At 45.2% G+C, this 57,671-nt stretch carries 46 protein-coding genes, 1 tRNA gene and 1 rRNA gene (1 of these 48 running past the window's edge); 40 read left to right on the forward strand and 8 right to left on the reverse strand.

Going from position 1 to position 57,671, the window contains the following annotated elements; genetic code table 11:
* The 16 genes from rrf to JOD02_RS02585 all read left to right on the forward strand — a co-directional run.
* A 5S ribosomal RNA gene (gene rrf, locus JOD02_RS02510) occupies nt 1–97 on the forward strand; the annotation flags it as partial.
* Nucleotides 98–111: 14 nt separating this feature from the next.
* Nucleotides 112–186, forward strand: a tRNA-Asn gene (locus JOD02_RS02515).
* A gap of 337 nt (nt 187–523) precedes the next feature.
* A complete protein-coding gene (locus JOD02_RS02520; RefSeq protein ID WP_204486646.1) occupies nt 524–1,726 on the forward strand; it encodes an aminotransferase class I/II-fold pyridoxal phosphate-dependent enzyme in 1,203 nt (400 codons plus the stop codon).
* A gap of 67 nt (nt 1,727–1,793) precedes the next feature.
* Nucleotides 1,794–3,005: a zinc-dependent alcohol dehydrogenase gene (locus tag JOD02_RS02525; RefSeq protein WP_204486648.1), complete on the forward strand. Its 1,212-nt coding sequence runs from the start codon at nt 1,794–1,796 to the stop codon at nt 3,003–3,005.
* Between the two features lie 209 nt (nt 3,006–3,214).
* Entirely contained in the window at nt 3,215–4,633 is a 1,419-nt protein-coding gene (gene gndA, locus JOD02_RS02530) for an NADP-dependent phosphogluconate dehydrogenase (RefSeq protein ID WP_204486649.1), read from the forward strand.
* 54 nt (nt 4,634–4,687) lie between these two features.
* Nucleotides 4,688–6,133, forward strand: coding sequence for a gluconokinase (locus tag JOD02_RS02535; protein WP_204486651.1), 1,446 nt, complete (start codon nt 4,688–4,690; stop codon nt 6,131–6,133).
* 3 nt (nt 6,134–6,136) lie between these two features.
* Nucleotides 6,137–7,423, forward strand: coding sequence for a lactate racemase domain-containing protein (locus JOD02_RS02540; RefSeq protein ID WP_204486653.1), 1,287 nt, complete (start codon nt 6,137–6,139; stop codon nt 7,421–7,423).
* Between the two features lie 144 nt (nt 7,424–7,567).
* A complete protein-coding gene (locus JOD02_RS02545) occupies nt 7,568–8,500 on the forward strand; it encodes an aldose epimerase family protein (protein ID WP_204486655.1) in 933 nt (310 codons plus the stop codon).
* A 126-nt stretch (nt 8,501–8,626) separates the two neighbouring features.
* Nucleotides 8,627–9,643 carry a carbohydrate kinase family protein gene (locus JOD02_RS02550; RefSeq protein ID WP_204486657.1) on the forward strand — a complete coding sequence of 339 codons (1,017 nt, stop codon included), beginning with the start codon at nt 8,627–8,629 and terminating at the stop codon, nt 9,641–9,643.
* A gap of 17 nt (nt 9,644–9,660) precedes the next feature.
* Nucleotides 9,661–10,209: a D-lyxose/D-mannose family sugar isomerase gene (locus JOD02_RS02555; RefSeq protein ID WP_204486659.1), complete on the forward strand. Its 549-nt coding sequence runs from the start codon at nt 9,661–9,663 to the stop codon at nt 10,207–10,209.
* A 62-nt stretch (nt 10,210–10,271) separates the two neighbouring features.
* On the forward strand, nt 10,272–11,261 hold the full coding sequence (locus JOD02_RS02560; RefSeq protein ID WP_204486660.1) for a LacI family DNA-binding transcriptional regulator: 990 nt from the start codon (nt 10,272–10,274) through the stop codon (nt 11,259–11,261).
* Between the two features lie 164 nt (nt 11,262–11,425).
* Complete coding sequence (locus JOD02_RS02565; RefSeq protein WP_204486662.1) at nt 11,426–12,676, forward strand: glucuronate isomerase; 1,251 nt, start codon at nt 11,426–11,428, stop codon at nt 12,674–12,676.
* A 73-nt stretch (nt 12,677–12,749) separates the two neighbouring features.
* The gene (locus tag JOD02_RS02570) at nt 12,750–13,397 is read left to right on the forward strand and encodes a bifunctional 2-keto-4-hydroxyglutarate aldolase/2-keto-3-deoxy-6-phosphogluconate aldolase (protein ID WP_204486664.1); all 648 of its coding nucleotides are present in this window, start codon (nt 12,750–12,752) and stop codon (nt 13,395–13,397) included.
* A 300-nt stretch (nt 13,398–13,697) separates the two neighbouring features.
* A complete protein-coding gene (locus JOD02_RS02575; RefSeq protein ID WP_204486666.1) occupies nt 13,698–14,723 on the forward strand; it encodes a sugar kinase in 1,026 nt (341 codons plus the stop codon).
* 685 nt (nt 14,724–15,408) lie between these two features.
* Entirely contained in the window at nt 15,409–17,892 is a 2,484-nt protein-coding gene (locus JOD02_RS02580) for a vitamin B12-dependent ribonucleotide reductase (protein ID WP_204486668.1), read from the forward strand.
* A 196-nt stretch (nt 17,893–18,088) separates the two neighbouring features.
* Entirely contained in the window at nt 18,089–19,177 is a 1,089-nt protein-coding gene (locus tag JOD02_RS02585; protein ID WP_204486670.1) for a DUF362 domain-containing protein, read from the forward strand.
* Nucleotides 19,178–19,331: 154 nt separating this feature from the next.
* On the opposite strand, the gene JOD02_RS02590 is transcribed toward JOD02_RS02585, so the two are convergent.
* Nucleotides 19,332–19,769, reverse strand: a complete 438-nt coding sequence (locus tag JOD02_RS02590) for an HNH endonuclease (protein WP_204486672.1) — start codon at nt 19,767–19,769, stop codon at nt 19,332–19,334.
* A gap of 199 nt (nt 19,770–19,968) precedes the next feature.
* Between JOD02_RS02590 and JOD02_RS02595 the strand changes: the two genes are divergently transcribed.
* Complete coding sequence (locus JOD02_RS02595) at nt 19,969–20,577, forward strand: protein-L-isoaspartate(D-aspartate) O-methyltransferase (RefSeq protein ID WP_243426303.1); 609 nt, start codon at nt 19,969–19,971, stop codon at nt 20,575–20,577.
* A 9-nt stretch (nt 20,578–20,586) separates the two neighbouring features.
* Here the strand turns inward: JOD02_RS02595 and JOD02_RS02600 are convergent, their stop codons facing one another.
* Nucleotides 20,587–20,757, reverse strand: coding sequence for an aspartyl-phosphate phosphatase Spo0E family protein (locus JOD02_RS02600; protein WP_204486673.1), 171 nt, complete (start codon nt 20,755–20,757; stop codon nt 20,587–20,589).
* A 304-nt stretch (nt 20,758–21,061) separates the two neighbouring features.
* On the opposite strand from JOD02_RS02600, the gene JOD02_RS02605 reads away from it, so the two are divergent.
* The 4 genes from JOD02_RS02605 (at nt 21,062) to JOD02_RS02620 (ending at nt 24,469) form a co-directional block, all read left to right on the forward strand.
* Nucleotides 21,062–21,208, forward strand: coding sequence for a hypothetical protein (locus JOD02_RS02605; protein ID WP_204486674.1), 147 nt, complete (start codon nt 21,062–21,064; stop codon nt 21,206–21,208).
* A 228-nt stretch (nt 21,209–21,436) separates the two neighbouring features.
* Nucleotides 21,437–22,105, forward strand: coding sequence for a hydrolase (locus tag JOD02_RS02610; protein ID WP_204486675.1), 669 nt, complete (start codon nt 21,437–21,439; stop codon nt 22,103–22,105).
* Between the two features lie 38 nt (nt 22,106–22,143).
* Nucleotides 22,144–23,412: a mannitol dehydrogenase family protein gene (locus JOD02_RS02615; protein WP_204486676.1), complete on the forward strand. Its 1,269-nt coding sequence runs from the start codon at nt 22,144–22,146 to the stop codon at nt 23,410–23,412.
* The gene (locus JOD02_RS02620) at nt 23,396–24,469 is read left to right on the forward strand and encodes a DUF4432 family protein (protein WP_204486677.1); all 1,074 of its coding nucleotides are present in this window, start codon (nt 23,396–23,398) and stop codon (nt 24,467–24,469) included. The genes JOD02_RS02615 and JOD02_RS02620 overlap by 17 nt, the downstream gene beginning before the upstream one ends.
* 16 nt (nt 24,470–24,485) lie before the next feature.
* On the opposite strand, the gene aroA is transcribed toward JOD02_RS02620, so the two are convergent.
* From aroA to aroB, 5 genes are all read right to left on the reverse strand, one after another.
* Nucleotides 24,486–25,769 carry a 3-phosphoshikimate 1-carboxyvinyltransferase gene (gene aroA / locus JOD02_RS02625; protein WP_204486678.1) on the reverse strand — a complete coding sequence of 428 codons (1,284 nt, stop codon included), beginning with the start codon at nt 25,767–25,769 and terminating at the stop codon, nt 24,486–24,488.
* A 346-nt stretch (nt 25,770–26,115) separates the two neighbouring features.
* Entirely contained in the window at nt 26,116–27,228 is a 1,113-nt protein-coding gene (locus JOD02_RS02630) for a prephenate dehydrogenase (protein WP_204486679.1), read from the reverse strand.
* Between the two features lie 21 nt (nt 27,229–27,249).
* Nucleotides 27,250–28,263, reverse strand: coding sequence for a 3-deoxy-7-phosphoheptulonate synthase (aroF, locus tag JOD02_RS02635; protein ID WP_204486681.1), 1,014 nt, complete (start codon nt 28,261–28,263; stop codon nt 27,250–27,252).
* 163 nt (nt 28,264–28,426) lie between these two features.
* Entirely contained in the window at nt 28,427–29,515 is a 1,089-nt protein-coding gene (gene hisC / locus JOD02_RS02640) for a histidinol-phosphate transaminase (protein ID WP_204486682.1), read from the reverse strand.
* Nucleotides 29,516–29,702: 187 nt separating this feature from the next.
* Nucleotides 29,703–30,797, reverse strand: coding sequence for a 3-dehydroquinate synthase (gene aroB / locus JOD02_RS02645; RefSeq protein ID WP_204486684.1), 1,095 nt, complete (start codon nt 30,795–30,797; stop codon nt 29,703–29,705).
* Nucleotides 30,798–31,153: 356 nt separating this feature from the next.
* Here aroB and fusA point away from each other — a divergent pair, with 356 nt between their 5' ends.
* The 17 genes from fusA (at nt 31,154) to JOD02_RS02730 (ending at nt 50,766) form a co-directional block, all read left to right on the forward strand.
* Entirely contained in the window at nt 31,154–33,238 is a 2,085-nt protein-coding gene (gene fusA, locus JOD02_RS02650; protein WP_204486686.1) for an elongation factor G, read from the forward strand.
* Between the two features lie 265 nt (nt 33,239–33,503).
* Nucleotides 33,504–34,442: a 1-phosphofructokinase gene (gene pfkB / locus JOD02_RS02655; RefSeq protein ID WP_204486688.1), complete on the forward strand. Its 939-nt coding sequence runs from the start codon at nt 33,504–33,506 to the stop codon at nt 34,440–34,442.
* A 110-nt stretch (nt 34,443–34,552) separates the two neighbouring features.
* Nucleotides 34,553–35,977 carry a DUF4349 domain-containing protein gene (locus JOD02_RS11740; RefSeq protein WP_204486690.1) on the forward strand — a complete coding sequence of 475 codons (1,425 nt, stop codon included), beginning with the start codon at nt 34,553–34,555 and terminating at the stop codon, nt 35,975–35,977.
* Complete coding sequence (locus JOD02_RS02665) at nt 35,967–36,728, forward strand: SIMPL domain-containing protein (protein WP_204486692.1); 762 nt, start codon at nt 35,967–35,969, stop codon at nt 36,726–36,728. The genes JOD02_RS11740 and JOD02_RS02665 overlap by 11 nt, the downstream gene beginning before the upstream one ends.
* 169 nt (nt 36,729–36,897) lie before the next feature.
* Nucleotides 36,898–37,581 carry a YveK family protein gene (locus JOD02_RS02670; protein WP_204486694.1) on the forward strand — a complete coding sequence of 228 codons (684 nt, stop codon included), beginning with the start codon at nt 36,898–36,900 and terminating at the stop codon, nt 37,579–37,581.
* A gap of 23 nt (nt 37,582–37,604) precedes the next feature.
* Nucleotides 37,605–38,378, forward strand: coding sequence for a CpsD/CapB family tyrosine-protein kinase (locus JOD02_RS02675; protein WP_204486696.1), 774 nt, complete (start codon nt 37,605–37,607; stop codon nt 38,376–38,378).
* The gene (locus tag JOD02_RS02680; RefSeq protein ID WP_204486698.1) at nt 38,378–39,145 is read left to right on the forward strand and encodes a tyrosine-protein phosphatase; all 768 of its coding nucleotides are present in this window, start codon (nt 38,378–38,380) and stop codon (nt 39,143–39,145) included. The genes JOD02_RS02675 and JOD02_RS02680 overlap by 1 nt, the downstream gene beginning before the upstream one ends.
* 44 nt (nt 39,146–39,189) lie before the next feature.
* Nucleotides 39,190–39,720 carry an antiterminator LoaP gene (gene loaP / locus JOD02_RS02685; RefSeq protein ID WP_204486700.1) on the forward strand — a complete coding sequence of 177 codons (531 nt, stop codon included), beginning with the start codon at nt 39,190–39,192 and terminating at the stop codon, nt 39,718–39,720.
* Nucleotides 39,721–39,932: 212 nt separating this feature from the next.
* Nucleotides 39,933–41,789, forward strand: coding sequence for a polysaccharide biosynthesis protein (locus JOD02_RS02690; RefSeq protein ID WP_204486702.1), 1,857 nt, complete (start codon nt 39,933–39,935; stop codon nt 41,787–41,789).
* Nucleotides 41,790–41,868: 79 nt separating this feature from the next.
* Complete coding sequence (locus JOD02_RS02695) at nt 41,869–43,200, forward strand: nucleotide sugar dehydrogenase (protein ID WP_204486703.1); 1,332 nt, start codon at nt 41,869–41,871, stop codon at nt 43,198–43,200.
* 227 nt (nt 43,201–43,427) lie between these two features.
* A complete protein-coding gene (locus JOD02_RS02700) occupies nt 43,428–44,534 on the forward strand; it encodes a DegT/DnrJ/EryC1/StrS family aminotransferase (protein ID WP_204487326.1) in 1,107 nt (368 codons plus the stop codon).
* 3 nt (nt 44,535–44,537) lie between these two features.
* Nucleotides 44,538–45,650 (forward strand): Gfo/Idh/MocA family protein, encoded by a 1,113-nt coding sequence (locus JOD02_RS02705; protein WP_204486704.1) that lies wholly within the window; start codon nt 44,538–44,540, stop codon nt 45,648–45,650.
* A complete protein-coding gene (locus JOD02_RS02710) occupies nt 45,650–46,405 on the forward strand; it encodes an N-acetyltransferase (RefSeq protein WP_204486705.1) in 756 nt (251 codons plus the stop codon). Before JOD02_RS02705 ends, JOD02_RS02710 begins: the two co-directional genes overlap by 1 nt.
* 34 nt (nt 46,406–46,439) lie before the next feature.
* On the forward strand, nt 46,440–47,645 hold the full coding sequence (locus JOD02_RS02715) for a glycosyltransferase family 4 protein (protein WP_204486706.1): 1,206 nt from the start codon (nt 46,440–46,442) through the stop codon (nt 47,643–47,645).
* Nucleotides 47,646–47,675: 30 nt separating this feature from the next.
* Nucleotides 47,676–48,905: a glycosyltransferase family 4 protein gene (locus tag JOD02_RS02720; protein ID WP_204486707.1), complete on the forward strand. Its 1,230-nt coding sequence runs from the start codon at nt 47,676–47,678 to the stop codon at nt 48,903–48,905.
* A gap of 38 nt (nt 48,906–48,943) precedes the next feature.
* Nucleotides 48,944–50,101, forward strand: a complete 1,158-nt coding sequence (locus JOD02_RS02725) for a DegT/DnrJ/EryC1/StrS family aminotransferase (protein WP_204486708.1) — start codon at nt 48,944–48,946, stop codon at nt 50,099–50,101.
* Nucleotides 50,098–50,766, forward strand: coding sequence for a sugar transferase (locus JOD02_RS02730; protein ID WP_204486709.1), 669 nt, complete (start codon nt 50,098–50,100; stop codon nt 50,764–50,766). Before JOD02_RS02725 ends, JOD02_RS02730 begins: the two co-directional genes overlap by 4 nt.
* A 554-nt stretch (nt 50,767–51,320) precedes the next feature.
* Here the strand turns inward: JOD02_RS02730 and JOD02_RS02735 are convergent.
* Entirely contained in the window at nt 51,321–52,415 is a 1,095-nt protein-coding gene (locus tag JOD02_RS02735) for an IS30 family transposase (protein ID WP_204486710.1), read from the reverse strand.
* A gap of 143 nt (nt 52,416–52,558) precedes the next feature.
* On the opposite strand from JOD02_RS02735, the gene JOD02_RS02740 reads away from it, so the two are divergent.
* Both JOD02_RS02740 and JOD02_RS02745 read left to right on the forward strand, forming a co-directional pair.
* Complete coding sequence (locus tag JOD02_RS02740) at nt 52,559–55,732, forward strand: cell wall-binding repeat-containing protein (RefSeq protein WP_204486711.1); 3,174 nt, start codon at nt 52,559–52,561, stop codon at nt 55,730–55,732.
* Nucleotides 55,733–56,120: 388 nt separating this feature from the next.
* Nucleotides 56,121–57,671, forward strand: partial view of a S41 family peptidase gene (locus JOD02_RS02745; RefSeq protein WP_243426330.1) — the 5' portion only. 57 nt of this gene lie beyond the right edge of the window; only the first 1,551 of its 1,608 coding nucleotides appear in the window; the start codon lies at nt 56,121–56,123; its stop codon lies off the right edge, out of view.

The following is a 57,671-nucleotide window of genomic DNA, read 5'->3' on the forward strand; positions in this document are numbered from 1 at the left end:
GGAAACACCTGTTCCCATTCCGAACACAGAAGTTAAGCCCTTCAGCGCCGATGGTACTAGAGGGGAGACCCTCTGGGAGAGTAGGTCGTCGCCGGGGTCTTTATAAAGCGTTCCTCAGTAGCTCAACGGTAGAGCACTCGGCTGTTAACCGAGGGGTTGTTGGTTCGAATCCAACCTGAGGAGCCATTTCTTTTTTTGGCTCTTGTGATTTGTATTTATATTGGCAATGTGGCTTTTCGTATAGGGGCAAATATACCGGTTTGTGTAGTGTATCTATATGGGCTATAATCAGACTGAAAGATAATGCGCTTTAATTACAAAGCAAATAAGCTCTGGAAAGCAGGGCTTTTTATTTTTTTGGGTATTTGTTAAATCTATTCCGTGTGGTAAAATAATCTCATAATAGACGCTTGAAAACATCAAGGGCTATACGAAAGACATCTCTTAAGGGATTTAGCTGGAAGAGAGTGACATTTTAAGAGTAAAACACAAATTTGATGGTATGTAAAGGGGTGAGGGGGTAATGGACATTTTTGAAAAGTGTTACAATTATACCGCTGCCAAGGAAGCCATGAAGGCAGGGATATATCCTTATTTTCATGTGTTGGAGTCGGGGCAGGATACCGAGGTTATAATCAATGGAAAAAGAACTATAATGATAGGTTCCAACAATTACTTGGGTCTTACTTCTGATCCAAGGGTTATTGAGGCTGCAAAACGGGCTCTGGATAAGTATGGAACGGGATGTTCGGGTTCGAGATTTTTAAACGGTACCCTGGACCTGCACGTTGAACTTGAAAAGCGGCTGGCTGCTTTTCTAAAAAAGGAGGCGGCGCTCACCTTTAGCACCGGTTTTCAGACAAACCTGGGGATCATTTCGGCTATTGCCGGTAGAAATGACTACATAATATGTGATAGGGCTAATCATGCCAGCATAATTGACGGATGCAGGCTTAGCTTTGCAAAAGTGCTCAAGTTTGAGCACAACGACATGGAAGATTTGGAGCGCATATTGAGCAATATTCCAGACAAACACGGTAAGCTCATCGTGGTTGACGGGGTTTTCAGCATGGAAGGCGACATATGCAATCTTCCTGAGATAGTGAGATTAGCTCGAAAATACGGGGCTCGTGTAATGGTGGACGATGCCCACGGCCTTGGAACTTTAGGCAAACACGGCAGGGGTACAGCCGAGTACTTCGGCCTAGAGGATGAAGTAGACATAATAATGGGGACTTTTAGCAAATCATTAGCCAGCTTGGGTGGCTATATAGCTGCTAGCGAGGAGGTAATACATTATGTCAAGCATGTATCCCGGCCTTTTATATTCAGCGCTTCCATTTCACCCGCCAATGCAGCGGCCGCTCTTGAAGCCCTCAATATACTTCAATCCGAACCTGAACGCGTTGCAAGGGTGCAAGAAAATGCAAGGTATATGAGAGAGGGGTTAAAAAAGCTGGGCATTCCTATACGCGAAACCGAAACGCCCATTATTCCTGTCATGACGTGGGAGGACAGAAGGACATTTGTCATTGCTAAGCAGCTTTTGGACGAGGGGGTATATGTCAATCCTGTAGTTTCACCTGCAGTTAAGCCCGGCCAATGCTTGCTGAGAACCAGTTATACCGCTACCCATACAAAGGAACAGCTGGATTACGCTTTGAGTGCTTTTGAGAGGGTATTTAGCCGAGAAACGAAAGAGCCATTTGCTGCGGCTATTGAGTAATATTTAAGTGGAGTAGTTCACAAACAAGGCATTAAAGTAAGATATAATAAAAGGGGGCGTCTTGGGAATGAAGGCGGTAACTTTTAGCGCTGACCTGTTGCCTTATATTTTAACCCTTGCAATGGGAAAGGTTAACCGTAAGCTTTACTATAGCCGTTTTTCTTGTGTAAGGTATGAAGACGTTGAAGAACCTGTTTTACCGGGCGATGACTGGGTAAAGGTTAAGACCATATACGGCGGTATATGTGGAAGCGATATAAACATGATATTCCTTCATGACAGCCCCCTGCTCTCGCCTTTTGCTTCCAAAAAATTTGTAATGGGGCATGAAAACCTTGGAGTCATCGTGGAGAAGGGGAAAAACGTCAAAGGTTTTGAGGTGGGAGATAGAATAGTGGCTGACGATGTATTGTCGTGTGAGCCACGAGGCCTTGAAAAGTGCCCTAAGTGTTTAGAGGGGGATTACAACCTGTGCTTGAATTTTACCGAGGGTAAGCTTTCCGCAGGGACCATCATGGGGACGTGTGCCGATACGGGTGGAAGCTGGGGAGAATTTTATGTTGCACACAAGTCACAGCTATTTAAGGTTCCCGATAATCTTAAGGATGAAGAGGCTATCTTGATAGATCCTCTGTGTTCTGCTTTGCATCCCGTGCTGAGGAACTTTCCTTCTGATAATGAAAAGGTTTTGGTGATAGGTTCGGGTATCATCGGCATTTTGATAGTGGCATCCTTGAGAGCTTTTGGTTCTAAAGCTGATATTACGGTGATAGCCAAGTATGGCTTTCAGGGACAGCTTGCCCATAAGTACGGGGCTGACAGGGTAATATACTCCAGGGATTGCAACGTTGAAACCATGGCTGAAATAACCGGTGGGAAAGTGGTAAAGCCACTTATTGGATATAAATACTTAATTGGCGGATTTGACAGGGTTTTTGACTGCGTTGGGACAGAATCCAGCTTGAAAGATTCTTTAAGGTATATCAACTCCGGTGGAACGCTTGTGCTGGTGGGACTGGGTGCCCAGATAAAACTCGATTGGTCGATGGTATGGTTTAAGGAAGTCACCATAAAGGGGATATACGGTTACGGCGTTGATCCTGTGGATGGAAAAAGGGAGCGAACCTTTAAAATAGGGCTAGATTTAATGGCATCGAGGAAGCTGGATTTATCGCCGTTGGTAACCCATGTATTTGATTTAAAGGACTATAGAAAGGCGATAGAGGTGGCTTCACATAAGAAAGAATACCAATCGGTTAAAGTACTTTTAAAACCGTAACGCTTTGGTATATAACCGTTAAATTTTGATTTCAATGTAAGAAAAACGCAGTTTACAGTAGCTTTACTTTTATATTGACGGGGCAAAGCCGTTGTGTTACACTAAATGTAAGCGCTTACAAGAAGCTATAATTCCTCATTATTGCAAACACTATCTTTTGAATTATAGTGAAATTCCTTTTCAGTTCAAAATGAAAGGAGCTGTTTTAGATGACTAAGGCGGACATAGGGCTTATTGGCCTTGCGGTCATGGGACAGAACTTAGTGCTTAACATGGAGAGCAAGGGCTACGCTGTGGCGGTATATAACCGTACGCCAGAAAGGACCAAGGAGTTTATGGAGGGGCCTGCAAAAGGCAAAGAAAGGATTATACCCGCTTATACCCTGGAGGAGTTTGTGGCATCGTTGAGCCGCCCGCGTAAGGTCATGATAATGGTTAAAGCAGGAAAACCCGTGGATGATGTGATCGATTCCCTTCTTCCTCTTTTGAATGAAGGAGATATAGTAATCGACGGCGGCAATTCCTATTTTAAGGATACCATAAGGCGTACAAGGCAGCTTGCCGAAAAAGGCATCCTTTTTATGGGCGTTGGGGTTTCAGGTGGAGAGGAAGGTGCTTTAAAGGGCCCCAGCATCATGCCGGGTGGACCTTATGAAGCGTGGGAGCAGGTAGGCAGGATATTGAGGGATATAGCTGCCAAGGTAGGAGATGATATTCCTTGCTGCGATTACATAGGGCCTGATGGTGCAGGTCATTACGTTAAAATGGTACATAACGGCATTGAGTACGGGGATATGCAGCTTATCAGTGAAGCATACTTTTTGATGAAAGAGCTTCTGGGATTCTCAGCTCTGGAGATGCAACCCATATTCCAGAGATGGAATGAAGGGGAACTTAATTCTTATCTTATCGAGATTACGGCTGATATCCTGGGAAGGATAGATGAAGAGACTGGACTGCCTATGGTAGATGTGATACTTGATCGGGCAGGGCAAAAGGGGACGGGCAAGTGGACGTCGCAGGAGGCTCTGGATTTAGGCGTCGCTGCTCCTACTATCGCCGAGGCGGTGTTCGCTCGCTGCATATCGGCCATAAAAGAGGAGCGCCTGGCTGCTTCCAAGGTCTTAAAAGGTCCTCAGATTAAGTTTGAGGGTGAGCGTGAGCAACTTATAGAGGATATCGGTAAGGCTTTGTACGCTTCTAAGATTTGTTCCTATGCTCAGGGTTTTGCACTTCTCAGACAGGCTTCTGAAGCCTATAACTGGAATCTCAAGCTGGGCGATATCGCTCTCCTGTGGCGAGGAGGGTGTATAATCCGTGCACAGTTCCTAGAACGTATCAAGGAGGCTTATGATAGGGATCAGCAGCTTCCTAATCTTTTGCTTGACCCATACTTTAAACAAGTGATGGAGGAATCGCAGGACAGCTGGAGAAGAGTTGTAAGCCTGGCCGTGCAAAATGGTATACCTGTACCTTGTTTTAGTTCTGCACTGGCATATTACGACTCGTATCGTAGAGATAGGCTTCCGGCAAATCTCATACAGGCACAGCGTGACTACTTTGGGGCTCATACCTATGAAAGGGTTGACAGGGAGGGCATTTTCCATACCGACTGGCTTGCAAGGTAATTGGGTTGGCTGGTTATAGGAGATAGAAAAAACAAAAAAAGAAAGGATGGGGGAATGTTGAATATCCTTGCTTTAGAAGTGAGCACCTCTTCTGCCAAAGCCATGATATATTCCCTTGATAAGGGGATCAGGGGTGTGTACAGCCTACCTTTTAAGGATACCGTAAATGATGTGGTGTCCCAGGACCCTGAGGGGATTTACCAGGCTGTGATAGAATGTGCCAAAACGCTCATTGAGCGAGAAAACTGTCAGATCGATGCCATTGGGTTAGGGAGCACATGGCACAGCATCCTCTTGCTTGACCGGGAGCGCAGACCCATAGGTAGGATCAAGACCTGGGCCAGTACTGAAGCCGCTCCTACTGCTGCCCAGTATCGAAAAGATGAGCAGCTTAAACGGTGGTTTTACCAGCGGACAGGCTGCATGGTACACAGCATATACCCGGTATGGAAGTTCCTCCATGCCAAGCAGCAAGGGCAGATAGACCCTGAAGGTTATATTTCTTCTCAGCCGGAATACGTATTTGAAAGGCTGACTGGGCAGATAGGGGTTTCACGCAGCATCGCCTCAGGTACCGGTTTTATGAATATCCATACTTTGGAATGGGACCAGGAGATATTGGACTTTGTGGGCCTTAAGGTAAGTCAGTTGGCCCCACTTTGCGAAGTAGACCATACGGTTCCTTTAAGTGAGGAAGCCGCAGCAGAGTTGGGGCTTAAAGCCGGTATTCCGGTAGCTCTGCCTGGCCCCGACGGAGCGCTCAATCAGGTAGGAGCGGGAGCCATGGGGCAGGGCATAATGACCATGTCGGTGGGGACCAGTGGCGCATTGAGAGTTACCAGTCTCATTCCAGTTTTGCCAGATAATCCTTCAACTTGGTGTTATTACGTGGCCGAGGGCAAGAGGTTGGCGGGTGCTGCTACATCTGGTGCAGGCAACTGCGTGCAATGGTTTGGAAAAAAGTTGAACCTTGGTAAGTTAAGTTACCGTGAGCTGGATGAAATGGCCAGTAAGATCGAGGTAGAGGATGCCCCCATATTTTTGCCGTTTTTGTATGGAGAACGTTGCCCAGGATGGGAGGATACCAGGACGGGCATTTTTTTAGGACTCAAACCCCACCATGAGATAGGACATCTCCACTACGCAATACTTGAGGGAGTACTTTTTAATCTATATCAATGTTATATGGTTCTGGAGCAGCTGATGGGGGCACCTAGGGAGATCAGGATATCGGGTGGTATTGAGAATTCACGCTGGTGGCTTCAAATGGCGGCCGATATATTCCAGAGAGAAATTTATACCTCCAGCATAGAACATGCTTCTACCATGGGGGCAGTAGCGGTGGCAATGAAGGCTGTTGGAGCCATAAGGTCGTTGGAGGAGTTTAACCCGAGTCAAGGCAAAAGGATAATTCCTGATGAGAAGATGGCAAAGGTGTACGCTAAAAGGTTTGAGCGTTATATGGAATGGTATGATAAAACTTCTAACAGGGGTGAGTAAATTATGGAAGGAATTGTATTGAAAGCCGCCGATAACAGGGGACTTGATAAAGAGCAGGTCCGTTCTGCCCTGGAAAGGGCTTTGGAGGGACGCAAAGAGAGCCTTAAAAAGGTATTGTTGTTACCGCCAGATTTCACCCGGGCGCATTCGGGAGCAGGAGACATCACCGCAATGCTGTATGAGATGCTTGAAGGTACATGTCAGGTGGATATCATGCCGGCATTGGGCACGCACATGCCTTTAAGCGATGAGGAACGCATAGCTTTCTTTGGTGAGAGGATTCCCAAAGAGCGGTTTATAGTGCATAACTGGCGGGAAGATGTAGTAAAGATTGGGGAAGTGCCCGGCGAGTATGTCAAGGAGATTTCTGAAGGTTTGATGGAGGACTCTATAGATGTGGAAGTTAACTGGCGGCTGGTGAAAGGTGGGTATGACCTCATCGTCTCCATCGGTCAGGTGGTGCCCCATGAAGTGGTGGGGATGGCCAACTATAGCAAGAATATATTCGTAGGTTGTGGCGGATACAGCATGATAAACAAAACGCATATGCTAGGCGCTGTGTATGGAATGGAGAGGATTATGGGTCGGGACCATTCGCCAGTGCGTAAGGTGTTTGACTATGCCGAGCAACACTTTGCCAAAGACATGCCCCTTATTTATATATTGACGGTCACCACCCATGAAGAGGGTAAGGTTTTGATTCACGGCTTGTTTATCGGAAGAGAGCGTAGGTTGTTTGAAGAAGCCGTGGCTTTGAGCCAGCAGAAGAACATGCAGTTCCTGGATGAGCCGTTGCAAAAAGTGGTGGTGTATTTGGACCCGCAGGAGTTCAAGAGCACTTGGCTGGGCAACAAGGCCATATACAGGACGCGGATGGCAATTGCCGATGGTGGTGAGCTCATAGTGCTTGCTCCAGGTGTAAGGCAGTTTGGCGAGGATAAGGGCAATGATATGCTGATTCGCAAATATGGCTATGTGGGCAGGGAGCGGGTGCTCAAGCTGTGGAAGGAGCAAAAGGACCTGCAGGAGAACCAGTCGGTGGTGGCCCACCTCATTCACGGTTCGTCAGATGGGCGATTTACCATCACATACGCACCAGGCCATCTTACTCGAGAGGAAGTGGAAGGTGTAAACTTCAAATACATGGACCTTGATGAGGCTTACAGTCTTTACAACCCCGAAAAGCTCAAAGACGGATTTAACGTGCTGGAAAACGGCGAGAGGATTTTCTACATAAGCAATCCGGCGCTAGGCCTGTGGGCATACAGGGGCAGGTTCTTCAGCGAATGAGGGAATTGGCGAGGTAAGTTGTTGCTGGACATCATGTAAAAAGAGGAGTAATAGCCATTGTTGCTAAAACTGCCGGTGAAGCTTATTGTTTTGAAGCCGGGGTTTTAAGCAGCTTAAGAATTTTGAAAACCTGGAGGGTATATGATGGGGCAGCTGTTGGAAGTATTGAAGAATGAACATATAGAGCTTAGGGTGTGCCCTCAAGTGGGGGCAGGTATCTTCTCTCTGAGGTATTGCCTGGGCAATGAATGGGTGGACGTGATGAGGCCTACACCTTATGAAGCGGTTGAGAACAAAAGCGCAGGCCGGTTCGCCTGTTTCAATATGATTCCCTATTCAAACCGCATAGAAAATGCAATCTTAAAATTCAGGGGCAAGGTCTATAATCTTCAAAAGAATACCCCTGAAGGACATGCCATACACGGTGATGTGCGCTTCAGGCCTTGGAAGGTGCTTTATAAAAATGCGGAGCGAATTGCAATGGGCTTTGATAGCAGGGATTTTAATGATATAGCGTGGCCCTTTCCCTTTTATGCTGAAGTGGAATATATTTTGGCAGGAGCTACTTTAACCATCCGTTTGATGCTAAAAAACATTGGGACTGAAGAGATGCCAGGTGGTATGGGTATTCATCCATATTTCATGAGAAGGCTCATGCCTGAAGATGATGCTGTGTTTTTGCAAATGCCCGCAAAGGGCATTTATCCTGGCGATACTCCGATACCCACTGGTCCGTGGACTGAAATACCCCCTAATCTTGATTTTTCTCACGAAAGGCAGCTGGGCCTTGAGCATATTGATAAGTGCTATAGAGCCATTCATGCTCCTATCATTATAAGATGGCCAGGCAGCGGTGTGGTGCTTACGATGGAAGCAGATGAAATATTCAAGCACGTAATTCTGTATTCGCCGAAAGATAACCATGAATTTTTTGCGGTTGAGCCGGTTACCAATTGCAATAACGGATTCAATATGGCCGAAGAAGGGATAGAGGATACAGGCACAATTTATATGCAACCGAAAGATACTATAGTTGGAAGTATAACCATACAACTTATGCGAGAGGACATCTGTTGAGTGTAGGGAGGTTAATTAAATAGTCGAGTTTTTCTGAAAATTTTTTGTGTATTGGGAGGACTTCAATAATATAAAGAAGAATTAAATTTATTGAAGATAGGGAAAGGGTATTGGAGGTGCCAGGAGATGAGTAGTGGTGGTATTGCGGTAGGGGGCAATCTGGTTGTAGACTACTTGAAGGTGGTCGACAGTTACCCGAAAGAAGGTCATTTGGCCACTATTTATTCTATAACTAAATCGGTTGGTGGAGCGGTTACTAATGTTTTGATTGACCTTGCTAAGATGGATCCATCGCTTAAACTTCAAGCCATTGGTCTTGTAGGTTGTGATGAAGATGGAGAGTTTGTATTGGATTTGCTAAATAGACACAATATTGATACACGCCTTGTTAGAAAAGAGACCTCAGTTAAGACTTCTTTTACCGATGTCATTACAGTCGAATCGACAGGGCATAGGACGTTTTTTCACTACAGAGGCGCTAATAGCTTTTTGGCTCCTGCGCATTTTGATTTTTCGCAAATTGATGCTGAATTGTTGCATGTAGGATATATACTGCTGTTGGATACCCTAGATTCTTTTGATGATGAATATGGAACACTGTTAGCTCGTGTGCTTGCTGATGCTCAACGTAAGGGGATCAAAACTTCTATTGACGTAGTAAGTGAGAACAGCGATAGATTTTCTAGAATTGTTCCCCCCAGCCTTAAGTACACAAATTATTGTATTATAAATGAAGTAGAAGCTTCATTGACTACGCATATTCCGGCCAGGGATTCAGGAGGAACCCTTATACTTGAGAATGTGGAGAAGATGTGTGCTGTGCTGTTTGAAATGGGGGTTCAGGAGTGGGTTGTGGTTCATGCCCCAGAAGGAGCGGTTGCCATGGACAAAAGCCGAAAAGTGTACAGGCAACCTTCGTTAGCTCTCCCTCCAGGGTATATCAAGGGAACAGTGGGAGCTGGTGATGCTTTTTGTGCTGGGGTGCTGTACTCAATCTACAAAGGGTGGGATATCGAAAAAGCCTTGGCAATGGGAACGGCTGCGGCTGCTTGTTGTCTTTCTGAGGTTAGTGCCACTGAAGGGATGAAAGATATTGAAAGCATTGAGAAGTTGTTTAATTCTACGCCTAAAGGTAATTTTTGATGAAGGGGTGTGAGTATATGAAACGTTCTCAAATTAATGCTATCATTAGGGAAGCTATCGCTGCATTTGAAAGGCATGGATGGTTTCTTCCCCCCAATCCCAGATGGGATGTCACTGATTTTGGACTGGGGGATTTTGAGAAGGTAGGGCTTACTTTGGTTAATTTGACCGAACAGCCAGAATATTGCGAAAAGATAATGTATGTAAAGAAAAATCAAGTTACCCCCACTCATTATCATGCATCTAAAAAAGAGGATATTATATGCCGGTGGGGAAAGCTGGCAATTAAATTAGAAGGCGATGAGGATACCATAAGATTGCAGGTTAATGGTGTAGAGACTGACATTCCTACGGATAAACCGTTGATTTTGACTTCAGGGGAAAGGATTACCATTAACAGGGGAGTGCGCCATTCATTTTGGGCTGAATCGGAATATGCTATCGTAGGGGAGGTTTCTACGGCAAACGATGACTTGCATGATAATTTCTTTGATGACCCCAATGTAGGAAGATTTAGTGACATAGAAGAGGATGAACCACCTATTGTTAAATTGGTAAGCGATTAAAAATTTTCTTTAATTAAAATCCATGTGGGTCTTTATGTATCAGAGGACGGGATGTAGCTTTTATGAATATTTACGAAATTGCCAAAAAAGCGGGGGTATCCATTGCAACAGTATCCAGGGTAATAAACAATAGCCCAAATGTTAGGCAGGAGACTAGGGAGAGAGTGGAGGCTGTACTTCGAGAGTACAGGTATACTCCTAATGCTATAGCGCGAAGCCTGGTGACCAGGGCTACCCATACCATTGGTGTTTTAACCAGCGATGTGAGGGACTCATATTATGCTAGTGCTATCTATACCATAGAACAAAGGTTTGGGGAACTAGGGTATAACGTGATTTTATGTAATACTGGGTTGGAACTTAAAAAGAAAAGGGAATATCTTCGAATAATGCTACAAAAAAAAGTGGATGGCATTATACTGGTAGGTTCGGTCTTTAAGGAGAAAAACGATAATAGCCATATATACGAGGTGGCCATGCATGTACCTGTGGTGATGCTCAACGGTGATCTGCAGGGGGATAATATTTATTCAATCGTCTGTGACGATGGTTTGGCTATCTTTAACATAGTTGAGCTACTTTATTTAAAAGGGCATAAGGATATAGTGTACCTGTACGATGTGGAAAGCTTTAGCGGTATGGCCAAAATAGAGGGTTTTAAGAAGGGTATGAAAAAAAACAACCTAAAGTTTGATGACGGCAGCATTATCAAAGTATCTTCAGGTATTCAAGGTGGATATGAGGGAGTAGAAAGGTTGGAAGGAGAAGGTAGGCGATACACGGCGATTTTGACCAGCGAGGATATCATTGCAGTAGGGGTACTCAAAAAACTTAAGGAGATGGGGAGGCGTGTACCTGAGGATGTAGTGGTGTTTGGATTTAACAATTCTCAATACTCGCTGTGTACTGTGCCCGAGCTGTCTACTGTGGATAATAAGGTGACCGACATGGCTTTGGGGGCTGTACAGATGCTGTATGATGTGTTGCAGGGAAAAAAAGTTACGCATAAGATAGTGGTTACTCCTGAACTGGTAATAAGGGGAAGTAGTTGAGGTCTCGAAGTTACAAAAGAATGCTTTCGTATTTCAGGTATCAAATAAAGATGTTTTTTGAGCAAGAGGCAGTTATAGTTTGTTAAAAAATAGAAAACTGCTTGTGCTGAAGTGCGGCAGAAATGTTGATATTCAAAATAATTAAAAGGGGAGTGATTTAAATTATGGCAATTGCTGATGTTAAAGAGCTGCGTGCTGCAGTGGATGCAGCTGTAGAACAAGTTGAAATTACCGATGTACACACACATCTATACACGCCGTGTTTTGGCGATATGCTGTTGTGGGGTGTAAACGAGCTGCTTACTTATCATTATCTGGTGGCAGAGGTTTTCAGGTGGATAGATATGCCCTACGACGATTTCTGGAGTATGTCAAAACGGGAACAGGCTGACCTCATATGGAAGATGCTGTTTCTAGAAAACAGCCCCTACAGTGAGGCATGCCGCGGTGTGCTGACGGTACTAAATAAATTAGGGCTTGATGTTGCTAGCCGTGACTTAGAATCATATCGCCGGTACTTTGCAGGGAAGACCCTGGAAGAATATGTAGATCAGGTGTTTGAGCTATCCAAGGTCAAGGAAGTGGTGATGACCAATGATCCTTTTGATGACAGCGAACGAAGGGTGTGGTTGGAATCTTACAAAGCTGACCCGCGGTTTAAGGCAGCGTTGCGCATTGACCCCCTTCTCAACACCTGGGATCAGACGTGGATGAGGCTTAAGGAATGGGGCTATGGCGTCGATAAAGAATTGAACCAGGCAACGCTTAAAGAGGTAAGGCGTTTCTTAAGCGATTGGGTAAATCGTATGCAGCCGGTGTATATGGCTGTATCGTTGCCACCAACCTTTGCCTTTCCAGAGAACTCCACCAGGGCAGTGCTCATTGAGGAATGCGTTCTGCCAGTATGTAGAGAGCACAACATACCCCTAGCGATGATGATAGGTGTAAAGAAGCTTGTCAATCCTGGGCTTAAGCTGGCGGGCGATTCTGTGGGCAAGGGCAGCATTGAGGCTGTGGAGTATCTGTGCGCCAACTATCCATACAACAAGTTTATGGTTACCATGCTATCAAGGGAGAATCAACATGAATTGAGTGTAGCGGCACGCAAGTTCAGAAATCTCATGATATTTGGATGCTGGTGGTTCCTTAACAACCCCAGTTTGGTCGACGAGATAACCCGTATGCGGTTTGAACTTCTAGGTGTTAACGTCATACCGCAGCACTCGGATGCCCGTGTGCTGGACCAGCTTATCTATAAATGGGCTCATTCCAGGAAGGTCATAGCTGATGTGCTGTTTGACAAGTATAAGGATTTGATGGAGACGGGTTGGCAGATTGAAGAAAGCGAGATACGCAGGGACGTGCAAAAGCTGTTCAGCCAGAACTTTTGGGATTTCATAAACAAGAGGATATAAAAACAGGTTTATCTGTAACTTTTTTACCGGGAAATATTTGTATTTTTGTTGTAAAGAAGGGAGATGTACTTCAATGGATAAGGAGCAGATTCTCTCAAAGATAGTTGAAGGCGGCCTTGTGGCGGTGGTAAGGGCTGAGTCTGGTGAGCAGGCATTAAAGATCGCCGATGCCTGCATGAAGGGTGGAGTAGCTGCTATAGAGATAACATTTACCGTTCCAGGAGCTGCCGATGTAATCAAGGAGTTGGCAAAGGTTTATACTAAGGGTGAAATCCTGCTGGGGGCCGGGACGGTAATGGATGCCGAAACGGCTAGAACAGCCATTCTCGCGGGGGCACAGTATGTGGTAAGCCCTTACTTAAACGTTGAAATCGTCAAGCTTTGCAACAGGTACAGGGTGCCCTGCATGCCAGGGGCCATGACCATTAAAGAGGTTGTGGAAGCAATGGAGGCGGGTGCTGACATCATCAAGATTTTTCCGGGGGAACTATTTGGGCCGCAAATCATAAAAGCCATACTTGGGCCCATACCCTACGCAAAACTCATGCCCACCGGTGGTGTCAGCCTGGGGAACGTTGAGGAGTGGATCAAAGCCGGTGCTGTGGCGGTGGGTGTGGGCAGCGCACTGACTAAAGGAGCGAAGACGGGAGACTATGAGGCCATAACCAGGACTGCGCAGGAGTTTATTGCAAGGATTAGAACAGCCAGGGGAATTTGTTGAGGTGAAGGAACTTATTGGGCATAATCTTTGAGGACAGGGTGGTTTTTTGATTTGTATAGATGTCCTGTCTTGTAGGGTACTTCCCCGAGACAGTGGCCAGATGGTATTCTTGTGGTACAGGTTGCTGATTGCTTCTTATAGGTTTTTCATAAAATCTGTACTTTGATGGACAATGTAGTATACAATAAGTTGTGGATAAGTTGGTGAATGCGCTTTCTTTAAGAAACTTTTTCTTGTCTCTAACAGCGATTCAAGTAGATATTATTGTGCCAACAATTTAAGGTAGGGAGGTTTTTGTACATGTCTAAAAAAGTAGTGACCTTTGGAGAAATTATGTTGAGGTTATCACCACCAGGATATTTAAGGTTTACCCAGGCAAGCAGTTTTGATGTGGTATACGGTGGCGGAGAGGCAAATGTGGCGGTGTCGCTGGCCAACTTTGGTATAGATGCTGTATTTGTCACAAGGCTTCCCAAAAACCCCATAGGGGATGCAGCCATCAGCGAGCTGCGCCGCTATGGTGTCGATACGCGCTACATAGCTAGGGGAGGCAGCAGAATAGGCATATATTTTATGGAAAAGGGGGCTTCGGTGAGGCCGTCCAATGTGGTATATGACAGGGCGCACTCTGCCATATCAGAGGCAAAAGTGGGCGATATTGACTGGAGAGCCGCTTTTGAAGGTGCCGAATGGTTCCATTTCACGGGTATTACTCCGGCACTGGGAGACAATGTAGCGGAGCTGGTTGAAGAGGGCTGCAAAGTTGCGAAGGAGATGGGCCTTACCGTAAGCTGTGACTTAAATTATCGCAAGAAGTTGTGGTCTACCGAAAAAGCCGGCAAAGTAATGGGAAACCTCATGCAGTACGTTGACATAGTGATTGCCAATGAGGAGGATGCTGAGAAGGTGTTTGGTATAAAGGCGCCCGAAACCGACGTGATTGCCGGTCAGCTCAATCTGGAAGGATATAAATACGTGGCACGCGAACTGTATAACCGTTTTAATCTCAAGATGGTAGCTATCACATTGAGGGAGAGCTTATCGGCGTCTGACAACAACTGGTCTGGTATGCTGTATGATGGAAAGGAGTATTACTTCTCTAGGAAATACAAGCTCCACATTGTGGATCGCGTGGGCGGTGGGGATGCATTTGGTGCCGGGCTTATATATTCCATTATCACAGGTAAGGACCTGCAGTATGCCCTGGAATTTGCTGTTGCAGCATCTGCTCTTAAACACACCATCGAGGGTGATTTCAACCAGGTGTCGGTTCAGGAGGTTGAGGCCCTGATGAAGGGGGATGCTTCAGGTAGGGTACAGCGGTGAGTTTTCCTAAGCATTTGGATATGATTTTTGGATTGCAACCTTGAGGGGATATTGCAGTAAATTGAAGAAAGGTTTGCTTTGAAAGGAGACAAAAACTTTATAATGAATAGAAAGGTGAATAAGGAAGTATGTGAACGAGCACACAATGCGAAAAGCGATAAGGCGACAAAAATGGGACCGGTTTACTATAAAAATAGGTCCCATTTGTTTTTTTAATATATTTTTGCTCGTCTTAGCTTGCAATAGTGAAAAAAGAACACTTAAAAGTATATTTTCCGTGATAAATGACCGTTTGACGTCATAGAAGAAGAAGTGATACAATATATAGTACTTAGACAGATAAAGTTATACTATATAATGGATATATAGCTTTTATATGTACATAATGGTTATGAGCCATAAATAAATGAAATATTGGGTTTCTATATGCAAGAAATCTCCATTTGTAATAAAATGAAGACGAATTATGCTTGGTTGTACGGACAGGTAGTGGGATGATATGAGCTACTTAAATTTATGCCTGCGGAGATTGGACCTTTGCTGCCGGGAGATACCTTCTCGGTGGCAAGTTTGGTCGATGGAAGAGAAAGCCTCCACATCTTTATATGGATGGTAGTTCACTCACACGGGTAGGCTGTTCTTTCCCAAAAACGGTTATACAAAAGAACAAACAGGAGGGAATTTTATGTTTTTGACTGAGAATGCTTTAAAAGTGCTGCAAAAGAGGTATCTGGCCAAGGACGAAAACGGCAATATAATTGAGACGGTTGAGGATATGTTCAGGCGCGTGGCAAGGCATGTCGCACAGGCTGATAAGATATATTCACCCGATGCTGATGTGGAAGCGGTGGAAGAGGAATTCTATAACCTCATGGTAAACCTCGAGTTCATGCCTAACTCTCCAACCCTCATGAATGCCGGAAGACCCTTAGGGCAGCTGTCTGCTTGCTTTGTGCTGCCCGTTCCCGACAGCATGGAAGGCATATTTGATGCTGTAAAGCACGCTGCACTGATACATAAAAGCGGCGGCGGCACAGGGTTCAGCTTTTCGCGCCTGCGCCCCAAGGGCTCTGCGGTGAAGTCTACCGGCGGCGTGGCTAGCGGCCCGGTCAGCTTTATGAAGGTGTTCAACGCCGCAACCGAGGCAGTAAAGCAAGGTGGAACACGGCGTGGTGCCAATATGGGAATACTCAGGGTGGACCATCCTGATATACTGGAATTCATCGACTGCAAGAAGAACAACTCGGATATAACCAATTTCAACATAAGCGTTGGTATTACCGAGGCCTTTATGCGAGCCGTGGAACGGGGGGAGGACTACGACCTCATAGACCCCCGTACTGGAAAGCCAGCCGGCAGGCTCAATGCCAGGGAGGTATTCGATAAAATTGTCGAAAATGCCTGGCACAACGGGGAGCCCGGCATAATATTCCTGGATCGTTTAAACAGGGATAATGTGCTCATTGAGCTGGGGGAGATAGAGAGCACCAACCCGTGTGGCGAACAGCCACTGCTGCCCTATGAGAGCTGTAATCTTGGCTCCATAAACCTATCCAGAATGGTTGAAGAGGTTGACGGGAAGTACGTCGTAAACTATGATAAGCTGGGCAGGGTTGTGGACTTAGCGGTGCACTTCCTGGACAACGTTATAGACGTAAATAAGTATCCGCTGCCGCAGATCGAGGAGATGACCAAGGGCAGTCGTAAGATCGGCCTTGGAGTTATGGGATTTGCCGACATGCTGTTCAAGCTGGGCATTCCTTACAACTCTGATGAAGCGGTGGAGCTTGCTCGCCAAGTCATGAAGTTCATCCAGGAGCGTTCCAAGGAGATGTCGGCGCGCCTTGCCGAGGTAAGAGGGGTATTCCCATTCTTCGAAAAGAGCACCTTAAGGCATAAGGGCCTAAGGCTGAGGAATGCCACTACTACCACCATAGCCCCAACCGGTACAATAAGCATCATATGCGGTACCACCAGTGGGATAGAGCCGCTGTTTGCCATATCCTTTGTGCGCAACGTGATGGATAACGATCAGTTGGTGGAAGTGCATCCATACTTTAAAGAAGTGGCCATAAAGCGCGGGTTTTATTCTGACCAGCTGATGAGGAAGATAGCTGCTCGAGGTAGCATCCAGGGCATGGAAGAGATACCCGAGGATGTAAGGCGGGTGTTTGTGACCGCCCACGACGTCTCGCCTGAATATCACGTGCGCATGCAGGCAGCTTTCCAGGAATATACGGATAACGCCGTGTCAAAGACGGTCAATTTCCCCAACAGCGCCACCGTGGAGGACGTAAGGAAGGTTTACTGGTTGGCTTACGAGCTGGGGTGCAAGGGCGTAACCATTTACAGGGACGGCAGCCGTGAAGGCCAGGTTTTGAGCGTTAAGCCCAAAGAAGATAAACCTCTAGAGGAGAAGCCGATAGAAGATAAGCCAAAAATTGATAAAAAAGACGAGAAAAAAGATAAAACCGGTTCTCTCACCGAGAAAATATACAGCCGCATAAAGGAGCAGGCTGAAAACAAGCAGCCAAAAATAACGCCCAGGCCAAGGCCTGACGTTACCATGGGCTTTACCGAAAAGGTGCGGATCGGCTGCGGTAACTTGTACATCACCGTCAATTATGATGACCAGGGGATATGTGAGGTGTTTACCAACCTGGGGCGGGCAGGCGGATGTCCTTCACAGTCCGAGGCCACCAGCCGCTTGATCTCCATAGCGCTGCGCTCCGGCATGGATGTTGACACCATAATAGAGCAGCTCAAGGGTATAAGATGCCATTCTACCCTGAGGCAGAAGGGGCTTAAGGTGTTATCGTGTCCTGATGCTATAGGCAGGGTGCTAGAGAAGGTGGTAAAGCTAAGGCTCAACAATAACCTGGAAGCCGAGGAACTTGACATCGGTAGCCCCGATATGGTAGACAAGCACAGCTGCCTTGCCAACTGTTCGCTTTGTTCTCTAAAGGATGTGTGTAACAACCCCTACAAAGAAAATGGCGGGATTCCGCTGAGTGATAGTGATTCTTCGGTAGATTTACCGGCCGGTTCTTTAGAGAATAGTGGCAAGCTTCAGAAAAAAGGGCAGAAATGTCCTGAGTGCGGAGCGACTATGGAACACGATGGTGGATGCGTCGTGTGCCGCTCCTGTGGGTATTCAAAATGTGGATAATGGTTGGATATTTTGAAAGTAACATCGAGATTTTCTGTTACCCTAATTTTTTATTAGGGTTATCGATATTGTTATCTTTGCAGCAAAATGCTGACCGCGATATAGAAGCCCTTGGGTTGTATTGATGATAATGTGCATTTGTGATAGAATAAAAACGACCAAGAAAGAACGCAGTTAATATGAAGGAGGAAGAAATATGGGGGAAAAAGCAAAAGTATTGTTTGCATCTGTAAAATACGACAAGTTTGATGCAGATGTAACGCTTCCGGCCAAGTTTGGTAGGCTCATAGACAGAATGGGTATGCAAGATGTTGTAAAGGGAAAATGGACGGCTATAAAGATGCACCTAGGAAGGAATATCGGCTATTCCACCATACATCCCCTGTTTGTCAAAATCCTGGTGGATAAATTGCTTGAGTATGGGGCAAAGGTGTATATAACCGACCAAGTGGTTTCGGGAGCAAGAAGTAGGGGTTATACAGAGGAATATCTGGGAGTGCCCATTGTTCCAGTATGTGGATTGTTAGGAAAGTATTATTATGAAAAATATGTAGACTTTAAGACGTTTAAAAATGTGGATATTGGCGGTTACATACATGACGCTGAAGTTATGATCAACCTTTCCCATGTTAAAGGTCATGGTGCGTGCGGATATGGGGGAGCTTGTAAAAACATTGCCATGGGTTGTGTGACTGATCGTACTAGGCAGCAAATCCACGGCCTTGAGGGTGGGATTACATGGGAAGAAGAGCTGTGTATCCACTGCGAAGCCTGTATTAGAAACTGCAACCATGATGCCAATAGCTTTGATGAAAACGGAAAATATAGGGTATTTTTCCACAACTGTACATTTTGCCAGCACTGTGTGAAGGTATGTCCCACTGGCGCTATCAAAATGGATGCTAACAGGTATGAGGATTTCCAGAAGGGAATGGCATTGTGTACCGATGAGGTGCTTAAGACGTTTGAACCAGGGCATGTGTTTTATATCAATTTTCTCACCAATATAACCATACTGTGCGATTGTTGGGGGCTTACCACTCCATCCCTGGTGCCTGATATAGGCGTGTTTGCTTCCCAGGATATAGTTGCCATTGAAAGGGCTTCACTGGATGCCATCAAGGTGGAGGACCTCATTCCGTCAGGCCTTCCGCAGGGCATGGAGCTGGGAGACCATGGCCATCTGTTTGAGCGCATACACAGAAAAGATCCATTTATTCAGCTGAGAGAATTGGAGAAAAGGGGATTGGGCACTCAGGAATATTATATTGAAGAGGTCTTTTAAGGCGTTCACTCCCATTTGGTAGTGGAGATGGATGGGTAAAAACTGGGGGTAAGTTACCCGAGGTCAAATCTAATGCTACGGAGAGTGTGTAGGCTATACTTTATTAGGAAATGTCTTGTGAAGCAGAAAGCCATCCATCTCTGTAAGGGGTGGTTCACTGTGAAATATCGACCTGAGTACCAAGATGTATGATTTTTATAATGCGGTTGTTTTTGATATATAAGCGGTGGGTTTTGCTCTGAAATACCACGTACTTGTTTATCGCTTCCACCCTGTCTATGTTTTCCGCTATATTTTTTATCTCATCGGTCGAAAATTGGGGCAGCGATGTCCTGATCACTCCATCCCTCACGCCGATTTTAAATAGCTGTATCATTACCTCTTCAAAATCGGCGGGGATGGAGCTTTTTTTAAGCTTGTTGCATTTTTTGCAGCTCAGTATCAGGTTGAATATGTCGCTGGTGCCACCTTTGCTCTTGGGCAAATAATGGTCTAGGCTTGCTTGGTGAAATTCAAGGCGTTTGGCACAGAAATGGCACCTATGCCCATCCCTTTCATATATGTACGATTTGACGGATTTCTTTGGCTTCATCGCTTAAAAATTCTTAAACCTCCATCGCATAGAAAAGGTTAAGGGCGGTGTTATTTACGGGAAATATTTTATCACATTTTTGAACTAAAATGGGCTTGATTGTGACTAGATTATACTTGCCGTGACTGCCGATGGACAATTTTATATGATAAAATAGCAATAAAAGGGTAATGATAAAATGTAAGGAGAGGTTGGCGGTATGGCATGGAGGAGGGAATACATGCCGGAAATAACGGATGACAGGGTGTGGGAGGCGCTGAATTCTATTCCCAGAAGGCTGTTTCTGGGGGAGGCTTATCAGGATGATGAGTATTTGGATGCTCCATTGCCCATAGGGTTTGGCCAAACTATTTCCCAGCCCTCGTTGGTGGCGTATATGACGCAGCTTTTGATGCTTGAGGGCCGTGAGAGGGTCCTTGAGATCGGCACCGGTTCAGGGTATCAAACTGCGTTTTTGGCGCGCTTGGCCAAAGAGGTGTACACAGTGGAAGTGATAAAGCCTTTACAGGAGCGAGCAAAGGAAGTTTTGAAGTCTCTTGGATACACAAATATTTACTATAAAATAGGGAATGGATTTGATGGATGGGAGGAGCATGCTCCTTATGATGCTATCATGGTTACATGTGCTCCCCAACGAGTGCCGCAGGCTCTTATAGACCAACTGGCCGAAGGAGGACGGATGGTGATACCTGTTGGTCCTGAGCACGGCGTGCAAATGCTTTACCGCATTACAAAGGTGGATGGGCGATTGAAGAAAGAGCCGATATGCCATGTAAGGTTTGTACCCATGATAGAAAAACAAACTTGAGAAGATTTTTTATTGTTTGCTTTTGAGGGTTTCATAATACTTTACCAACAGTTCATCAAGCTGTTTGCTTAGTTCAAGGATTTCCGGATCTTTAAGCTCCTTTTGCGATATGAGTTTCTCCATGGATTCCCGCAATGATTCGATTTTTAAAAGAAGTTCCTGTAGTGTGGGTTCTCCCATTAAGTCAAACTACACTTCCTTTTTAATGGTGTACGCTCTCGAAAAGTCCGAGAGATTTGTTTTAGCCTGTTTGCACGTCCGCTTTGGAGACTTCACCCTTTAATTATTCTGCAGGGTTGTCCTACAGAATCAATTGTTGTGCCTATGTTGCTCAGCTACTTTTCGGGAGTGTTCCTGGTTTATCCAATACTGGTACGAATAGTGTTTCCTCAACGTTTTAAAAAATATTACATTGATTTAAATTGATTTGCTTATTCTAAAACCGATATCCCCTGCATACTTTATATTTAAGGGGGTGGAGGATGTGCATGTTTTTTTCTTTAGGAAGAGAATGCTCGTTTGGGGGATTGTGCTGCTTATAGCAATAATCGTTTTAATAGTGTTATTGAGGTTAACCGGCGGTGAGGCTCAAGTTTATCACGGAATTGCTGATGCATTGAGGAAAGCGTAAGGAGTGCTTTTGCTTGTAAAGAAAAAAGATCTTGATGGAAATTTTACCCTGGAATTATAATATTTATAAACTCTAATTGTTTGGATGTAAACAAAGGTTTTAATTTTTTGTTAGCAATTCAATTTTTGAAATAACGCAGGAATGGGACAAGCCAAGATTGTGATAAGGGAAAATTTGAGGTGTTTAAGATTTGTATAGTTTAGAGAGTTCACCAAAGGAGAGGTGTCTATGACAAAATACATTCCCGAAATAAAAGGTACTTTGAGGAAGCACTTAATTGAGGTACCTGCTTGTATTCAGCAGGCAAGCGGTATAAGGATTTTTGGCAAGGTTATTCGTTCTTTGGCGTTTACCACCGATGTAGCGGTCATAAAGAATATCAATGCTGATGCAATAATGGCGGTGTATCCATTCACGCCTCAGCCTGCTATAACTCAGGCTATAATGATGGCGGCAGATGTACCGGTTTTTTGCGGTGTTGGAGGGGGAATAACCACTGGGAAAAGGGTGGTGAATCTAGCGTTGGACGCCGAATTTAAAGGTGCTATTGGAGTAGTGGTGAATGCTCCAACGCCCAACGAGGTAATCAGCATGATGAGGGAGACCATCGATATCCCGATAGTGGTGACGGTGGTATCGGAGAATACTGATTTTAAAGCCCGCGTAGAGGCAGGTGCTACAATTCTCAACGTTTCAGGCGCTCGCAAGACGGTGGATATAATAAAGAAAATAAGGGATCAGCTGCCTACTGTACCCATCATAGCGACAGGTGGTCCAAGTGAAGAGACCATAATGGCTACCATCGAGGCAGGTGCTAACGCCATAACCTATACTCCCCCTACCCCTGCCGAACTTTTTAAGGCAATTATGGACAAGTATAGGGAGGAGCTGTCTTGAAAAACAAACTTAAAAAATAAAGGAAAGGAGAAAAAATGATGAAGAAAGCTATAGTATATGGAGGAGGAAACGTAGGGAGGGGATTTATTGGGCAGCTTTTTAGTGAATCGGGTTATGAGGTTGTTTTTGTTGATATAAATTTAACTATCATTGAGAGACTGAATAAAGATAGAAGTTATCCTATAAGGATTGTTGAAGATGAGAGGTATACTGAAGTAGTAGTTGAAAATGTGCGGGGAGTATATGCGGGTGATATTGAGAGGGTGGCTGAAGAGATAGCATCTGCAGATATAATGGCTACAGCAGTTGGTGTAAATGTTCTTCCAAATATCGTTAAAACTATTGCTATGGGCCTTAAAAAGAAGTGGCTTGAAGGCAATTTTAAGCCTTTAAATATCATCATCTGTGAGAATCTTCTCGATGCTGATCGTTATCTTGCAAAGCTTATAAAACAAGAGTTAAATGAGAAGGAGATTGTATATTTTGATAATACTATTGGTTTGGTTGAGGCATCCATAGGGAGGATGATACCTGTAATCACCAAAGAGATGCAAGAAGGGAATCCGCTTAGGGTTTGGGTTGAACCCTATTGTGAGCTTCCGGTAGACAAAGCATCATTTAAAGGCGAGATACCTGAAATAAAGAACATGGTTCCCTTTGCACCATTTGATTTTTATATACAGCGAAAGCTTTTTATGCACAATATGGGGCATGCTGTGGTTGCCTATCTTGGTTTTTTGTGTAACAAGACGTATATATGGGAATCTGTAAAAGTCCCTGAAATTAAGCTCATAGCTTTAAGGGCACTTATTGATTCTGCTGCAGCGTTATCAAGCGAGTATAGTGTACCTATGCAGCAACTTGTTAATCATGCAGAAGACTTGTTGTATAGGTTTGGCAACAAATTGCTGGGTGATACAGTGAAAAGGGTTGGTAGGGATCCTCTCAGAAAGCTATCTAGGAATGATAGATTGGTCGGAGCAGCTAGGCTATGTTCAAAACAAGGTATAAACCCTGTGTATATGGCTTTAGGGATAGCTGCGGGCATTAAATTTGCCTTTGAAACCAAAGACGATATTGCAAGCCAGAACCTTTATCTTTTGCAAGAAAAAAATTATATAGATAATCTACTTGAGGGGTTATGTGGGTTAGTGGATGATTTGATGCCTGTTGCTCAAATGGTAAAAGAGTTCTATAGCATGATACAAGTCGGGTGTAATCTTGATGAGCTTCTTAGTAAGGCTGAGAAATTGAAAAGGATGAATTTAACAAAGGTGGGAGGAATACATCGTGAAGCTGTTCGATAAAGTCTTTACAAAAGATGAGATAAGGCAGAGGGTGGGAGACATATCCCAGATTGCCGGGATAAAGGCGTATACTTTGAAGGAAGGGCGTGCTCAGGGCGTGGATGCCATAGACGTAAAGACCGGCAGTGGGCTTTACTTTACTGTTCTACCTGGCAGGGCTATGGACATCGCTTGGATGGAGCACAACGGCAGGCCGATAGGATTTATAAGCAAGTGTGGCATTGTCCATTCTTCGTATTATAATCCTTACGGTTACGAATGGCTGCGAAATTTTTATGGCGGGATTTTGACCACCTGTGGGCTTACACATGTCGGACCTCCAGAAAAAGAAGGGATATGGGATTTGGGTTTGCATGGCAGAGTATCAAATATACCTGCGGAAGAGGTACGCCATAGTACCACATGGGTGGGGGATGATTTGGTATTAACTGTAGAAGGAAAGGTTCGCGAGGCTGTTATGTTTTCTGATAATCTACTGTTGCATCGAAGGATTGAGGCTTATGGTGGGGAAAATAAAGTAGTCATTTATGATGAAATTTTAAATGAAGGGTATGAGGATACTCCGTTTATGATCCTCTATCACATGAATATAGGTTTTCCTGTAGTGGACAAGGATAGTGAACTGATAGCTCCTATTGTCAAGGCTGTTCCACGGGATGAGGAGGCTGAGAAGGGTATTGAGCGATACAATAAATTTGAGCCTCCGACCCCTGGTTATAGAGAGCAAGTGTTTTTCCATGAATTAGCCGAGGATGATAAAGGTAATACGTGTGTGGGAATAGTCAATGAATCCATTAAGCTGGGTATTTGCATCCGTTACAATAAAAAAGAGCTACCCTTTTTCACAGAGTGGAAGATGATGGGGCAGCAAGATTACGTGGTGGGGCTTGAACCCGGTAACTGCGTTCCCATAGGCAGAAATGCAACCAGACAAAAGGGTAAATTAGAATATTTAAAACCGGGTGAAAAGAGGACTATTTCTCTGGAAATAGAGATTCTCACCTGCCAGGAAGAAATACAAGCTTATAAAAATTATGTCCAAATGATGCTTAACTGAGCATAATTAGATATTGTTACTTTTGCAAGCTGCTTAGCACATCGTAAAATCCGGGGAATGATATATTCACGCATTCCCAGCTGTTGATGGTAGTCTCGCCTTGCGCGATGAGCCCAGCGATGGCTGCCATCATGGCCAGCCTGTGGTCCCCAAAGCTGTCCACTTGATTTCCTTTAAGTGGCGTTGGTCCATGTATGACCATGCCGTCGTCGGTGGCTTCAATGTCAGCCCCAAGGCGTGACAGTATATCAACCACGGTGGCTATACGATTGGATTCTTTAACTTTAAGCTCCTGTGCATCTTTTATGATGGTGGTGCCTTGGGCTTGCGTGGCGGCTAAAGCAATGACGGGTATTTCATCGATGAGGCGGGGGATGAGCTGACCACCTATTACGGTACCCTCCAAGTTGGAGGTTTTTACAATAATATCCCCCATTGGTTCTCCCCCTGAAGTAGAGGTATTTTCAATGGCAATGTCGCCACCCATTTCTTTGTAAACATCCAATATTCCGGTGCGAGTAGGGTTTAGTCCTACTCCTTTTAACACGAGAGTGGAGTTTGGCACAAGCAGCCCAGCTGTTATGAAAAAGGCGGCTGACGATATGTCACCTGGTACGTGAACGTGCTGGCCGTAGAGCTGATTGGCGGGATAGGCGATTATTTCGTTATTATATATGTCCAGCCTGCCACCAAAGGCCTGAAGCATTAGCTCGGTGTGGTTTCGTGAGAGTGCTGGCTCAAATATCCGGCTGGGCGTATCGGCATACAGCGTAGCCAGTATGAGGCAGGACTTGACCTGGGCACTGGCCACCGGCATATGGTAGTTTATTCCTTTAAGAGCACTGCCCCTAATTGATAAGGGAAGGTATTTATCCTGCGTGCCAGTGATGTTAGCACCCATTTGGCGCAAAGGGATAATCACCCTGTCCATGGGGCGCTTGCGCAGCGAGTCATCTCCCGTTATGATGCTGTTGAAGCTTTGGCCTGCAAGTAACCCGGCAAGTAACCTGGCGGTGGTCCCCGAGTTGCCGGCGTCTATTGCTGAATTTGGGGCCTTAAGGCCATGTAACCCTTGTCCTTTAACTATAACGGTTTCTGGATTGGTTATTTCTATAGGCACTCCCATTTGTCTGAATGCTCGTATGGTGCTCAAACAGTCATCGCTCATTAAGAAATGGGAGATGTGTGTATCGCCTTTGGCTATGGAGCCCAGCATTATGGCTCGATGAGATATGGATTTATCGCCGGGGATGCGGATTTCTCCGGCAAGCCTTTTAGCAGGAGTTACGGTTAGCTTCATGATGTACGAGCGCCTTATATTTCTTCTTTACAAATGCGCTCTTCCCTCCTTTTCTAGTGTTTGTACGCTCTAAAAAGTCCGGCAGCTTTATTTTAGGTTGTTTGCAGGTTGAGTTGTGGGAATGCTGAAAAGTTGTCCTACAAAATTAATCGGTTATGTCAAATATTGCTCAGCTACTTTTCGATAATGTTTGACGTTTGAATTGTATAGCCGAATATTTAGCTTGTATAAGTTGTAGTTTTTGCGCCACAAATTTTTACATATTTTTCTCTAAGCAGGTTTTTATGGTAGGATACCTAATTTTTAGAATAGTTGGTAATCGATAAATAATAGACTTTAGGAAATTTCACTTTGCATAAGTTTTGTATCCTTGGGCGTCTAGCACCTCTTTTGCTTTTCTCAGGGATGCTGCATTTTGCAGTGACAGCACCAGGCAGCCTCCCGGCTCGTCTTCGCGGCTGTTGATTATGCGCAAATTCTTTATGTTTATGCTGTGCTGCCCCAGCAAGGAGGCTATCTCGCCGATGACGCCGGGACGGTCGGGTACGTCCACGTACAGGTCATGGTAGAGGGAAGATGCCTGGCTCTGCAGCCGGGGTATACTGTCGCGAAACCTCTTTGCCCTTGAGAAAAACTCCTCGATTTTATCGGCGTTGCCCTCATTTAAATACCTGCAAAACTTGTCCAAATGCTGTATGATGCTGTCGATAAGCTCCAAAAGCTGCTGCCGATTAGAAATAGAAATATCACGCCACATCTTTGGATTAGATGATGCAATCCGTGTTATATCCCTGAAACCTCCGGCAGCTAGCCTTTCTTTGAGGTGTTGTGGTTCGTCTATGTCCTGTACGGCGTTGACCAGTGCCGAAGCCACCACGTGGGGAAGGTGGCTTATGGCACCAACTATTTTGTCGTGAAGCTGCGGCTCCATGACCAGGGGAATGGCCCCTATGGACGACAGCAGGTCTTTCAAGCTTTTGACTGCTTGGTCAGGGGTGGAAGGAAGGGGGGTAAGGATGTAGTAGGCGTTTTCAAACAGGTGTGGTATGCTGGCGGCATAACCTGAATGCTCTGTGCCAGCCATGGGATGCCCTCCTATGAAGAATATATTGGGGGGTAGGCATTCCATGGCGGTGCGCACTATATATTCCTTGGTGCTGCCGGTGTCTGTGATTATGGCGCCGTCGGAAGCACAGGCTGCCACTTGCTTGAGCAGGGTGGGTATGGCACCTACCGGAGCGCACAAAAATATGATGTTGGCCTGGCGTACGATATCTTCAAAATTGGTGGTCCCTTCGTCGATTACCCCTTCCTCAAGCGCCATTGTTATGTGCTTTTCTTCAATGTCGGTCGCTGTGATGCGCCAGCTGGGGTGGCTGCGGCGAATGGCTTTGGCCAGCGACCCGCCTATAAGACCCAATCCCACAACGGCCACTGTTTTTATACTTGATTGTCCCAATGCTATCACTCCCGCAGAAGGTTACCATTCGCGGCCAATTGCGCTGGCTATCCTGGTAACTTCTTGGATTAACGTATCGAAGGTTTCAAAGTTCAGGGACTGAGGCCCGTCTGATAGCGCTGATTTTGGGTCGGGATGGACTTCTATCATCAAGCCATCGGCGCCGGCGGCAATGGCAGCACGGCTCATGGGCGTCACCAGCTTCCACTTTCCAGTACCATGGCTGGGGTCAACGATTATAGGGAGATGGCTTATTTCCTTTATAATCGGGACTGCGCTGAGGTCCAAAGTGTTGCGCGTGTAGACTTCAAAGGTCCGTATTCCCCGCTCGCACAGTATTATGTTGTAGTTGCCTTCGTTCATGATGTACTCTGCGGCGTTGAGCCATTCTTCTATTGTGGAAGCCAGGCCGCGTTTTAAGACTACCGGCACTTTGGCTCTGCCTACTTCTCGCAGCAGCTGAAAGTTTTGCATGTTGCGAGCGCCGATTTGCACCACGTCAACATATTTTAAGGCTTGTTCAAGGGATGGCAGGGATATGACCTCTGATACCACAAGCATCCCGGTTTCTTTGGCCGCTTGTGCCAGCAGTCGGTACCCTTCTTCTTCAAGGCCCTGGAAGGAATAGGGAGATGTGCGCGGTTTGTATGCGCCTCCTCTTAAGAATTGAACTCCTCGGGATTTGAGAAACTTTGCCGTCTGCATGATTTGATCGTAATTTTCAACGGCACACGGTCCTGCTATTATAACGATTTTTTTGTCGCCTATGGCCACGTCTTTGATGCGAATTATCGTTGGCTCGGGTTTAAAGGTTTTTCCGGCCAGCTTGAACGATTCCACAATGGGAACCAAGCGATCCACTCCAGGCATCAGTTCCAAGGGAGTGTCGGCCAACACCCGCTTATCGCCTATCACCCCTATTATGGTTCTTTCGGTGCCTACCGATATGTGCACTCCCAGGCCAAGCTTTTTAAGCAGCGCCTCGATTTGTTTGACCTGTGCCTCGGTGGCGTCAGGCTTCATGACTATAACCATGCTACCCATCCTCCCGTTTTAAAATTGAAATATGCTTAAAAGGTAATAATGTTTTTACCATACTACCGTGCTACTATACGGTTGTGCTTATATTTGTTTAAACCACAATCTTGGCAAGTTTGACACGCGGCTTTTCTCAAACTGCAGCTTTGCTGTTTTATCTTTAGCCCAACACCTCTTTCAAAGCCTCTATAAACCTCCTGTTTTGCTCAGGTGTACCGATTGTCACCCTTATCCAATTGTCCATGTCGAATATATCTCCTGCGCGGATTATAACCCCTTTTTGGAGTAGGGCCTTGAACACATCTGCGCTGTTTTTCTCTACATTGACCATGATGAAGTTGGTATGGGTGGGGATGTATTCAAGCCCCATCTCCTCAAAGGCCTGGTACAAGTACCGTTTTCCTTTTTCGTTGGTTTGAACGCTCCTTTGTACAAATTCTTGGTCGTCTAGTGCGGCAAGGGCTGCAGCCTGTGCTGCGGCATTGACGTTGAATGGCCCGCGTACCCTGTTGAGAAGCTCTATCGTCTCTTTGTGCGATATGGCATAGCCTATACGCAGTCCAGCCAGGCCATAAGCCTTTGAGAATGTCCTGAGGATGATTATGTTGTCGTACTCTTCAAGCAGCTCTATGCTTTCGGGATAATCTCTGCCATGGGCGTATTCGTAATAGGCCTCGTCCAGCACCACCAACACTTCCCTGGGTACTTTTTCAAGGAAAGCCTTTTGCTCTTTGGCGGTGATTATGGTACCGGTGGGGTTATTGGGATTGCACAGCCATATGATGCGGGTGTTGACGGTTATGCTTTTTAGGATGCCCTCCAGGTCAAAGCGGTAGTCCTTTCTAAGGGGTACTTTGATCATTGTACCATCCATTATACGCGTTACTGCTTCATACCTTGAAAAGGATGGCCAGCAGGTGATGGTGGTATCACCGGGGTTGATATAGGTCTGGGCTATCATTTCCAGGATTTCGTCAGAGCCCGCTCCAAATAGGAACTGTTCTGGCTCCAGATTAAACCTTTTTGCCAGGGCGTTTCTGAGCTCGGTACAGTTGCCATCGGGGTAAAGGGATGCTTCCTGTGTCCACTTGATGAGCGCCTCAACGGCCTTGGGCGAACATCCCAGCGGGTTCTCGTTGGAGGCCAGCTTGATGACATCGGTAAGACCCAGCTCGCGTTTGACCTCGCTTATCGGCTTACCTGGTCTGTAGGGTTCAAGGGTTTCAACTATGTTTCTGTGCTTTACCATACTTTATTCCTCCTTTATCAGTTAAGTACGCTCTCGAAGAGTCCGAGAGCTTTATTTTAGCTTGTTTGCAGGCTCGGCCTTGGAAATTCTGCAAAGTCGCCCCACAAAATCAATCAGTTGTGCCGACGTTGCTCAGCCTGCACTTGTGCTGTGCTGGTATTAAGCAGATAATTCTTTCAGTCCCGCTTTACTGCTCAGCAAGTGCTTGCATTATGTCCTCTGTTGTTATGTCCTTGAACACATCTACCCTCCCGTATCCTGTAGGAAGTACAAAGACTATGCGGCTGTCGGTGTTCTTCTTGTCATAAGCCATTCGTTCAAGTAAAAGTTTCAGGTCGGCTTCTTTCCAGTTTGCTGTTTCAAGGCTGGTGGGCAGTCCAGCCTTCTCGATCAGTGATGACAGGCGTTTTACATAGTCATGCCCTATCAGCCCTCTGTGCATAGCTATTTTGGCTTCGTATACCATTCCCATGGCCACTGCCTCGCCATGGGTGTATACAGAATATCCGGTGGCGGATTCAATGGCGTGGCCTATGGTATGGCCAAAGTTGAGTATCATCCTTAGCCCGCTTTCTTTTTCGTCCCGCTCCACTACCCTGGCTTTGATGTTGCATGAGCAGTAAAGGGCATGGGCAAGCGTTTGAACGTCGCACGAAAGAAGCGCTTCCATGTTTTGCTCCAGCCAGGATATAAATTGGCTGTCGGCTATAAAGGCGTGCTTTATGAGCTCAGCCATGCCTGTTGCAAACTCTCGTGGTGGCAGTGTCTTTAGGGTGTTGGGATTTATAAACACCATTTGGGGCTGATAAAACGCCCCTATTATGTTTTTGGCAAGTGGATGATTTATGGCCACTTTTCCACCTATGCTGCTGTCTACCTGTGCGAGAAGCGTAGTGGGAATTTGTATAAAGCCTATGCCCCGCATGTATGTAGCGGCGATGAAGCCAGCCAGGTCGCCTACAACACCCCCGCCCAGGGCTATAATGGTGGAAGAGCGAGTAAGCCCCGCATCAAGGGCTCTGGTGTAAAGGTTTTGAGCCTGGGCAAAGCTCTTGCTGCTCTCACCAGGAGGAATAACTGCTGGGTACACAGTGTATCCTTGGCCTTCCAGCACTGTTTTTACGGCTTGGTAATACAGCCTGTATGTATTCTCATCGCACACCACCATTACCTTCTTGCCGGTGATAGCTCCTTCTAAAGCGAGGGGCAGCGCTTTCCACCCTTCTGGAGCTATATATATGGGATAAGACCTTTCTTTGAGGTCAACGGTTATGGTCTGCACGGCGAAGCCCCCTTAAAAGTAGAACTCGATTGCACAAAAAATATAGTTTCTACTTAAAACGTGCTGCTATATCCTGAACTTTTTTGCAAAATGTACTACACCCTTTACTTTCAAATTTGTTATATTTAACAAATTGTAACTTCATTTGTTATAAAAGTCAAGAACGGTTGGGCTCAAAAATTGCCTTTTTGAAATATTATTTTCCCAAACGTATTAAGTTTTTTTGAGAAATATGTTACAATAAAAAAGGAGATTTGCACTTTATGCAGAAATACTTACAGTAAATTCACTTCAAGGCATGCACTTCTTTATGGGGCACAAAAATAAATACGAATAAGCTGTAAGGGGGAATGTACATGAGCAGTTATGCAACACGTAACATTCGCAACGTCGGGCTGGTAGGCCACGGCGGAGAAGGCAAGACCACTCTTACCGAAGCCATGCTTTTCAATGCCAAGGTCATCGACAGATTTGGCCGTGTTGATGACGGCACCACCACTACCGATTTTGACCCCGAGGAGATAAAGAGAAAGATATCCATCAACGCCGCTTTAGCGCCGTTTGAATGGAATGGCCATAAGATAAACGTCATAGACGTGCCGGGCTATTTTGATTTTGTGGGCGAAATGATTGAGGCTTTGCGGGTGGTGGATGGAGCCGTCATTGTAGTGGGCGCGGTATCGGGTTTGATGGTTGGCACTGAAAAGGCGTGGGACTACTGCAAGGAATATGATTTGCCCATCATGATCTTTGTCAACCAGATGGATCGTGAGAATGTTAACTATGAAAAAGTTCTGGAACAGCTTGAAGGCAAGTATGGGACGTGTATCACTCCTTTTCAGATACCCCTCATGAAGGGTGGCAGGTTTGTCGGGCTTGTGGATATAGTCAAAATGAAGGCATGGGAGTTTAGCGATAAGGGCATTAAAGAGACGGCGATTCCCGGCGATATCTCTGATACAGTAGAATCGATTCGTACGCGCCTGGTGGAGGCTGCAGCCGAGACCAGCGAGGAGTTGATGGAGAAGTACTTTGAGGGAGAAGACTTTACAGAAGAGGAGATTCAATCAGCATTGCGTAAAGGGGTTGCCTCTGGCGACATAGTTCCGGTGCTGTTTGGCTCGGCTTTAAGCAATATGGGAATTGATATATTGATAGACAGCCTTATAAAATATATTCCATCTCCAGATGAGCGGCCAGAGGTATCTTTAACCAACGTTAAAACGGGTAAAGTGGAAAAGCGTAAAGTCGATGCTACGCAGCCTTTCTCAGCTTTCGTGTTCAAGACCATCGTTGACCCATTCGTAGGCAAGCTTTCACTCTTCAAGGTCATGTCTGGCGAGCTTGTAAACGGAATGAGTCTTTACAATGCCAACAAAGAAAAGAGCGAAAAGAGCGGAAATCTGTATATCTTGAGAGGGAAAAAGCAGATTGCGGTGGATAAGCTGACGGCGGGCGATATAGGCGCGCTTGCCAAGCTTCAAAACACGGCTACGGGTGATACGCTGTGCGATCCGGCATATCCCGTCATGTATGAAGGCTTCCAGTTCCCTGAACCCTGCATTTCTATGGCGGTTAACGCGGAAAAAGAGGGAGAAGAAGAAAAGGTGTTTAGCGGTCTGAACAGGCTTATGGAAGAGGACCCAACGTTTAAAATTGAACAGAACTTTGAAACGGGCGAAACCCTCATCTGGGGGACGGGTGAAGTGCACCTCGACGTTATCGCCAGCCGTTTGAAGAATAAATTTGGTGTGAATGCGGTGTTTAAAGAGCCCAAGGTGCCCTACCGTGAGACCATACGCAAGTCCATAAAGGCGGAGGGCAAGCACAAAAAGCAAACAGGTGGACATGGGCAGTATGGCCATGTGTTTATCGAGTTTGAACCGCTGCCCAACCCGGACGAGCAACGTTTTGAGTTTGTTGACAAGATTGTAGGCGGCGTCGTGCCGCGCCAGTATATACCCGCCGTTGAAAAGGGACTGGTGGAGGCCATGCAAAAGGGCGTGCTGGCAGGCTATCCCATGGTGGGGATAAGGGCTACGCTTTATGATGGCTCCTACCACCCAGTGGACTCCTCTGAAATGTCCTTCAAGATTGCCGCATACCTGGCATACAAGAAGCTGGAACAGGCTGAGCCAGTATTGCTTGAACCCATAATGCACGCCGAGGTCATAATACCCGATGAGTACATGGGCGATATCATAGGTGATTTGAATCGCAGGCGGGGCCGCATACTTGGCATGACGCCGCTGGGGAACGGCATGCAAAAGGTGGATGCCGAGGTGCCGATGGCCGAGATGTTCCGCTACGCCACCGATTTGAGGTCCATGACCCAGGCCCGCGGCAGCTTTAAGCTTACCTTTGTGCGGTATGAGGAGGTCCCGGCTAACATAAGCGCCAAAGTCGTGGAACAGGCCAGGCGCGAGGCCCAGAGCGAGTAGTTTGAGTTTTATATTACCATATTAACCCCGGGCACCTTATAAGAAAGGCTGCCCGGTTTTTTAATTGACAGGCTAGCTTTTGTATCGGCAGTATTAAAATGGGGTAGGACAAAGTGTACGGTATATTGGTTTGGTTTTTCTATACAAATTTTTTTAAATACCTCAGGGCGATGAATCAACTAATGGTTTCATTCCAACCATGTTGCCGAAGTCTACCCTATTACGATACACATATAAATGAGACTTTGAGGGGGGGCAGATAACCATGATAACAACCGTCACGCTAAATCCCTGCATTGATCGAATGGTTACTGTTGAAAAATTCATCTACGGCGGGCTTAATAGGATTATAGACAGCCGTGTGGACGCTGCCGGTAAGGGCATCAACGTGGCTGTGGCGCTGCACCAGCTGGGAGAAAAGGCATTTTGCATCGGCTTTAACTATACGGAAAGAGGGCGCATGATAAGGGACTTTTTAGATAGTAGCGGCATTCCCTATGATTTCGTTGAGGTAGAAGGCGAGGTACGTGTGAACCTCAAGGTGTTTGACTTATCTCAAGGCGTGGTCACCGAGATAAACGAAAGCGGGTATCCTGTTTTGCTTGAGCACATCGAAAAACTCAAAGATAAAATCGACATGTATGCTCCCAAAAGCAGCATGATGGTGTTCAGCGGGAGCGTACCTAGGGGCGTGATGACCTCTATTTATAGAGAACTCATAGAGCAGGCTAAAAGGTACGGAGTGCTGTGCGTGCTGGATGCTGAGGGTGAGCTGCTGCTTGAGGGCATAAAAGCGCAGCCTTATCTCATAAAGCCAAACTTGTACGAGCTTGAGAAGGCGACGGGTAAAACCCTTACTACCTACGGTGAAATAGTCAGGGCTGCGAAGGTTTTTTTAGAAAAAGGGGTGCGCATAGTGGGGGTGTCCATGGGGAGTCAGGGCGCTATGATCATAGACGAGAAAGAGGCGTATTATGCCCATCCCGTTCCTGTAGAAGTAAAGGGTACAGCCGGAGCGGGCGATTCCATGGTGGCGGGCTTTTGCATTGCGATTAAAGAAGGAGCTGGTTTAAAGGATATGCTGCGCTATGGTGTAGCGGCTGCCACTGCATCGGTGGTGAGGGAGGGTACACTTCTTTGTACCCGTGAGGGGTTTGAAAGCATGCTGCCGCGGGTTGAGATAGAAAAGGTTGTCGATTTTTAAGCTATACTGCGATTTGTGCGATTTATAGAGAGAATCAGTGAATTTTAGCGTTTGCACTGCAACTTTTCTCCCTCTTCTTCCGTCTATAAAGGTGAAAGGAGGGCGGGGATGTGGATTGCAAACAGTGTAGGGAAAATATATCGGCGTATATAGACGGCGTGCTGGACGGCACTGCGATGATAGAGTTGCGGCAGCATTTAAGTCAGTGCCCTCTGTGTCAGGAGGAGTATGAAGACATCTTTAAGGTAAGGAAAATGTGTGCTGGTCTGGAGGATGTCCAACTGCCTTCCGGTTTTTGCGAGCGTGTCATAGTTAGATTGAAGAGGGAGGAGAGCATGAATATGGTGAGAAAAATTAAATGGAGAATTAGCCGAAGGGTTACTGCCGGCGTGGCTGCTGCTGTGGTGCTGGTAGTCGGAGTGGCACTGTTGGTGAGCGGGCTGGGAGTCGATAAGGGCACATACAACCGTGATATGGCAACCGAGCAAGCTGTTCCACCGCTTTATGATGCAGAGCAGGGGAAGGGTGGCTACCAGGTTGGCTCCAGTGGAAGGGCAGGTTATCAGAGTGAGGAAGGTGCAAAGGACAGCGTGGCACCCGATGCCGCGTGGGCTGAGGACAGCGTTGGCAGCGGCGTGAAAGGTGAGATGCAACCAGATGTAGCTGAACAGGCGCCAAGCAGGATAGACGAAACCGCAAATCTTTCTACTAAGCCAGGAGCAGCTGAGCAAGAGAAATTGGCTTCTCAGCTTTCCGGTGTTGCGCAGGCTTTGATTGGAGCACAGGCAGGGACTGAGAGGAAAATTATACGCTCGGCATACCTCAGCATGGAGACTACAGAATTTGACCGTACGGTGAATGAGATTATCGGCAAAGTGAATGTATACCTGGGATATATTGAATCTTCCGAGATTCAGGGCAAACCCACTTATCAGGGTCAGGTGTCCAACCGCAAAGCACATTTCGAGATACGCGTGCCTTCAAAGTCCTTTGACTCGTTTATTGGAGACATGGTAGAGCTGGGCAACGTGACCAGTCGGCAAATAAGGGGTGAGGACATAACTGCTCAGTATTTGGATGTGGAGGCTAGACTTAAGTCTTTGAGGCTCCAGGAGGAAAGGTTGCTCACTCTGCTCAGCAAGGCTGAAAAGCTGCAGGATATCATAGAGCTTGAACGAGAGCTTTCACGCGTGCGCTACGAGATTGAGAACTACACCGGTACCTTGAAACAATGGGATAATATGGTGCAATACTCACGTATTTCCGTTGATGTGTATGAAGTAAGGGAGATCAAGCAGGAAAAACCTGAGCCAATAACCTGGGGTGATAGGATTGTAAGTGGGTTTATAAAGTCTTGGGAGAGCATTGGCAAGCTGTTTGGTGACCTGATAGTTTTCCTGGTGAGTGCTGTACCATACCTGCTAATATTGGCTGTTATTGGATGGACGGTGTGGTATGGTGTTAAAAGGTCAAGGATTGCATTGAAGCAAGAAGTGAAAAAAGAGGAAGGAGAGGGTGAAAATCATGACAAATAAGATTTTGATGGTGGCTGTCATTGTGCTGGCAGTGGCATGTATAGGCCTCTCGGTGGGATCTATATTTCTTAAAGATACCCCGGTAGTAAATGTCACCAATCCCGAGAATGTATATGTAAAAGAGAATATCATCACTGTCTCAGGTACCGATAAGGTGAGCGTAAAGCCTGACGTGGCATATATAAATGTAGGTGTTGAGACATTTATGAAAGACCCTAAAGCGGCGCAGCAGGAAAATGCCAAAATCATGGAAAAGATAATAAACAAGCTGAAGGCTATGGGAGTAGAGGAAAAGGATATTCAGACTTCTAATTATCATGTGTATCCACAGTATAATTATGTTGGCAACAAAAATGTCCTTGAAGGATATAGGGTTAATAACACTGTTAGGGTAACGGTTCGGGATGTACAAAAGGTAGGTGATATATTGAGCAATGTACATGAAGAAGGGGCCAATTATTCATATGGCGTGTATTTTGGAATTTTGGACCAGGAAGCTGCTTACAGGGATGCTTTGAAAAAAGCGATTGATCAGGCTAAGGCCAGGGCTGAACTGATAGCCCAGCAGTCTGGTGCAAAATTGAAGAAGCTGGTGGCTGTGTACGAAGGTTCTGCTTCTGTGCAGCCTTATTATAGGGATTACGTGAGGATGGAAGGCATTGAAAAAGCCGGTGCCGATTGGAGTGTCCCCATATCAGAAGGAGAAATTGAGGTGGCTGCAACTGTAACGCTGGTTTATACCATTGAATAACTTGAGGTCACAGAGGGCAGTGGTGTTGGTGAACATCAAAGGGAGTCTCATGTATGTATTTAACAGGGAAAAGGTGGATGAAAAATCCGCCTTTTTGTATTCCCTTTCTTTGTCGAGTGTGCTATAATTAATTCGAAATACGGCATGAGATGAGGGAAGGGTGTAACCTATGGCGTTAAATGAGGAAATGGAGCTCAGGGATTTATTCGAAATTATTCGCAAAAGATTGGGTCTTATAGTTTTGATAACTTTAATATCCCTATCGATAAGTGCTGTTGTAAGCTTTTTTTTGTTAGATGAGGTATACGAGACCTCTACGACGCTCATGGTGGGCAAGACTCAGAATAGCCAAACCAATACCATTGAATACAACGACATACTGGCAAATCAAAAGTTGGTCAACACATACAGCGAGATCGCAAAGAGCGATCGAGTTTTGGACAAGGTCATTGAAAAGTTACAGCTTGAATTGAAACCTTCCGACCTGCGTAAAAAGATAACCGTGGCTTCGGTTAAAGAAACCGAGATCATACGCATAACGGTGGAGGATACTGACCCGGGTTTTGCCACCGACCTTGCCAATGCCATTGCCGAGGTCTTCATGAAGGAAGTAGTAGACATCATGAAGCTGGACAACGTGCAGGTTATTGATGTGGCAAAGGTTCCTGAAGAGCCAGTTAAGCCCAAGCCGCTCCTTAACATAGCCATAGCCGGGGTGCTGGGGCTCATGCTGGGGCTGGGTCTGGTATTTCTTATAGAATATCTCGATAACACCATCAAAATGTCGGAGGATATCGAAAGATACCTTGAACTGCCTGTGCTGGGGGTCATCCCAATGTATGAGGAACAGTAAAATGTTTGTGAGGTGTATAGAGGTTGAGAACTACTGGTTTGGTAACACACGCAGATCCCAAATCGCCTGTTGCAGAGGCTTACAGGATTTTGAGAACCAATATCGAATTTTCGTCCACTGACCGCAAAATAAAGGTCATACTGGTGACCAGCAGCGGGCCTGCCGAGGGTAAGAGCACCACGGCTGCCAATATGGCCATAGCTATGGCTGAAGCCAATCGCAGGGTGCTTCTTATAGACTGTGACCTGCGAAAACCTGCTATTCACAGGATGTTTGGCCTAGTAAACATAAAGGGGCTTACGAATATACTGGTGGAAGGACTTAAATACAGCGATATTACCAATGTGACCGAGGTGGAAAATTTAGAAGTCATAACCAGTGGACCCAAGCCCCCCAATCCTGCCGAGCTTCTTGGCTCACAAAGGATGAAGGAGCTTCTGGATAAGGTGCGAGAAGATTATGACGTGGTCATAATAGACACGCCGCCGGTATTGCCGGTTACCGATGCTGCCGTGCTATCCCAGTATGTGGACGGCGTGGTGCTGGTAGCGGGTTATGGTTTGACCACCTTTGAGGCTGCAGCTCAGGCCAAAGCCAGTCTGCAAAAGGTGAATGCTAAGATATTGGGGGTTGTGCTAAACGGCGTTCCCACAGACAGGCGGGGAGGCTATTATTACTACTATTATTACTACTATGACGAGCACGGTAGGAAAAAGAAGCGCCGCAGCTCTACCATGCAGCAGCCGATTTCGATGGATGGAATGTCAGTTTCGAGAAGCGAGGGTATGAATTTGTAATGCTGGACCTCCACTGCCATATACTGCCCGAGGTGGATGACGGTGCCGGTTCCATAGGTGAAGCGCTTGCCATGGCGGCTGTGGCTGTGAAAGAAGGCATAGACGCCGTTGTGGCAACTCCGCACTGCCTGGATCCAAAAAACGTCGATGCTTTTGTGCGAGGTGTAGAGTGTCAGAGGCAGCAGCTTCAGAATGTGCTGGATGCTCAGCAGATGGACCTTGATATTTTTCTGGGAGCTGAGGTGTTTATGGACCCCGCCTTTCTGAAGGTGGGGGGGCTTGAAAGGTTGACCATAAACGCTACTTCCTATATTTTGGTGGAGCTTCCTATGGGAGAGGTGCCGCTGTATGCCGAGGACTTTATATACAGGCTAAGGCTTAAGGGCTTCATACCCATAATCGCCCATCCAGAGAGGAACCTTGCCATCATCCGTGATCCGAATGTACTCTATCGTTTGGTGGATTTGGGCTGCCTGTGCCAGATCAACACCGGCAGCATAACCGGTTTTTTTGGGAAGCAAGTAAAACGGTGTGCTCGGATACTGCTGACGCACGGCATGGGGCATGTGCTGGGTACCGATGCCCATTCGGATGGTACGAGGGGGCCTTACATGAAAAAAGCTGTTGAGGAGCTAAAAAGTTGGCTGGATGGGGAGCAGGTGCGAAGGATAGTTGGCATTACGCCTTATCATATATTACAAGGCAAGATGGTTGCCACAGAGCCCCCAAGGAGGTATAAGCCCAGGATGAGGATATTTGGCTTTTAATCTGCGTTAATTTGCACTGGGGGGTTGAGGAAGTAGCTGTGGATATGGATGTTGAATCGGAGATGAAATGGTATGCCATTTTTGTCGAAACAGGCCAGGAAGAAAATTTTGAGAAACTCATTAATGTGCTGTATCCGGATGAGAATATAAATATTTTAATTCCCAAAAGGAAGCTCATAGAGAGAAGGCAGGGCAAGGTTTATGAGATAACCAAGAAGCTGTTTCCCGGATATGTGCTGGTGAGAACGGTGATGACCACAGATGTGTATTATAAACTGTCTAAGCTGCCGAGAGTGTACGGCGTTTTAAAGGATGAAACCGAGCCGGTACCTATAAGGGATGAAGAGATGGCTGTTATCCTTGCGCTGACATCCGAGGGAGAAACGATAGGCTTTTCCGAAGTGTACAAGGAAGGCGAGCGCATTGTAGTTATAAGCGGTCCTTTAAAGGGGCTGGAAGGGATTATAGAAAGAATTGATGCTCGAAAAAAGCGGGTAAAGGTACGGATTCAGTTTCTTGGCAGAGAAAAGCGTGTAGACCTGGGTGCTCATCTGATTGATAGAAAAAGCGAGTGATTGCCCTAGTTTTTTAATGCGTGGATTGGTTTGTTTTTTGGCAAATTAATAACATTGACACCCTGGTATATATACAGTAAAATTTAAATGAGTTATATTGCAGGGTCATATGTGGGTTTTACTTTGTAGTTATATGAAGGGGTACGTTGTGGTTTGCGGGAGGTCGGGCTGAATCTGTTACCAATTTTTGAGGCAGAGGAGCAAGTGACGCTATGGTAAGTTTAAAAAAAAATATGGGATTGATAGTTATTGATATAATGTGTATAAATTTGGCTACTATTTTCTCATTTTATGTAATATATGAAGGAAACATACCTGAAAATATCAAAAACAATTTTTTTATGCTTTGTTTGATATTTACACTTACCACCATGGTGGTGTATTATCTTTTACAGCTTTATAACAGTCTTTGGAAATATGCCAGCATTGATGAATTCATTAAGGTGGTTGTGGCGTCTATATGTGCGCCGGTTGTGGTCTATTTGTGCTTGATTTTTTGGAATTTTCGTGTGCATATAGGAGTATTTTTCTTGTATTCTTTTTTTTCCATGCTGCTTACTGGGACAAACAGGGTAAGTTACCGCATATTCAAGAGGATTCGTGTGGTATATACCAACGGGATCAAAGAGTACAAGAGGGTAATGATAGTTGGAGCCGGCGAGGCTGGGGCAATGGTTATCAAGGAGCTAAAAAACCGGCCGGAGATGGGACTGAAGCCCGTTGTGGTCATTGATGACGATAAAACAAAACATAATTCTAAAATTCTAGGTGTGCCGGTAGTGGGTGGAAGGGAGTCGATACAAAGGATCGCAAAGCAGCAGAGGATCGATGAGATCATCGTGGCCATTCCTTCTGCTCCTAAAAGGGAGATAAGGGAAATATTCAACGAATGCAAAAAAACGGCATGCAAGCTCAAAATTTTACCAGGTGTTTACGAGCTAATCGATGGGAAGGTGACAATAAACCACATCCGCGATGTGCAAATTGAAGACCTCCTGGGCAGGGAACCGGTTAAAGTGGACCTGGAAGAGATTTCGCAGTATCTCAAAGGGCAGGTCGTCCTGGTGACCGGCGGAGGCGGTTCCATTGGTTCTGAGCTTTGCAGACAGGTGGCTAGGTTTGAACCAAAACAGCTGCTTATACTGGATATATACGAGAATAATGCCTATATGCTGCATCAGGAACTTTTGCGTCATTATCCCCAACTTGATCAGAGGGTGCTGATAGCTTCGGTGCGGGATCGTGCCAGGATGGAGGCTATTTTTGATAAATATCGTCCCGATGTCGTTTTCCATGCGGCTGCGCACAAGCATGTGCCGCTTATGGAGAGCAACCCTACCGAGGCTATAAAGAACAACGTGTTTGGTACGCTCCACGTAGCCGAGTGTGCTGATAAATACGGTACAAAGCGTTTTGTGCTCATATCCACTGATAAGGCGGTTAATCCGACCAATATAATGGGTGCCACAAAGCGCATTGCCGAGATGATAATACAGGCGCTTGATGCCCACAGCAAGACCGAGTTTGTCGCGGTCAGGTTTGGCAACGTGTTGGGTAGTGCCGGAAGCGTGATACCGCTTTTCAAAAAGCAAATAGAGGAAGGTGGGCCGGTCACTGTTACCCACCCTGAGATAAAGCGCTACTTTATGACCATACCCGAGGCAGTGCAGCTTGTGATACAGGCAGGGGCTATGGCCAAAGGGGGCGAGATATTTGTTCTTGATATGGGCGAGCCGGTCAAGATAGTGGACCTGGCCCGTGACCTCATCCGCCTGTCGGGGTTTGAACCGGATGTGGACATAAAGATTGAGTTTACCGGCTTAAGGCCGGGTGAGAAGCTGTATGAGGAGCTTTTAATGGCCGAGGAAGGTTTAACTGCCACCAAACACGAAAAAATTTTCATATGCAAGCCGGTGTTTACCGACCTGAACACTTTGAGAAAGGAGCTTGAGAAGCTTAAGAGTATGATTATGGATTCGGACGAGGATTTGATAGATTGTATAGAACAACTGGTGCCAACTTATAGACCTTTACAAAAAGCAAATTCTTTGAAAAAAGTTTCAGGCTAGGAATCAGTTTCTCATCCATTTTAAAAGATTTTTTTGTTGGGTGAGATAAGTAAATTAACAAGTGGAGGACAAGATGAAAATGAGCGATTTAGATAATAAAGTTGCACAAGAACTGATTGATAAATTAAATCAGAAGCAAGCGGTAATAGGGGTAATTGGTTTGGGTTATGTGGGATTACCCCTTGCTGTAGAAAAGGCCAAATCGGGTTATAAAGTTTTGGGCTTTGATATACAGCAGAAGCGGGTTGATATGGTTAACAGTGGCATCAACTACATCGGAGATGTAGTTGATGCCGAATTAAGAGAACTGGTTTTTTCTGGCAAATTAAAAGCTACCACCGATTATGATCGTATTTCAGAAGTTGATGCGGTGGCCATATGCGTGCCAACTCCGCTGGACAAGCACCAGCAGCCTGACATTTCCTATGTGGAGGCTTCAACGCGAGAAATTGCAAAGCGGCTGCACAGGGGGATGCTGGTGGTTCTTGAGAGCACCACTTATCCCGGTACGACCGAGGAGGTAGTGAAACCCATTCTGGAATCTACCGGCCTTATTTGCGGGAAGGACTTCTTCCTGGCCTTTTCGCCTGAACGTGTCGACCCGGGGAATAAGCAGTATAATACCAAGAATACGCCCAAAGTGGTTGGAGGGGTTACGAAATACTGCACAGAAGTCGCGGCCACTATGTACCGCAACGTGCTGGAAGGTGAGGTTTTTACTGTATCCAGTCCCCGGGTGGCCGAAATGGAGAAGCTGCTTGAAAATATATTCCGCCATGTAAACATAGCTCTGGCCAATGAAATGGCTATATTGTGCAATAAAATGGGCATTGATGTTTGGGAGGTTATTGAAGCGGCCAAGACCAAGCCGTACGGATTTATGGCTTTTTATCCAGGCCCCGGGCTTGGAGGACACTGCATTCCAATAGACCCGTTCTATCTTACCTGGAAAGCAAGAGAGTATGATTATCATACCCGCCTTATTGAACTTGCAGGGGAAATCAACAATTACATGCCTGAATATGTTGTGGAGCGTGCCATGAAGCTTTTGAATAAACATAAAAAAGCGATGAGCGGCTCTAAAATCCTTCTTCTGGGAGTAGCCTATAAAAGCGACATAGATGACATAAGGGAATCACCTGCGCTCAAGGTATTAAGCCTGCTGGAAGAAGAAGCTGCTCTTGTATCGTACCATGATCCATATGTGCCGGAGTTTACCTGGAAAGGTAGGTATTATGCTTCCATAGAGCTGACTGAAGAGGCGGTATCAAGTGCTGATCTGGTGATAATCACTACCGGGCATACTGTGATAGATTATGATTGGGTGGTCAAGCACGCGCGTTTGGTGTTTGATACAAGAAATGCTACTAAAGGTGTAGTAGATACGGCCAACAAGGTATATAAGTTATAGAGTTTGAGCTTTTTATACGTTTGGTTTACAGGTAATTGCTGGATTTTGTTGTAATGTGTATTATGTAAGAATCCCATGCAGTAAAGCATGGCGGTGCCTACTTGGGTGGTTTTTAATCATGCGGTGGGATGTTGTGATCGCTCGTTTTTAATATGCAGGCTTTAACAGTTTTTTGATAAAATTGTTGGGTGGAAATGAAAATAGTGTAAGAAGGTGGTAATGATATGATGAATATTTCATTAATCGACCTGACAAAACAGTACGAGTTGATTAAGGAAGAACTACATGATTCAATTGAAGAAGTCCTCAAAAGCGGTCAATTTATTCTGGGTCCGAATGTTAAGGCGCTGGAGGAGGAAATAGCGCAGTATACAGGGAATAAATACGGTATAGGTGTGGCCAATGGTACCGATGCGCTGGTTTTAACGCTGGATGCTCTGGGTATAGGCCCAGGAGATGAGGTAATTACTTCGCCTTTTACCTTTTTTGCTTCGGCTGAATGCATTTCGCGAGTGGGAGCCCGTCCCGTATTTGTCGATATTGATCCGCTGACATACTGTATGGATGTAAATCAGATTGAAGAAAAAATAAGTGAACGGACCAAGGCTATTATTCCCGTTCACATATTCGGCCAGATGGTGGACATGGACCCGCTTTTAGAGATTGCCAAAAAGTACGGCCTTAAAGTGATCGAAGATGCATGTCAGGCTATAGGGGCTACCTACAAGGGAAGGCCTGCTGGTTCTATAGGGGATGCAGGCTGCTTCTCATTTTTCCCTACCAAGAACCTTGGAGGATATGGGGATGGCGGGATGGTGGTTACATCGGATGACGAGCTAAATGCTAGAATACGTTTGCTGAGAGTGCATGGGAGCCCGAAAAAGTATTATCATGAATGTTTGGGGTATAACAGCCGGTTAGATGAAATTCAGGCGGCTATCTTGCGGGTGAAGTTTAAATACTTGGAGAAATGGAATGAAGCCAGGCGGGAAAAAGCTGCCCTGTATACTCAGGCATTTAAAGATTTGCCTCTTAAAACCCCGTACGAAGCTCCTTACGGCCGCCACGTGTATCATTTGTATGTGCTGGCAACTTCCAAGCGAGATGAATTGCTCAGTTATTTAAAACAAAAAGGTATAGGATGTGGCGTATATTACCCGCTGCCTTTACATTTGCAGCCGGCATATAAAGGGCTTGGGTACAGGAGGGGTGATTTCCCTGTTGCCGAGGAGCTGTGTGAGCAAGCGCTGGCCCTACCGCTTTATCCTGAATTGGAAAAAGAAGAGCAGCAGTACATAATACAGGCTGTACGGGAATTTTTTGAAAGGGGATAATGAATGAACGAGAAAATCAATTTTGGCATCATTGGATGCGGCCGTATATCGGGAAAACATGTGGAAGGTATTGCAAAAAACAGCAGCGATGCACTGCTCAAAGCGGTATGTGACCTGATACCCGAAAGGATGGAGGCAGCGGTAAAACGCTATAACGATTGTATGGGGCAGGAAATGGATGTAAAGAGATACAGCGATTATCAGAAGCTCCTTATGGATCCCGAAATTCAAATAGTGAACATTGCAACCGAAAGCGGTTACCATGCGCGGATTGCAATAGAGGCTTTGGAGGCCGGCAAACACGTTATTGTCGAGAAGCCAATGGCTTTGTCCATTAAAGATGCCGATGCCATGATAGAGGCGTCGAAGAAATACAACCGCAAATTGTGCGTATCATTTCAAAATAGGTTTAACCTGGCCGTGCAAAAGCTGCGCTCGGCTTACGAAGCGGGGCGTTTTGGGAAATTGATTCATGGAGTAGCCTCCATTCGCTGGAACCGCGATGAAAATTATTATCGCCAGGCTTCGTGGAGAGGGACATGGGCTTTGGATGGAGGAGCCTTGATGAACCAGTGTACTCACAATATAGACCTGCTTCAGTGGTTCCTGGGAGAGGCCCAGACGGTGTACGCCCAGGCTGACACTTTTTTGAGGCCCATTGAGGGGGAGGATTGCGCGGCTATCATTATCCGATTCAAAAACGGGGCCATAGGCATTGTAGAGGGGAGCGTATGCGTGTTCCCGCGTAATTTAGAAGAGACGCTCAGCATATTTGGGGAAAAAGGGACAGTTTGTCTCGGGGGGATTGCACTCAACCATATAGAGGTATGGAAGTTTGGCGACGGGCTGGATGATGAGCAACAGGTTATGCAGGAGTATGGGGAAAACCCGGATAACGTTTATGGATTTGGCCATGCGCCGTTATTTGCAGATATGATTAAAGCTGTGCGCGAGGATAGAAGGCCTGCTATTGATGGCGAGGAGGGCAAAAAAGCTTTGGAAATTATACTGGCGGCCTACAAGTCTGTGAAAACAGGCTTGCCCGTCGAGCTTCCTTTGGCGGATTTTTCTACGCTTGATATGGTTGGAGTGAACAAAAGAAGGGGGATGTCGTAATGCAGTATATTCACCCCAGTGCCAGGATAGGTAAAGATGTAAAAATTGGCATGTTTACAGTCATACACGAGGATGTGGAAATAGGTGACGGTTGCGTTATTGGGAGTAATGTGGTTATACACCCCGGTACGAAGATTGGCAGCTTTGTAAGGATAGATGACGGAACGATTATTGGGAAGATGCCCATGCGTTCTCCAAGAAGTGCGGTTAAACCCGGTACGGAGGTTTCTTCCAGTGACCTTGCTCCCGCATGTATTGGGGATGGGTGCCTCATAGGTGCGGGAACTGTAATTTACAGGGGCTGCCATATAAGCTCCCGTGTCTTGATAGCCGACCTAGTAACCATAAGGGAAAGGACAACTATTGGAGAGGAGAGCATTATTGGCCGCGGTGTTGCGGTTGAAAACTACTGCCGTATTGGGAAACGATGCAAATTAGAGACCAACGCCTATATTACTGCCTATTCGGAGCTGGAAGATGATGTGTTTATAGCACCGGGCGTGGTGACATCCAATGATAATTTTGCCGGGCGAGGCAAGGAACGCTTTAAATATTTCAAGGGAGTGACAGTAAAGCGCGGAGGTAGGATAGGGGCACAGGCTACTATTTTGCCTGGCAAGGTAATAGAAGAGGAAGGCTTTGTTGGGGCAGGAAGCGTGGTAACGCGCGATGTTAAAGCCCGCAAGATTTACTTTGGCAATCCTGCAAGGGAGATAAGGGATGTACCTGAAGAACAGCTGCTTGAGAATCAGTAAAGAACTTTTTTGAGTGCCTGGAGGACCTGTGAAAATGAAAGTTTTGGTATTATCCCATATGTATCCATCGTCTTTTAATTTTTTGTCGGGAATTTTTGTTCACGAGCAGGTTAAAGAGCTGATTAGGCAGGGCTGCGAAATTAAGGTTGTTTCCCCCGTGCCGTTATCTTTTTTTCCGTTGAATAAGATTAGCAGTAAGTGGCATAGGTATTCTCAAATACCGTTTAGGGAAGTGCGTGATGGTGTGGAGGTATACTATCCCAGGTATGTGGCTTTTCCGAGAGATGTATTTTTTGCTTCTTCAGGCTTAAGGATGTACTGGGGAATAAGGAAGTTAATCCGGCAGCTGTGCGAGAGTTTTAAGTTTGATATTATCCATGCCCATGTAGCTTTACCGGACGGGTATGCTGCAATGCTGGTAAGCAAAGAATTAAAAAAGCCCTTTGTGGTAACCATTCATGGGCAGGACTTGCAGCATACGATATATAAAGGGCATGGATGCAGGAAGTCTTTGACCAGGGTTTTCGAAAATGCTGATATTGTTATTACTGTAAGTGGAAAATTGAAAAGAATTGCAGAGGCAGAAATTGGATTTTCTGATAAAATAAGGGTAATAAATAATGGGATAAATAAGAACAGGATTGAGCAGATAGCTTTATCAGCTAAAAATACTGGTACTTGCGGTAGTGAAAAGATTATCTTAAGCGTGTCCAATCTTATTAAAACAAAAGGAATTGATTTCAATTTACTTGCTTTATCCAGGCTTTTGCCTAAGTACCCTAATGTTAAATACTTGGTGGTTGGTGATGGGCCGGAGAAAGGTTCTTTATTGGATTTATCGGAAAAATTAGGTATAATTAGCAATGTTGAATTTCTGGGCAAACAGCCAAATGATGAAGTGATAAAGTATATGTGCAACGCCGATATCTTTTCGTTGCCTAGCTGGAGTGAAGGCTTTGGAATAGTTTATCTTGAAGCCATGGCATGTGGGAAGCCGGTAATTGCCTGCCAAGGAGAGGGAATAGAAGATGTTATAAAAGACGGTGAGACGGGTTTTCTTGTCAGGCCGCAGGACGTTGATAGTTTAGCGGAGGTTTTGGAGTTCTTATTGAACAATCCTCAAAAAGCACGGGATGTTGGTGAAAAAGCAAAAAAACATGTTATGGAAAATTATACATGGGAAAAGGTTGCTTCAAAGATTATATCGGTTTACCAAGAAGTGATAAAAAGAGGTTTATAAAAATCTCAACTTATTTATTGAGGTGTTAGCATGAATATTTTGTATATCAACCATTACGCCGGATCTCCGACCCACGGAATGGAGTATAGGCCGTATTATCTTGCCAGGGAATGGTTAATAAGCGGGCATAAGGTTACGGTGGTGGCTGCTTCATACTCACATTTAAGGAGTAAAAATCCTTATGTAGTAAAAGAGCTTGAAGAAGAATTCATAGATGGTATAAAATATGTATGGCTCAAAACGCCGACCTACAAGGGTAACAATATAAAAAGGGTAATGAATATGTTTTCTTTTGTGTGGAAGTTATTTAGAATCAGCAGAAAAGTGGCTGAAGATATAAAGCCCGATGCGGTGATAGCTTCCTCTACCTATCCTTTGGATATTTATCCTGCTTACCGCATCGCCAATTTTTCGGGGGCTAAATTGGTTTTTGAGGTGCACGACCTGTGGCCTCTGACTCCCATGGAGCTGGGAGGTATGTCGAAATGGCACCCGTTTATCGTAATTTTGCAGAAGGCCGAAGACTTTGCATATAAACATGCCGACAGGGTTGTGTCGGTACTGCCTAAGGCTTTAGATTATATGGTGAGCAGAGGCCTGGCTCCTGAAAAATTTGCATATATTCCCAATGGTATTGATACGGATGAATGGGAAACTCTTGATGTCCCTCTGCCATCGGAGCACATGGCGGTTATCGAGGGGTTAAAAGGGAAGGGATACTTTATTGTAGGTTATGCAGGTTCTCATGGAATTGCAAATGCTTTGGATTATTTTATTGAATCTGCCAGATACTTTGAAAATTTGCCTGTTGCATTTATCCTTGTAGGGCAGGGACCTGAAAAAGAAAGGATTCAAAAATATGTTGTAGAAAACCAACTTAGGAATGTAATATTTTTGCCCCCAGTACCTAAAGAGTGTATTCCAAATTTGTTGAGAAAAATGGATGCCTTGTATATTGGCTGGCGTAAAAATAGGTTGTACAGATTTGGAATAAGCCCTAATAAGCTCTTTGATTATATGATGGCCGGGAAACCCGTCATTCATGCCGTTGAAGCAGGAAATGACCCGGTTGTGGAATCTGGTTGCGGGATCTCTATTCCTCCCGAAGACCCCATTGCTATTGCGGAGGCTGTGAAGAGGATAATGGATATGCCAGCAGAAGAGAGAAACGCAATGGGCTTGAAAGGGAGAGAATATGTGCTCAAAAATCACAGCTACAATGTGTTGGCAAAACGATTTATTGAAGCAATTAAAGGATAAGAGGTAAAAAATACTGCAGGTTAGAGAGGCGGTTTAAGATGAGGGATACTTTTCTTCCTTTTTCTCCTCCATTGATAGGTGAAGAAGAAATTGACGAGGTAGTAGATACTTTAAAGTCGGACTGGATTACTACAGGTCCGAAGACAAAAAAGTTCGAGGATGAGTTTAAGAATTATTTTAATGCGCCGGCAGCTCTGGCGCTTAATTCTTGTACTGCTGCTTTGCATACTTCTTTGATAGCACTGGGTATAGGGCAGGGAGATGAGGTAATTACAACACCTATGACATTTTGTTCGACCGTTAATGTGATTGAGCATGTTGGTGCCCGCCCTGTACTGGTGGATGTCGAACCTGATACTTTGAATATTGACCCTGAAAAGATAGAAAGGGCGATTACACCCCGTACCAGGGCGATCATTCCAGTGCACTATTCGGGCCACCCAGTGGAGTTGGATTATATTTATGAAATAGCTGAGAAATACAATTTATTTGTCATCGAAGATGCTGCTCATGCGGTGTCGGCAAAATATAAAGGGAAGTTCATCGGTTCCAGCAGCAATCCTGTGTGTTTTAGCTTTTATGCAACTAAAAATTTGACCACAGCAGAGGGTGGAATGCTGACCGGTGACTCCGAATTTATTGAAAAGGCCAGGGTTATAAGCCTTCACGGGATGAGTAAAGACGCGTGGAGGAGGTATTCAAAGGGAGGTAGCTGGTATTACGAGGTGGTAATGCCGGGGTTTAAGTATAATATGACCGATATTCAGGCCAGTCTAGGTATCTGCCAGCTTAAAAAGCTTGAGAGATTTCAAGCACGGAGAAGAGAAATTGTGAAGATGTACAATAAACATTTTTCCGAAGAAGAAGCGCTGGAGATTCCCGTAGAACGTCCTTACGTTGAACATGCGTGGCACCTTTATGTGCTTAGGCTGAATACCCAAGCATTAAAAATTGATAGGAACGAGTTTATCGAGGAGCTGGCCAAAAGGAACATAGGAACCTCTGTACACTTTATCCCGGTTCATATTCACCCGTATTACAGGAAGAAGTATAATTATAAGCCGGAAGATTTTCCTGTGGCTTATTCAAATTATTTAAGGATGGTTAGCATTCCCCTTTGCCCAAAACTTACCGATAATGATGTGTATGACGTAATCGAAGCAGTATTGGATGTAGTGAAGGTGTATAAAAGATGAGGATTAGCAAGAGGATTTTTGACATATTCTGGGTACTGGTGGGTATGCCTTTTCTTATTCCTTTATTTATAATTATACCCATATTAATAAAACTCGACGATGGGGGGCCTGTATTCTTTGTTCAGGAACGAATAGGGTATAAGGGTAAGCCGTTTAAAATATGGAAGTTTAGGACGATGGTGGTAGGTGCGGAACAGAAGGGGAATTTGATCACCGTAGGAAGAGACCCTAGAATAACCCGGGTTGGCTATTTTTTGAGAAAATTTAAGCTAGATGAACTGCCGCAGCTGTTTAATGTCCTCAAAGGTGAGATGAGCCTGGTGGGCCCCAGGCCGGAAGTAGAAAAATATGTTAAATTGTACACTCTCGAACAGAGGAAGGTTTTGGATATTATGCCTGGTATAACTGACCCTGCTTCTATAAGGTATTCCAATGAGAGCGAGATTTTAGGGCAGTTTCAGGACCCGGAGAAAGCGTATGTGGAGATAATAATGCCTGAGAAGATAAAGCTTAACCTAGAATATGCGGAGGAAGCTTCATGCTGGAAAGATTTCCTAATAATTGTCAAAACCTTTTTTAGAATTTTAAATTGGTTTGATGCAGATAGAGAAACTTTTAAGTTTGACAAGACAAAGGTCACTTTTATTGATGCTGCCAAAAAGTAAGGTTTCTCTTTCATTTACAAATTCAAAGCAGAGGGAAATAAAGAATTCACAGCGTTAATAAATAAACAAGAGTTTAGGCTAGATTTTGGACAAATGTTGCAGTTTTTCCAGTGAAAATTTATCCAATTTATATATTGACAATAATTTCATATCTCATATAATAGAGATAGAGACTGATTCGAGGAGACTTAAATTGAATCTTAGCTTGTCTGGTTATTACCTGGTTCCCGAAAAGTAGCAGTAGTAGTGGGCAACAAAAAAGTAGGGAATCTGGTAAGAAAACCAGGTAAGCTAAAAAAAAAATGAAAATTGCAATATTAAATGCAACACTTTTTTAAGGAAAAGTATGATATAGATATCCAAATTTTTACTGTTTAAAATGTAAAACCTTATGTTGTCAAGGGAAGGGTGGAGATTTTCGAGCGTAAGCGAGAAAATACTACCCGACCTTGACAACATAAACCAAATGATATAATTGTTTCCAGGCCATTTGGCACACCCAGCCAAATGGCCTTAACTGTAAACTATCATTGGGCCTTCTTCAGACTACTACCTTAGCCTGCTTGAACAAACTGCCTCTCTAATACTTTGCCTTTTTCCCTGCAAATACTTAATAGCTCTCTGTAAAAACATTGCTCTGCAGTACTGTAATCCAGTATTTTCCTAGGATATTGATTCATCCATCTCTCTATCTCCTTAACCTCTGTTGATGGTATATTTTTTATCGCTTTGCCCTTGGGAATAAAACGCCTTATAATCCCGTTTTGCCTCTCATTGCTTCCCCTCTCCCATGATGAGTAAGGATGAGTAAAATATGCTTCGCTTTTCAGGTTCTCTAGAATAGTTGATAGCTCACTAAACTCTGAACCGTTGTCGGCTGTTATACTCTTAAACACCTCCCCAAACAGTTCTCCATAGCAGGCTTTAAGCTCCATAAACACTTTCTTTACCGCTTCACTATTCCTTGATTCTAGAAGAAATATGTGCTCGTACCTGGTTTTTCTTTCAGTCAATGTCAAAAGTACCGCATCACTAGAACGTTTGCCTACTACAGTATCTATTTCCCAGTGCCCAAATTCTTCCCGCGTCTCTACTTCCTTTGGCCTTAAATCTATGCTTTTACCCATAATCCGTTTAGGTTCTCTTTTCTTCGTCTTATCCCTGGGTTTTAGCCTCGGCTTGAGTAACAAATCAATATTGCGTACTCTAAGCAGTCCTCTGTCTATATAGTTATACAGAGTTTTAGTACAAACAATAGGCTTATCTTTCCAACTAGGATCCTTCTTACAGTACCCCACTATAGTATCCGGAGCCCATGGCTTTTCTTGGAGCATCTTTTCTTCCGCAAATCTGATGAAGTCCTTAACGAGCGGTAGTTTGAGTTTAGCACCACAATTTTTCCGTCTCTTTTCATATACTGCCTGCCCTGCTTCGGGGAAGTATGCTTCATAAGTAGACAAGTCAGATTTAAGCTGAGTAACAGTGCCACGCTTAATTTCCCTGCTAATAGTACTTGGAGCTCTGCTTAGTTGTTTTGCAATGTAGCGTATACTTTTGCCTTCTTTGTACAAGGCAGCAATTTTCCCTCTTTCATAGACACTTAGGTGTTTAAAAGAGCGACTTTTCGTGGTACAATTATGTTGAGCCATAGTGAGACCTCCCTGTATGTTTAGTGGTTTTGGATATCTATATCATACAGGATTTCTCACTATGGTTCTACTATTTTTTAGGTGTTGCATTTAATTTTACAACGAACCGCTAAAAAAAAAAAAAACTAGAGGAGGAGAGGAAAGTGAAGAGAAGGCTCTCAATCTTGCTCACATTAGTGTTTTTATTCACTGCAGTATTCAGCGCATCTATAGGTGCGGTATATGCTTCCAGCGACGACAACCGCATTGCTGGGCAGAACCGCTATGAGACCGCCTGCGCAGTAGCAAAAGCGAAATACACAACTGCTGAAGCCGTAATTATAGTAAGGGGTGATGATGCAGAGGATGGCACTCCCAATGTAGTTGATGGTTTGACTGCAAGCGTGTTAGCAGGAGCAAAAGATGCCCCCATTCTATTAACTGAAGCTAATAAGCTTCCGGATGTGGTGGAGACTACCATTAAAGAATTGAAAGCCGAAAAAGCATACATAGTTGGCGGAACAGGTGCTGTAAGTGAAGATGTGGAAGCTGAATTGGAAGCAATGGGCTTGGAGGTAGAGAGAGTAGCAGGCCAAAATCGTTTTGAGACTGCTGTAGCGGTCGCAAAAGAGGCTAATACAGGTTCAAAGACCGCTATCGTAACGCAGTACCTTGCATTGGTAGACGCATTGGTAGCAGGTCCTCTTGCTTATGTAAACAAGTATCCGATTCTGCTGGTAGGCCAAAATGCAGTGGGTGATACGACAGCTAAAGCCATCAAAGACCTTGGCATCGAGAATGTAATAATTGTTGGTGGTACTGGAATCATAAGTGAGGACGTTGAAGATGAGCTTGAAGGACTGGTAAGCGGTACTGTCACACGTGTGGCTGGCAATGACAGATATTTGACCAGCTTGGCAGTGGCTGCAAAGTTTGATGTCAAGGAAGTAGCGCTGGTAAACGGTGATAGCTTTGTTGATGCAGTAGCAGCTTCTGTATTGGGTCTCCCAATTGTTTATGTAAAGCAGAACAGCATGATCGCTGACGCCGAGAAGTTCATCGCTGACAAAGCCAGCGGAGTCAAAGTCATCGGCGGCACGGGAGTAATAAGCAGCACACTTGCTCAGAAGGCAAAAGAAGCTGTAGAGTTAAGGATAGTGTCGGTAAGCGCGGTTGGTGCCAAGAAGTTACAGGTGGCTTTCAACAAAGCAGTAGATCCTAACAAGGCACAATTTGAAGTAAAAAGAGGAACAGTAAAGCCGTCTGTTAAGTCTATAACCTTTGCTGATGATAAGAAATCGGCCGTGATTGAGTTTAATGTTGCTCTGGCAAGTGGAGACTACAGTGTGACGGTCACTGGGTTAAAGGATGTAGCTTTAACTGCTACAACGAAAGTAGAAGCTGCAAAATTGACAACCATTGAATTTACAAGTGATGTTGCAGTTATTTCAAGTGATGCTAAACAAATAAAAGTAGGGGTTGTAGCTAAAAACCAGTATGGTGAAGAAATTTCCTTTAGTCCAAACGTTTCCGCTTCTAAAGGTGCTTTTAAAGAGTTGAAATCAAATGTATTAACAATAGAGTATAGTGATGGTAAATATACCGTTGGTGAGAAAGTAGTAGTCACAGTTGTTGATCCCGCAACCGGCGTGGTAGCTAGCAAAACGTTGACAGTTGCTCAGGCTGCCCAAGTGGCATCGATTAAGATTGGTGAGCTAAAGACCGATGATGCTGATTTAGCTAAAAAGCCCATTAATGTAACGAATTTGAATAGCAACTTAACTAAATATTACATTCCTGTTGAGATTAAAGATCAGTATGGGAACGTATTAAAAGCTACTGACTTGGCGGGAGTAGATATACTGTCATCGAATAGATCAATTATAAATCCAAAAGGATTTAAAGATTTGAATGGTGCTACAGTCATCGAATTACAAGCAGCAAATCCAACTCCAGCAACATCTGGTACTGCAGTAATTACCATAGTAGCAGCGGGAACTGGTGTAACTGCTAGCACAACGATTACTGTATTGGCAGATGCTAAGATTGATGCAGTTCAATTGTCAGCTCCTGAAACTGAATTAAAGATCAATAGAGCAGCTGTATTACCAGTAACAGTAGTAGATACTTATGGTAATGAAATAGCGTTGAAAGATATTGTTATAGTTATTGACGCAACAGGTACTCAGTTGAAAATGAATGATCAGGCTACATTAACTGCAAATGGTGCAACATTAGCTACAAAGACAAATTATGTTACTGGTGTTACTACAATTGAAATAACACCAACAGCAAAGAATGTAGTTCTTACTGTTGTTGTACCCTCAACTGGTAAATTCCAGAGCTTAACATTAACCGCACTTGATGAACCGGTACCAGCATCTATCAAGGGTATGAAGTCGTCGTTTGTATCAATGCTGGCTAACGATACAAGTATGAAGACTTCTATAGTAGGTAATGTGGAATTCCTGGATCAGTATGGAGAAGCGATAAATGTAAATTATGGTGCTCCCACAGGTGATGCATACGGTTATACTGTAACTCCAAAAGAGGCTACTGCTGATAACACAACAGAAACTGGTAACGATATATTCGCCAAAACAACTCCGGGAACAGATGTATATGTAGTTAAATTGATGAAAGGTTCGACCGTACTGGATGAGCTGGAGGTACCGATCACTGTTGTAGATAAAGATAAGATAACCCAGTTTGAAATTGAAGATCCTGGCAAGCTTTACACGGGTGCTGGTGCTCCTGTAGCTTATGACCGAGAAATAAAAGTTTATGGGAAAGTTGATGGCAAGAAAGTTGAAATTCCTCAAACGATGGTTACTTTCTTGACAAATACGAAGGGCTTGCCGATTGTGAAGGATACAGATAACGTATATAGGTATAAGACATCGCAGTTGCCGACAGGCGGCATTAATACTGATGGTAAAGATGAAACTGCTACAATTACTGCACTTGTCGAAGCTGGTGGCAAGACCTACACGGTAACAAAAGATGTGGTTTACAGCTCGGCAGCGCCTAAAGCTCAGAGCTTGGCATTCATGAAAGACAACCAGGAAGTTACAGCAGTTGAAATTTCAGCAGACAAGTTGAACAATGGTGATCTCTATAGTGGAATTGAAGGGTTCAAAGTAGTTGCAAAAGATCAATACAATGTTGAGTGGAAGAACGTAACATTTGTCGTAACCAGCAATGAAACAGGAGCTACAGTCTCTATTGATTCAACAGGAAAAGTGACAGTCAATGGAACACTGACAATAGGCAAGTCCTTCCAGATCAACGCCTTCATTGACGGGCTGTACAAAGCAGTAAAAGTATTTGTGAAGTAACACTACAACCGGAGATAGGGGTCAAATCCCTATCTCAAGGAGAGTTGAACACCTCACAGGAAAGATCCTGTGAGGTGTTTTATATTATAAGCTTTACTGCAGTGGCGATAATCAGTCAGTGTGGATGTTAAGAAGTAAACAAATTTTGGGGGTGTTGCGAGTAGCCCTGTACGCCAAATATCCTGTCTGCAGAATAGGTAAGCTGTTCTGTGTGTTATAAGGATTGTTTGGCTACAATTTAACGGTTACGGGCTAGACAACATAAACAACTCAAGAGTGGGCAGTTTGAACCCAATAAATCCAAAAACCTATCAAACAACGACAGGTGCAAATGTGTGCTAGCGAAAACGCATATATGCTGATTAAAAGGGGGATGCCTGTGATACATATGAAAAACAAAGCCATAACTCTGATAACTGCACTGTGTGTGGTTGTGCTTTTTATCTTTACTCCAGCGTATGCACAAACTAGCGATAGCAATGAGATACTTGACGAGGTTAGGTATCTCATAGAGAACTACTACGTTGAAGAAGTAAGCGAAGATGTTCTGAACGCCGGCGATATAGAAGACATCATCCAAGCTCTGGGTGACCCCTACAGCTCCTACATGACCGCCGATGAGTATCAGGCGCTGATGGACTCCATTGAAATGGAGTTCGTGGGTATAGGGGTTACGGTTGAAAAGGTTCCTGAAGGTGTGCTGATACTGTCGGTTTTCAAGGGTTCCGGAGCAGAAGCGGCGGGACTTCAGCCCGGCGATATCATTATAAACGCCAATGGTGTAGATTTAAAGGATCTGGACCTGTCCGAGGCATTGAGGTACATAAAAGGCGATGAGGGGACAGCGGTGCTGCTCACGATAAAGAGGGGGGACGTGGTATTTTCGGTACCGGTGCTGCGTAAAAGGATAACCCTGCCCACTGTGGAATGGGAGTTGATCGATGAAGTGGGCTACATTAGGGTATGGTCATTTGGTGAGGATACCGCCACTCAATTTGAGCAGGCGGTTAAGGAGCTGGAAGAAGAGGGTGCAAAAGGGCTCATTATCGACCTGCGAGGGAACGGAGGCGGGTACCTCCAGTCGGGCGTAGATATGGCCGGGTATTTTACTGACGGTCAACCGGCCACCCTGGTGCATGTCAGGAGCGAGGGTACATATTACCTGGTTCCCGAGCAGGATTTCCAGGTTGACTTGCCGGTGCTGGTGCTCATTGACGGTTTTACTGCCAGCGCATCGGAGCTTTTTGCAGGGGCGCTGCAGGATTACAGCAGAGCCTATCTGCTGGGCGGTAATACATTCGGTAAGGGCAGCATACAGTCGTTGTTTCCTCTAAGTGATGGAAGCGTGCTGAGGCTGACCGTCGGGCATTTTTACACACCCAGAGGCAGGCAAATAAGTGGTACGGGGCTGAAGCCGGATTTAAACCTTCGGGACGAGTTTCTTTTAAATGCCGCGGTTCTTCTTCTGGGCGGGGATGCCGAAAATAGGAATTCGAAAGAGGGATTTACCGCCGTGCAGATTAAAGAGGGCGACATTCTGGATGTCGACCTTAGCAAGGCTCGGTCCGACGAGTACTGGGAAAGCTACCGACATATAATAGAAAGTGCGCTGAACGAGGGGAAGGAACTGTATATAGGAACCGACGACGGATGGCAAAAGAGCGGGGAACTGCAGCTGTACAGATGGTATTATCCTTATTATGATGAAGTTCCGGTTTTGAAGGGTATAAAACCCGACAAGGAGTTTACAGTAACCTTCTCAAAGCCGGTTGATGCCGGTGAGGTAAAGGGAAAAATCCAGCTTATAGACGCGGAAACGGGCGAACGCACTCCCTGTTCGGTTTTTCAGTTGAGTGACAACCAGGTTAAGGTGGTGCCGGATGAGCTGCTTCAAAGCGGAAGGGAGTATTATTTGGTAATAGAAGAGGGCATAAGGGCA

Origin of the sequence: Caldicoprobacter guelmensis (assembly GCF_016908415.1) — a bacterium.
GTDB classification, from domain to species: domain Bacteria; phylum Bacillota; class Clostridia; order Caldicoprobacterales; family Caldicoprobacteraceae; genus Caldicoprobacter; species Caldicoprobacter guelmensis.

Bases quoted from the DNA above. Each gene is read 5' to 3' on its own strand.
- JOD02_RS02520 (WP_204486646.1), top strand. From the start codon at position 524: ATGGACATTTTTGAAAAGTGTTACAATTATACCGCTGCCAAGGAAGCC.
- JOD02_RS02525 (WP_204486648.1), top strand. From the start codon at position 1,794: ATGAAGGCGGTAACTTTTAGCGCTGACCTGTTGCCTTATATTTTAACC.
- gndA (WP_204486649.1), top strand. From the start codon at position 3,215: ATGACTAAGGCGGACATAGGGCTTATTGGCCTTGCGGTCATGGGACAG.
- JOD02_RS02535 (WP_204486651.1), top strand. From the start codon at position 4,688: ATGTTGAATATCCTTGCTTTAGAAGTGAGCACCTCTTCTGCCAAAGCC.
- JOD02_RS02540 (WP_204486653.1), top strand. From the start codon at position 6,137: ATGGAAGGAATTGTATTGAAAGCCGCCGATAACAGGGGACTTGATAAA.
- JOD02_RS02545 (WP_204486655.1), top strand. From the start codon at position 7,568: ATGGGGCAGCTGTTGGAAGTATTGAAGAATGAACATATAGAGCTTAGG.
- JOD02_RS02550 (WP_204486657.1), top strand. From the start codon at position 8,627: ATGAGTAGTGGTGGTATTGCGGTAGGGGGCAATCTGGTTGTAGACTAC.
- JOD02_RS02555 (WP_204486659.1), top strand. From the start codon at position 9,661: ATGAAACGTTCTCAAATTAATGCTATCATTAGGGAAGCTATCGCTGCA.
- JOD02_RS02560 (WP_204486660.1), top strand. From the start codon at position 10,272: ATGAATATTTACGAAATTGCCAAAAAAGCGGGGGTATCCATTGCAACA.
- JOD02_RS02565 (WP_204486662.1), top strand. From the start codon at position 11,426: ATGGCAATTGCTGATGTTAAAGAGCTGCGTGCTGCAGTGGATGCAGCT.
- JOD02_RS02570 (WP_204486664.1), top strand. From the start codon at position 12,750: ATGGATAAGGAGCAGATTCTCTCAAAGATAGTTGAAGGCGGCCTTGTG.
- JOD02_RS02575 (WP_204486666.1), top strand. From the start codon at position 13,698: ATGTCTAAAAAAGTAGTGACCTTTGGAGAAATTATGTTGAGGTTATCA.
- JOD02_RS02580 (WP_204486668.1), top strand. From the start codon at position 15,409: ATGTTTTTGACTGAGAATGCTTTAAAAGTGCTGCAAAAGAGGTATCTG.
- JOD02_RS02585 (WP_204486670.1), top strand. From the start codon at position 18,089: ATGGGGGAAAAAGCAAAAGTATTGTTTGCATCTGTAAAATACGACAAG.
- JOD02_RS02590 (WP_204486672.1), bottom strand. From the start codon at position 19,769: ATGAAGCCAAAGAAATCCGTCAAATCGTACATATATGAAAGGGATGGG.
- JOD02_RS02595 (WP_243426303.1), top strand. From the start codon at position 19,969: ATGGCATGGAGGAGGGAATACATGCCGGAAATAACGGATGACAGGGTG.
- JOD02_RS02600 (WP_204486673.1), bottom strand. From the start codon at position 20,757: ATGGGAGAACCCACACTACAGGAACTTCTTTTAAAAATCGAATCATTG.
- JOD02_RS02610 (WP_204486675.1), top strand. From the start codon at position 21,437: ATGACAAAATACATTCCCGAAATAAAAGGTACTTTGAGGAAGCACTTA.
- JOD02_RS02615 (WP_204486676.1), top strand. From the start codon at position 22,144: ATGAAGAAAGCTATAGTATATGGAGGAGGAAACGTAGGGAGGGGATTT.
- aroA (WP_204486678.1), bottom strand. From the start codon at position 25,769: ATGAAGCTAACCGTAACTCCTGCTAAAAGGCTTGCCGGAGAAATCCGC.
- aroF (WP_204486681.1), bottom strand. From the start codon at position 28,263: ATGGTTATAGTCATGAAGCCTGACGCCACCGAGGCACAGGTCAAACAA.
- hisC (WP_204486682.1), bottom strand. From the start codon at position 29,515: ATGGTAAAGCACAGAAACATAGTTGAAACCCTTGAACCCTACAGACCA.
- fusA (WP_204486686.1), top strand. From the start codon at position 31,154: ATGAGCAGTTATGCAACACGTAACATTCGCAACGTCGGGCTGGTAGGC.
- pfkB (WP_204486688.1), top strand. From the start codon at position 33,504: ATGATAACAACCGTCACGCTAAATCCCTGCATTGATCGAATGGTTACT.
- JOD02_RS02665 (WP_204486692.1), top strand. From the start codon at position 35,967: ATGACAAATAAGATTTTGATGGTGGCTGTCATTGTGCTGGCAGTGGCA.
- JOD02_RS02670 (WP_204486694.1), top strand. From the start codon at position 36,898: ATGGCGTTAAATGAGGAAATGGAGCTCAGGGATTTATTCGAAATTATT.
- JOD02_RS02680 (WP_204486698.1), top strand. From the start codon at position 38,378: ATGCTGGACCTCCACTGCCATATACTGCCCGAGGTGGATGACGGTGCC.
- loaP (WP_204486700.1), top strand. From the start codon at position 39,190: ATGGATGTTGAATCGGAGATGAAATGGTATGCCATTTTTGTCGAAACA.
- JOD02_RS02690 (WP_204486702.1), top strand. From the start codon at position 39,933: ATGGTAAGTTTAAAAAAAAATATGGGATTGATAGTTATTGATATAATG.
- JOD02_RS02695 (WP_204486703.1), top strand. From the start codon at position 41,869: ATGAGCGATTTAGATAATAAAGTTGCACAAGAACTGATTGATAAATTA.
- JOD02_RS02700 (WP_204487326.1), top strand. From the start codon at position 43,428: ATGAATATTTCATTAATCGACCTGACAAAACAGTACGAGTTGATTAAG.
- JOD02_RS02705 (WP_204486704.1), top strand. From the start codon at position 44,538: ATGAACGAGAAAATCAATTTTGGCATCATTGGATGCGGCCGTATATCG.
- JOD02_RS02710 (WP_204486705.1), top strand. From the start codon at position 45,650: ATGCAGTATATTCACCCCAGTGCCAGGATAGGTAAAGATGTAAAAATT.
- JOD02_RS02715 (WP_204486706.1), top strand. From the start codon at position 46,440: ATGAAAGTTTTGGTATTATCCCATATGTATCCATCGTCTTTTAATTTT.
- JOD02_RS02720 (WP_204486707.1), top strand. From the start codon at position 47,676: ATGAATATTTTGTATATCAACCATTACGCCGGATCTCCGACCCACGGA.
- JOD02_RS02725 (WP_204486708.1), top strand. From the start codon at position 48,944: ATGAGGGATACTTTTCTTCCTTTTTCTCCTCCATTGATAGGTGAAGAA.
- JOD02_RS02730 (WP_204486709.1), top strand. From the start codon at position 50,098: ATGAGGATTAGCAAGAGGATTTTTGACATATTCTGGGTACTGGTGGGT.
- JOD02_RS02735 (WP_204486710.1), bottom strand. From the start codon at position 52,415: ATGGCTCAACATAATTGTACCACGAAAAGTCGCTCTTTTAAACACCTA.